Below are 57671 nucleotides of genomic sequence, written 5' to 3' on the forward strand. Positions count from 1 at the left end.
TACGCAGGCGCTGGAGAACCTCACCACTTCGACAAATCTCGTCCAGTACCTGGGCAGCGACAATCACGTGGCCCACCGCGAGTACGCGCAGTGGTCCTACAGCTCGTGGGCGACACTCCACTCGGCGCTGCTGCGGGACTACGGGGTCGAACGTTACCGGCGCGGACACCGTGCCGTGGCGGTCGCTCAGGACGCGTCGACTGCGACCGTCGAGTTCGACAATGGCAGCTTTGCAACCGGCGACCTCGTGGTGTTCGCCGACGGGGTGAACTCGGTGGGCCGGCAGTATGTCTCACCGAACACGCCCATCCGGTACTCCGGCTACATCGGGTGGCGCGGCCTCGTGCCAGAGCGTCTGCTGAGCAGTGACACGAATGCGGCTCTTGAGGACTCCGTGACCTACGCGCTCATGCCGGACTCACACATCGTGATGTATCCCGTGCCCAGCCCGATCAAAGACGGCAGAACTGAAAGGCTCATGAACTTCGTCTGGTATCGCAATGTTCCGGCGGGACGGCAACTCGATCAGTTCCTTGGGGGCGAATCCGCCGGGATTCTGTCATTGCATCCGAACCAGGTTCCGCACGTCGAGGTCGACCGAATGCAGATCGACGCAGCTCGCGACCTACCGCCCGCGGCGGCCGAGGTCGTTTCGCGCTGCGGCGCTCCCTACGTCCAGGTCGTCAGTGACATTCGCGCTGCACAGATGGTCCGAGGTCGGGTCGCAATACTCGGTGACGCCGCATGCGCCGCTCGCCCGCACGCGGCGGCCGGCACCGCCAAGGCCGCTGCCGACGCGTGGAGTCTGGCCACGGCAATCGAAAAGACCGACGGCCTGGACCAAGCCCTTCAGGTCTGGGAGCCGATTCAACTCGCCCTGAGTGCTCGGCTCGAGTCGCGCGTCCAGGCCATGGGCGAGCGTTCACAGTTCGAAAACTCTTGGCACCCAGAGGATCCCGAGCTCCGGTTCGGTCTCTATGGACCGGGAATCTAACGGATGGAGCATCATGAGTGAGAAGTCCCGGGATAGTCGGAAAATGCCCGTCGTGAGCAGCCTTGATCTTCCCCTGGCAGGCGAAATGATAGCCAGCGACTTTTCCGGCTGGACTGATCAGCTGATCGAGGAGTTCCGCCTTCATGCCCAGGATGGGCATGTGGGTTCGCGTCTGCTCAGCGAAAATCGCCGTGTCCGGGTCTGGGAGATTCGGCTGGCGCCAGGTGAACGTTGGCACGCTCATCGTCACGTGCTCGATTACTTCTGGACAGCGATCACGTCCGGCCGCAGCATTCAGCACACGCACGACGGAACGACTCGCGCAGTGGAGTACGAAGCAGGCGAAACGCGTCATTTCAATTTCGCACACGGCGAGTTTCTGCTCCATGACATCGAAAACGTGGGTGCGACCGACCTCGTATTCACGACGGTCGAACATCTCGACAGCGAGAACTCACCCCTGCCGATCGAGCCTGGGTGAGCACCCCTCCAGGCCGGCTCCTGTCATACCCTTGAGCCGGGGTCACAGGCGACCATCACTTGCGCGTCGTCAGGCTGGAGGGCACCTCTTGAGCAAGCCGATACCTCACGAAGTGACGCCAACCGCTGTGTGGATCGCGGCGCTCGAGTTGCTGGCCCGTCAGGCCGGGGCAGGGAGTTCGTCCGAAGACCTGCACCAGAGACTGGTCGCGGTGGGGCGACAGCTCACCGGCTTCGACTTCTGCGCGGTTCTCCTCCCCGACGAGTCAGGAACTCAGCTGCTCATCCGTGCCTGGGCGGGTTTGGACACCTTCTACGTCGAGCAGATCAACTCCCGGAACCCGTTGACGCTTGGTAGCACCGCGAGACAGTCGCCCTCCAGCAGGGCCTATACCTCCGGCGTTTCCGTTTGGGTATCCGACATCACGCAGCATGCCGACTTCACTCAATGGTCCGGTCCGGCGCGGGCGCAGGGCTATAGGACGCTGTTGGCTGTTCCGCTGCGGGCGGGAGACCAGATCGTCGGAACCTTCAACTGTTACAACCGAGAGGTCATCGCCCCGGATCCCCAGCTTCGCCACTTGGTCGAGGCCCTGACGGATTTTGCGAGCGCGGCTCTCGAAATCACGCGGCTCCGCCAGGCGGAGACCGGCCGAGTGAATCAGCTCGAGAATCTCAACAAGGAACTACGCGACCGACAGGCGCGGGACGAGCGATCTCAGGAGTTGCATCGTCGCCTTACCGATGTGGCGCTCACCAACTCGGATCTCGCCCACCTCGCACACGAGTGCGCGCAGATGGTGGGCGCTGGGTTCCTGAAGATCGTCGACGAATCGGGTTTCGTGCTGGCCCAGGCAGGGTCGGACTCGGTCGAAGACCTGACGCCGGCGGACTCGAACTCGACAGTGGTTCTCCTGCACGGAGAGGTAGCTGCGCGAATCCAAGCTTTCGGCGCGACCCTCGACCCCGACATGGCAGCTCGCGCACTGGAGCACGCGGCAACCGTCTGCGCGCTCCTCCTGCTGCGCGACCGGACCGCGGCGGAGGCCGAAGCCCGATTCAGAGACGATCTGATCGGGGACCTTTGTTCTGGCGACCCTGAGCGCCGCACGGCGGCCAGGCAGCGCGCACTACGAGCGAACCTGCTCGTCGATGAGGTTCAGGTAGTCGTGATGAAGGATCAAAGCGAAGTCGCTGCCGCCCAAATCGACAACTCGCCGCTCGGGCGCCGGATGCGATCCATTTCGAGCCGCCGACCCCGCCTTGTCTGCGGTCGGCTCGGCGACTACTGGGTCGCTCTTTGGCCGATCAATGAAGGTGCACAGGACATAGCCGCCACGCTCACGCAGGGCGCGATCGGCTCTCGGGTTCACGCAGTTGTGGCCCCGGCCGGCGGTTCGGAAGACCTGGCCAGGGCATTCCGGATGGCACGTGGCGCGCTTGAACTCGGCGGCTCCCAGGCTCCGCTGGTTCGCACCATCGAGGACCTGGGGGTGGTGGGCCTGTTGCTCCAGCTGGAGGACCAAAGGGCCGTCGCGAGCTTCAGTGATCGCGTGCTGGGTGCACTGCGCCAGAGCGATCTCGAGCGCTCGACAGACCTGATCCTCACCCTGAGAACCTACTTGGCCCATGATTGCCGCGCCGATGTGTCCGCTCAGAAGCTCTTCGTGCACAAGAACACGATCTCCCAGCGGCTTCGGCGTATCGAGAAGCTGACGGGACTCTCTCTCGCAAGTCCTTCAGACGTCTTGCAGTTCAGTGCCGCCCTGGCGGCTGACGACATCCGGTCAGCATCGGCTCCGTCGGCGATGTCAGAGTGAGGCCCCGGCGCACTGGACGAGTTGCTGCCCGGTGATCGCTCCGCCGTCCGGGCCGAGGAGGAACGCGGTCAGGCCGGCGACCTCGTCGGTAGAGACGAACCGACCGAGGGGCGGGTGTGCCGGGGGTGTGCGGGCGCGGCCGGGGTCGGACAGCATCGGAGTGTCGGTCGGGCCGGGGGCGATCACGTTGACGGTGATGCCACGGCCGGCCAGTTCCGCGGCCCAGGAGCGCGCGAGCGCGGGCAGGGCGGCCTTGGTCGCGGCGTACTGGCTCTTGCCGGGTACGCCGGTGGCGGTACGGCTGCCGACGAGGACCACGCGGGCCCCGTCGGGCAGGCGGTCGGCGAGCGTGTCGACGAGGATCGTGGCGGCATGGACGTGTACCCGCCACATCAACTCGCCGTCTTCGGCGGACAGTTCGCCCAGCGGTGCCGAGCGCTGGAGCCCGGCGGCGTGCACGACGGCGTCAGGAGCGGGCACGCCGTCGAGGATCCGGACCAGCTCGGTGGGCTCGGCCAGATCCGCCGGGAGCCAGGTCAGCCCTGGTGCGGGGACCGGACGGCGGCGGCTGATCCCGGTGACCCGCCATCCCTCCCGCAGCAGGCGACCACAGATCGCCTCGCCGATCCCCGAGCTGACGCCGGTGACCAGGGCGTGCCGTGTCTCAGTCATGGCACACCCGCCCGGCCCGCGTCCCGGCGTGCTCGGCGCTCTCCGTCGAGGTCATGAGGGTGACGCCCGGTGTTCCTGCTCGGTGGACGCCGCCACCTCGGTCAGTACCACCTCGACGCCTCGCCCGCGCAACTCGGCCACGATCGACGGGTCGGCGCCGTCGTCCGTGACGAGGGTCCAGCCGGCCGGGAGCTTCGCCCAGGCGTGGAAGGGGCGGCGGCCGAGCTTCGCCGCGTGAGCGAGGACGTACACATGGTCGGCGCGGCGGGCCATCAGTTCCTTCAGGCGCGTCTGGCGCAGGTCTGCCTCACAGATGCCGTGCTCCGGGGAGACGCCGTCGGTGCCGAGGAAGACCCGGTCGAAGGTCATCCGTTCCAGCGCGGCCTCCGTCAGAGGACCGACGAAGCCCTGGCTCAGCGGCCGCAGCGTGCCGCCGAGACACTCGACGTGCACCGTCTCGACGTCGGAGAGTTCCTGCAGGGCCGTCAGGCCCGTGGTCGCGACCGTCAGTTCCTTCGCGGAGCGCAGTTCGTGGGCGAGGGCGCCCACGGTCGATCCGGCGTCCAGCAGCACCGTCTCACCGGCGCGCACCTCGATGGCGGCCCGGCGTGCGATGGCCCGCTTCTCCTCGAACGCCTCGCCCGTACGCTGCCGGAGGGACGCCTCGGGATGGGCGGTCAGCGCCATGGCACCGCCGTAGGTGCGAGCCAGCCGGCCGTCGGCGGTCAGCTTGGCGAGGTCACGGCGGATGGTGGAGGGCGTGACACCGAAGCGTCGCGACAACTCCTCCACGCTGGTGAGGCCGGTCGTGGTGGCCACGTACAGAATCCGTTCGCGCCGGGCCTTGGATCCGAGGGGAGACATCTGTCGTGGAGTCCTTCTCTACGCGGACTGAGGACTGCGGACTGCGAGCGGCGGTCTCAGCGGACCGGTACGGACGACATCTCGGCTGCCTGGCGCACGGCCTCGACCATGCTACCGGCCTCGGCCACGCCCTTGCCCGCGATGTCGAAGGCCGTTCCGTGGTCCACCGAGGTGCGGATGACGGGCAGTCCCACGGTCAGGTTGACGCCCGACTCGATTCCCAGCACCTTTACCGGGCCGTGCCCCTGGTCGTGGTACATCGCGACGATCAGGTCGTAGTCGCCGCGTCCGGCGAGGAAGAAGGCGGTGTCGGCCGGGAGGGGGCCGCGGGCGTCGATGCCGTCCTTGCGCAGCACGTCGAGGGCGGGGACGATCTTCTCCTCCTCCTCGCCGTAGCCGAACAGTCCGTTCTCGCCCGCGTGCGGGTTGATGCCGCAGACGCCGATCACCGGCTTCGCGACGCCGGCCCGCACCATCGCGTCGTGACCGCGGCGCACTGTGCGCTCGACCAGGCCGGGCTCGATGCGCCGTACGGCGTCGATCAGGCCGATGTGGGTGGTGACGTGGATGACCTTCACCTTGGGGGTGGACAGCATCATCGACACCTCGTCCACGCCGGTGAGGTGGGCCAGCAACTCGGTGTGGCCCGGGTAGAGATGCCCGGCGGAGTGCAGGGCCTCCTTGTTGAGGGGTGCGGTGCAGATGCCGTGCACGGCGCCCTTCAGCGCGAGGTCCGCGGCCACCCGTACGTACTGGTAGGCGGCCTCGCCGGCGAGGGCGGACAGTTCGCCCCAGGGCAGGTCGGCGGGGAGCAGGTCCAGGTCCACGACGTTGACGCGGCCCGGTGGGAACTCGGCCTCGCCCGGGGCGGTCACGGAGACGATGTCGCAGTCGACACCCAGGATCGCGGCGGCCTGCCACAGCCGCCCGGCATCACCGATGACGACGGGACGGCAGCGGGCGAGGGTGTCCGGGTGCAGCAGCGCCGGGACGATCACCTCGGGGCCGATGCCCGCGCCGTCTCCCATGGTCACCGCGATGAGCGGCAGCGAACGGTGGTTGTCGGCGGTCGGGATCGCGTTCACCGGGAGGTCTCCTTGCGGTGGGAGGTGGGGGAGGTCCGGCCGGAGCACCGTGGCGATCCGCAGCAGGGAATCGGTGTCGCCGAAGCTGCCGGGCCGGGTGACGACATGGCGTCCGTCGGGCGTGAGTGCGTGGACGGCGCCGTGGTGGATCTGGCCGAGCGGCGCCAGGTGAGCGACGCCGAGCGCGTCGAGAACGCGGCGGGCGGTCTCTCCACCCGTCAGGACGAGGTCGGCATCGCTCGCGCGGTCGGCGGCGAGGCGGGCGAGTGCGGACACCAGACGGCGTCCCGCACCGGGCTGGACGCCCGGGCCGCTGTCGATGCTGAGGACGGTGACATCGGCCAGAACGTCGGAGTTCATGACGCCCGAGTTCATTACTTCGGGGTTCACGGATAGATGACGGGCGCCGCGCTCCGTGAGTTGCGCGATCTGCGCAGGCGCGGAGGGATCGGCGGTGCCGACGACGACCAGGAGGGGCCGTCGTCGGCGTACCCCGGCCTGAGCCGGAGCCGCTTGTCCCACCGTGATGGCGGCCGGCGTCCCCTCGGTACGCCTCAGCAGGCGGCCGACCGCCGCGGCGATGCCGCTCGTGCCCGTCAGGCGGACGCCGGGCCCGCAGGCGAGGGCCGCCTCGGCGATCAGGTCCAGGTCCGAGTCCGTCTCGGCGTCGCACACCGGAAGGTGTCCGGCGCTGACCGCCGCGCGCAACACGGCGCGCAACGAGCCGTCCCGTACCGCCTCCAGCGGGACGGGCGTCGTACGGGCGTCCCCGAGCGCGGCGGAGATCGACGGTGGGGGCGCGGTGCTCTCCGCCCGCCAGGCGTCCGTGGTGTGCAGGGGGACGCCGTCGAGATGGACGACACCGCCGCGGACCGTGCGGCCGAGGGCGGGCAGGGCGGTGGCGACGACGACGCCCTCGGCGCCTTCCGCGCAGGCGGCCGTCTCGGCGGCGAGGTTGCCCCGCAGCAGCGAGTCGGCCTTCTTGAGCACCAGAACGTCCGGGGGCACGGATCGCAGGGCCTCGCGTACCCGACCGGCCGCCTCGGCCGCGGGCAGGCACCGGCAGTCGAGGTCGACCACGACGGCCTCACCGTACGCGGGCGGGTCCAAGGACGCCGGACCGAGCACGATCCGGCCCGGCAGGCCGAGCGCCACCGCGGTCTCCGCCGCCCCGGACAGGTCGTCGGCGAGCGCGAGGACACGTCGTGGTGCCGTCCCCACGCGGAGGGGGGAGGAGGGGAAGGGCACGTCATCCTCCTGGACCTGTAGTCGAAGGGGCACGCTGGGCGCCCTCGGCGCTCGATGATGGCACATCCTGCGCGATCCGCGCGAGACCTCTTGCGTGATCCGCGCAATCGTGGAACGGTTTCCGGCGCGACAGAAACCGACGGCAACCGACGGCCTCCTGCGGGACCGGACGCCGTTCCGAGCCGGTCGCCGCACAAAAAAAACCCGAGAGGTCGACGATGACCCGAACTCCACCGAGTGAGACGCCCAGCCGTCGCACCCTGCTGCGCTGGGGCGCCGCGGGCGGCGCCGGTCTCGCTCTCTCCCCGCTGGCCGCCTGCGCCGGACCCACCGGCGCCCCCGGCCCCGGCACCCTCACGCTCGGGCTGAACCGCTCGCTGGTCAGCCTGGACAACAAGCTCAACCAGTTCGACGCCGCGGTGACCGTGCAGCGCGCCGTGCGGCAGGCCCTCACGGCCATCGGTCCGGACATGCGACTCGCACGGGTCCTCGCCGACCGGTTCGAGATGACCGCGCCGACCACCTGGAGCGTCCGCCTGCGCGACGGGATCCGCTACTCGGACGGCCGGCCCGTGACCGTCGACGACGTGGCCACCGCGGTGCGGATGTACGGAAGGGTCGCCGGCTCGTTCATCCTCGGCCTGTTCCCCGAACTCCCCGACGTCGAGGCGACCGGCGAACGCACCTTCCGGCTCCACACCCGCAAGCCGGTGCCCGTCCTGGACCGCCTGATGGCCAACATCCTCATCACCCCCGCGAAGGACAACCGGCCCGAGGAACTCCGTTCCGGTGTCGGCACCGGCCCCTACCGGGTGGCCGGCGCCAACAGCGGCGCGGGCGAATACACCCTGGCCCGTGTTCCGGGGTACTGGGGCGGGCGGCCGCCCGTCGAACGGGTCCGGGTCCGCTTCGTACCCGAGGAGTCGAGCAGGGTCGTCGCCCTGCGCAGCGGCGAACTGGACGTCATCGACACCATCACGCCCGACTCCGCCGAACAGCTCACCGGACTGCCCGGAGTGCACCTGGAACAGACCTCCGGGGTGCGGATCTGCCAGCTCTTCTACAACTTCCGCAAGCCGAAGAAGCACCCGCTCGCCGACGCCCGGGTGCGCCAGGCGCTGACGTACGCCATCGACGGCGAGTCCCTCGTCCGGGACGTGCTCACCGACTCGGCCGAGCAGGCACAGGGAGTGGTCCCCCTCAGTCTCCAGGGCGCCGAACGCACCGGCCGCTATGCCCACGACCCGTCACGGGCACGGCAGTTGCTCAGGTCCCTGGGCGCCGACGGGCTGCGCATCAAAATCATCTGGGAGTCGGGCGAGTTCGCCGCGGACGCCTCCGTGATGGAGGCCGTCGCGGAGATGCTGAAGGAGGTCGGTGTGCGCGCCGCCCTGCAGCAGTTCGAGCCCGGCGGCGACATCCTCAAGTGGCGCCAGGGCAAGGGAGGCGACTGGGACGTCATCGGCAACGGCTTCCCCGGCACCACCGGCCAGGCCACCACCATGCTGCAGGCGATGTACGCGGGCACGGCCGAGGACGAGCGCACCGGTGACGCGTTCATGGGCTACGTCATCCCCGGCATCGCCCGACAGCTGTCCGACGCGGCCACCGAGACCGACCCCGCCACCCGTGACCGCAAGCTGGCCGCCGCCCAGCACGCCGTCTGGGACACCTGGCCGGCCATGTGGGCCTTCGTGCCGAAGACCGTGCTCGCCCGCCGCGCCCGCGTCGACGGCGTCCGGCTGCTGCCGATCAACTCCTACGACCTGATGCCCGTACGACTGGAGGGCTGAGCCGTGACCAAGTACCTCGCCCGCCGTCTCGGCCAGAGCCTGCTGACCATCTTCCTGACCGTCTCCACGGTCTTCGTGCTGGTCCGGCTCGCCCCCGGAGACCCCGCCGCCGCATACGCGCCGCCGAGCGCCACCACCGCCGACCTGGGGCGGATCCGCGCCCAGTTCGGCCTCGACAAGCCATTGATCACCCAGTACGGGATCTTCCTGCGCGACCTGCTGAGCGGCGACCTCGGTACCAGCTACTCCTTCCACGACTCCGCCCTCAGCGTGGTCCTGGACCGCATGCCGTACACGATCACGCTCTCCGTCGCGGCGATCGCCGTCACCGTGGCCGTCGCGGTCCCGCTGGGGGTGTGGATGGCCCGCCACGCCGACACCCCGCGCGAACTCGGCGCCAACGTCCTGACCATCACCGGACAGTCCATGCCGGACTTCTGGACCGGCGTGATGCTGTTGACCGTCTTCGCCGTGCTGCTGCCGGTACTGCCCGCCTCCGGCTTCACCTCCTGGAGCGGCCTCATCCTGCCGACCGTCACCATCGCGGCCCTCCAACTCGCCCTCGTCTCACGGCTCGTACGCCGCGAGATGACCACGGCGCTCGCCTCGCCGTACATCACCGTGGCCCGCTCGCGCGGTGTCTCCGAACGGGCCCTCACCTGGCGGTACGCGCTCGCCAACTCGTCTGTCCCGCTGGTCACCGCGGTCGGCACCCGCTTCGCGGCACTGCTCAACGGCGTCGTGCTGGTCGAGGTCGTCTTCGGCTGGCCCGGCGTCGGTTCCCTGGTCGTCCGCGCCCTGGAGACCCGCGACTACCCGCTCATCCAGGCAACCGTCCTGGTCACGGCGACCCTCGCCATCCTCGTCCAGCTCCTCGTCGACCTCGCCTACCCGCTCCTCGACCCGCGGGTCCGACTCGGAAAGGCGGCCTGACCATGTCCGCCACGCTCACACCGTCCGCCGGCAGCGCCCGGTCCAGTGCCGTCACCGCCCGGCACCTGGCCCGCGCCACCGCCACCAGGCAGCGGCGCAGCGCCCGCTTCAAGCTGTGGGCGGGAGCCCTGTGCACCGCGCTGGTCGCCCTGCCGGTGGTCCTCGCGAGCCTGCTGCCGCTGCCGGACCCGGACGCCCAGAACCTCGCGGGGCGCCGACTGCCGCCGCTCACCGGCGGGCACCTGTTCGGCACCGACCAGCTCGGACGCGATCTGCTCTCCCGCGTCCTGCACGGTGGCCAGGTGTCGCTGACCGTGGGCGTCCTCGCCGTCGTCGTCTCCGGGCTCATCGGGATCGTCGCGGGCTCGGCGGCCGGCTACTTCGGGGGCTGGATCGACACGGTCGTCAGCCGGCTCCTCGAAGCCCAGATGGCGCTGCCCCTGCTGATGATGCTGCTGCTCGTCGTCGCCCTCTTCGGCCCGTCGGTCACCGTTATCACCTGTGTGATCGCGATCGCCCAGTGGCCGGAAGTGGCCCGCCTGACCCGCTCCCTGGTCCTGGTCGAACGCGAGAAACCGTATGTGGCGGCCGCCCGTCTGCTCGGTATGCGCAGCTGGTCCGTCCTGGGACGGCACATCGTCCCCAATGTCCTGCGCCCCGCGAGCCTGGTGGTCCTGCTGCTGCTCGCCCAGGCCGTGCTCCTGGAGAGCGCCCTCAGCTTCCTGGGCGCCGGACCCCAGCGGCCGTTCGCCACCTGGGGCCGCATCATCTCCGACGGCCAGGACTACATCACCACCTCCTGGTGGCTGGTCACGCTCCCCGGCCTGGTCATCGCCGTCCTCGTCGTCGGCGTCAACCTCATGGGCGACGGCCTGCGCGACCGCATCCGTACAACCAAGACAACCAAGCCCGCGAAGGGAGCCTGAGCCATGACCAGCGACACCTTGCCGGCCTCCGGCGCCCTGCTGGAGGGCGCTCTGCTGGAGGTCGAGGACCTGCAGATCGAACTGGTCACCCATCGAGGCGTGGTCCGCGCCGTCGACGGCGTGAGTTTCACCGTCCAACGCGGCGAGACCGTCACGCTCATCGGGGAGTCCGGCTCCGGCAAGTCCACCACGGCGATGGGCGTGCTGCGGCTGCTGCCCGAAGGACTCGCCGTGCTGTCCGGCACCGCCCGCATCGGCGGCGAGGACGTCGTCAGCGACCCCGGGGCGGCCCGGCGGGCGCGCGGCCGTACCGTGTCCCTCATCCCCCAGGACCCGATGACCGCGCTCAGCCCCGTCCACACCGTGGGGCGGCAGCTCGGCGAGGCCCTCCGGCTGCGTCACCCCGGCCTGTCCCGGGCCGAGGCCCGCGAGCGCGGCACACACCTGCTGGACCAGGTGCGGATCAGCGGGCCCGAGACCCGCTGGAAGGCCTACCCGCACCAGTTCTCCGGCGGCATGCTCCAGCGCATCCTCATCGCCGTCGCGCTGGCCGCCGAACCGCAGCTGCTGGTCGCCGACGAACCCACCTCCGCCCTGGACGCCACCGTCCAGGCGAGCGTCCTGGACCTGCTGATGGAACTTCAGGAACGCACCGGCGTGGGCATGTTGATGATCACCCACGACCTCGGCGTCGCCCGGCTGGTGTCCGACCGCATCCACGTCATGAAGGAGGGCCGGTTCGTCGAGTCGGGGCCGGCCCAGCAGATCGTCGAGCGGCCCGCACACCCGTACACCGGGAAACTGCTCGCGGCCGTCCCGAGCCTCGGGCCCTGGGACGAGGACGGGCTCGACGACCACACCATGCACGGAGCCGCCCGATGAGCCAGGCAGCAGTGACACCGGACGCGGCCGACGCGCCGACGTTTCTCACCGTCGAGGACCTCGTCGTCGACTACCCCACGCCGTCCGGCCCCGTGCGCGCCGTCGACCATGTCAGCTTCAGCGTGCCCCGCGGCGGCTCACTCGCCGTCGTCGGCGAGTCGGGCAGCGGCAAGTCGACCATCGCCTGCGCGATCGTACGGCTGCTCAAGCCCGACTCCGGGCGGATCGTGCTGGACGGCACCGACCTCGCCGCGCTGCCCGAGCGGCGCCTGAGGCCGCTCAGGCGCCGCGTCCAGATGGTCTTCCAGGATCCCTACGGATCCCTCGCCCCACACCTGACCGCCCTGGAGATCGTGGCCGAACCCTTGCGCGTCGCGGGCGTGAAGGACAGGACCGAGCGGCGCCGCCGCGCCGCCGGACTGCTCGACCGCGTAGGACTGCCGGCCTCGGCACTCGAACGACGGCCGAACGAGTTCTCCGGCGGACAGCGCCAGCGCATCGGCATCGCCCGCGCCCTGGCCTCGGAACCCGACCTGCTGGTGTGCGACGAGGCCACCTCGGCCCTCGACGTGTCCGTGCAGGCCCAGGTCCTCGATCTGCTGCGCGAACTGCGGGAGGAGACCGGCATCACGTACATCGTCATCGCCCACCACCTCGGCGTGGTACGTGAGATCAGCTCCGACGTCGTCGTCCTGAAGGCGGGACGGGTCGTCGAGCGCGGCCGTACCGCCGACGTCCTCGCCGCGCCCGTCGAGCCCTACACCCGCGCGCTGCGCCGCGCCGCCCTCGACCCCACGGCGATACGGGGAGTCAAACCCCGCACCATGGCGGCCTCGACCCCGGCCTCAGCCACGGCCGTACCGGAGCCGCGCCCGCCCCACACCCCCCTCACCGCCCCACCGGAAGGAACCGGCAAGTGACCACCGGCATCGAACTGCCGAACGTACCCGTGCCCCTGTCCCGGCTCGTCCTCGGCACCATGACGTTCGGCGACACCGTCGACCGGGCCGGTGCCGCTGACATGCTCGCGACGGCGCTGGACGCCGGCATCACCGGCGTGGACACCGCGAACGGCTACGCCGGAGGGGAGAGCGAACGCATCCTCGCCGAGCTGCTCCCCGCACACCGCGACCGGATCGTGCTCGCCACCAAGGCCGGCATACCGCACCCCGACCAAGGGGAGCACGCCCCGCTGTCCGCCCCCGGCCTGCGGGCCGCCCTGGACGGCAGCCTCAAGCGACTCGGCACCGACCGCGTCGACCTGTTCTATCTGCACCAGCCCGACCGGGCCACGCCCCTCGCCGAGACGCTCGCCACCGTCGCCGAGTTCGTCACCGAGGGGAAGGTCCTCGCGCTCGGCGTCTCCAACTACGCCGCCTGGCAGATCGCCGAACTCGTGCGCGTGGCCGACGAGGTGGGTGCCCCACGCCCGGTCGTCGCCCAGCAACTGCACAACCTGCTCGCCCGCCGGGTCGAGGAGGAATACGTCGAGTACGCCGCCGTCACAGGTCTGCGCACCATGGTCTACAACCCGCTCGGCGGCGGCCTCCTCACCGGACGGCACCACTACGAGAAGGCCCCCGAGGGCGGACGGTTCGGCGACTCCCGGCTCGCGGCCATGTACCGGCAGCGCTACTGGGACCCGCGCCTGTTCGCCGCGGTCACCGAACTGACCCGTATCGCCGAGGGCGTGGGCATCCCCCTCGCCGAACTGGCCCTGCGCTGGCTCCTGGACCGGGACTCGACCGACGCGCTGCTGCTCGGCGGTTCCCGGACCGGCCACCTGCGCGCCAACCTCGCCGCCGCGCAGGTCGGACCGCTACCCCCCGAGGTGACCGCAGCCTGTGACGAGGTCGGTGCCGCCCTGCGCGGCCCCATGCCCGCCTACAACCGCTGAGCCCCGCACGCGACTTCGACGCCCGCCCCCTGCGAAGGAACACCTGCCCACGACCCCCGGAGCCGGCCTGCTCGGCCTCATACCCACCCACAACCGCTAAGCCCATACGCGACTTCAAGCCCCGCCCCCTGCGAAAGATCACCAACCCACGACCCCCGGAACCGGCCTGCCCGGCCCCACACCCGCCCACAACCGCTGAACCCCGCACGCGACTCCGACACCCCGCCCCGCCCCGCCCCTGCGAAGGACACCTGCCCATGACGCCCGCCGAGTTCACCGCCGCCCTGCGCGCCCGCGAGCAACTGCTCGGCTACTGGTGCCTGATGGACGCGCCCGTGGCCACCGAACGCATCGCCCGCCTCGGGTACGACTACGTCGCCCTGGACGCCCAGCACGGCCTGTTCGGCTACTCCGGCATGCTCAACAACCTCCTCGCGATCGACAGCCGGGGCTCCACGGCCGTCGGCCTGGTCCGGGTGGAGGCCAACGACCCCGCCCCGATCGGCCGTGCCCTCGACGCGGGCGCGACCGGAGTGATCGTGCCTCTGGTCGACACGGCCGAGCAGGCCGCCGGGGCCGTGGCCGCGGTCCGCTACCCGCCGCTGGGCCGACGTTCCTACGGCCCGATGCGCTCGGCGCTGAGGATCGGCCCCGACCCGGCCGACGCCCACGAGGCCACCGTTGTCCTCGCCATGATCGAGACGGCCGAAGGACTCGCCGACGTCGAGGCGATCTGCGCGACGCCGGGCCTCGACGGCGTGTACGTCGGCCCCTCCGACCTGCGGATCGCCCTCGGCGGCGCCTCGTCCACGGACCCGGCCCTGGCCGACACGTTCGAGGCCGCGCTCGGCACCGTACGTGAAGCGGCGGCGGCCGCCGGAATCGCCGCGGGCATTCACAACCCGGACGGGGCGAGCGCTGCCAAGCGCCTCGCCGAGGGCTTCACGTTCGCGACCGTCGCCTGCGACCTGGTGCACCTGGAACAGACCGCCCGCCAACACCTGACCGCTGCCCGGACCCCTGGAGAGGCACTGTGACGAACCGACTCCTCGACGGCTTCGACCGCACCGACACCACGCTGCCCGCACCGACCGTGCAGAGCCACGCCGCCAACCTCACCGTGCTGCCAGGCGGGGACCTCGGCTGCGTCTGGTTCGGCGGCACGCAGGAGGGCATGGCGGACATCAGCGTGTGGTTCTCGCGCCTCGCACCCGGCACCACGACCTGGACGGAGCCCGTCCGCCTCTCGGACGACCCGACCCGCTCCGAGCAGAACCCCGTGCTCTTCCCCATGCCCTCGGGCGCCCTGTGGCTGCTGCACACCGCTCAGCGAGGCGGAGACCAGGACACCGCCGAGGTACGGCTGCGCGTCAGCCACGACCACGGCACGACCTGGGAGGCGACCCGCACCCTGTTCCCCGCGACCCCGGGCGTCGGCGGCGTCTTCGTCCGCCAGCCACCCGTCGTCCTGCCCTCCGGCCGCCTGCTGCTGCCCGTCTTCCGCTGCCGGACCGCCCCCGGCGAGAAGTGGTCGGGCGACCTCGACACCAGTGCCGTCATGATCAGCGACGACGACGGCCGCACCTGGTCCGAGCAGCCCGTACCCGGCTCCACGGGCTTGGTCCACATGAACGTCCACCGGCTGCCGGACGGCTCCCTGCTCGCCCTCTACCGCAGCCGGCGCGCCGACGCCGTGCACCGGTCCGTGTCGCTGGACGACGGCGACACCTGGAGCGAGCCGCAGCCGCTCGGTCTGCCGAACAACAACTCCTCGATCCAGTACGTCCCGTTGACCGACGGTCGCCTGGCCCTCGCCTACAACCACAGCAGCGCCGCCGACGCGACCGCCCGCCGCGTCTCCCTCTACGACGAGATCGACGACACGGGCGGCCTCACCGACGGCAAGGCCTCGGACGGCCCGGTGACGACGGCGGTACGGCAGACCCCCTCGACCGCGTTCTGGGGTGCCCCGCGCGCGCCGCTCAGCCTCGCCCTCTCGCCCGACGGCGGCCTGACCTGGCCGCTGCGCGCCGACCTCGTGACCGGCGACGGCCACTGCCTCACCAACAACTCCCGCGACGGCCTCAACCGCGAACTGTCCTATCCCTCGATAGCGCAGACACCGGACAGCGCACTCCACATCGCCTACACACACCACCGCAAGGTCATCCGCCACATCATGCTCACCCCACAGAACGCGAGGTGAGTGACCGCTCGCGCGGGTCGGGACAGATGCCGCCCCAACCGCGACCGCCCCCGCGTCGGTGCACAACGTCTGGACGGGCACCAACGCCGGCTCCCCCACAACGAGTTACCACCACCGTCCCGGCTCACGACGGCGGCCTGCTCATCGCCTCCGGCACCGCCTCGTTCCGCTCCAGCGCGCCCGCCTGAACCGGATCCGGGTGACGATCGGAGATCCGGTCGTCACCGGGGCCGCGTCGGAAGCTGAAGTCGCGATAAGAGCAATCTGTCAATGAGCACAGCCTTATTCCTGCACGTCATCGTCCACCAAGTCGTCACGCACACAGCCATAGTGACGGTGCGTCAGGACTGGGCCGCCGGACAGGTCGACGGCGAGGGCACCACCCAGGTCGGCACCATCCGGATCGACACCCGCACCATGACCGTCCCCACCCTGGAGGTCGACCTCGGCGACGGCAGCGCCTGGCGCGGTTTCCTGGCCATGGTGAAGCTGGGCGGTGACCACATCCTCACCGGCACCGATCACCTGCTGATCCTGCTGATCCTGCTCCTGCCCGCGCCGCTCGCGGTCACCGGGCGGCGCTGGCACGGCCTGGTCGGCGCCCGTTCCGCGCTCGGCCGGATCGGCCGCATCACGCTCGCCTTCACCGCCGGGCACTCCGTCGCGCTGGCCGTCACCGCGCTCGGCCGCCTGGACATCCCCGGGTGGCCGGTCGAGGCATTCATCGCCATGAGCATCCTCATCGGCGCGATTCACGCGATCCGTCCTCTCTTCCCCGGCAAGGAGGCGCTGGTGACCGGGGTCTTCGGTCTCGGTCACGGCATGGCGTTCTCCTTCGTCCTGGCGGAGATGCACCTGTCCACCGGTCAGCTCGCGACCAGCCTTCTCGGCTTCAACCTCGGCATCGAACTGGTCCAGCTCCTGCTGGTCTGCCTGGCCCTGCCCTCGCTGCTGGTGCTGGCACGCCTGCGGGTGCAGACCGCGCTGCGGCTGACCGGCGCGGTGCTCACCGGCACCGCGGCCGTCGGCTGGCTGGCCGACCGCCTCGGCCTGCCCAACCCCGTCGCCCGGGCGGCCGACGGCGCCGGATCCCACACCACACTGCTGCTGGCCGCCCTCACGGTGACCGCACTCGCCGCCACGGCCTGGACCGGAGGTCGCCGACTCAGCGGCGACCTGAAGCCGTTGGGTGCATGAAGGACACACGCCGTCGGTTCCGGCACGTCCGGCGGAGCGCTCTGTCAGTACGCCGCCGCGGTCACCGTTCGTCTCGCGTGATGTCCGGTCCTCCCGTAGGGTCACGGTGCCGCCATGGCAGAAGCGCCCTACGGCCCGGGTCGCACGTCGGCCGCAAACCGCGGAGATGAGGAGTGCCCATGTCTGGACAGTTCGAAGCGGTGGTGGAGGTCGATCGGCCCGTGGAGGAGGTGTTCGCCTACCTCGCCGACGGGCGCAACGACCCTCAGTTCAGCCCCCGGGTCCTCAAGATCGAGAGGATCCCGGACACCCCGACCGCTGTGGGCACGGTCTTCCGGAGCACCGTCAAGGACGCGGGCATGAAGACCGCCCGGGAGTTCCGCGTCACCGACCTCGAAGCACCGGTGAAGCTCCGCTGGGCCGAGGTGTCCAAGAACAGCGTGACAGTGCGCGAGGGCGGCTACGACCTGGAGTCCCTGGCCGACGGCAGGACTCGCGTCCGTATCTTCAACCACCTGGAGGGCCACGGCCTGGGCAAACTACTGGTCGGTCTGGCGCTCGCCGCGGCCCGCAAGGACGCCCCTGCCTTCGGCACCCGGATCAAGACGGCCGCCGAGGCGGCGATCGTTTCTGGCTGAAGTTTCCACGGGCAGCCGAAGACCGCCCTTGGAGACCGGCGGCGACCGGCTGCGCCGCCGGGCCTCCAGGACGGGACACGGGCCGGGACACGATCTTCCGGTGTCCACAGTTGTCAGCCGCGAGGCCCGTTCAGAAAGGAACTTCCTGCTGCGGGTCGTCGAACAGCGCGAGACGGGCAGTGATGCGCTTGCCGACGGGTTCTCGGCGTACTTCGATCCCTTGTACCACCGCCATCACGATCTCCAGTCCGTGCTGGCCCACCCGACCGGCGTCGGCTGCGCGGGCCAGGGGAAGCGTCGGATCGGTGTCCCACACCTCGATCTCCAGCATGGCGTCGGTGATGCGCAGTTGCAGCAGCACCGGCCCGGGCGCGTATTTCAGCGCGTTGGTGACCAACTCGCTGACCACCAGCTGCCCCAGGTCCATGGCGCGGGCCGACACCGGCAGCCCGTACTCGCCCTGCACCCGCGTCAGGAACTTCGACGTCTGGGCCCGAGCGTCGGCGATACAGCCGTCCGCTCCGTCCAGGGCCACGGTCACCTCGGCAGGTGCGGCTTCCGGCATCCACGCACACTCCTCAGGCAGGACCCGCAGCCTGCCGACCATCTCCAATACCCCGTTCATGGGCGCGCGAATACCCCGTGATTCCCGCCTTACTCCTGTGCCGCGCTGTTCTTGTGCTGTCCACGAACCAGAGGGCCGTCTCATGCATTGTGCTCGGGCATCCTGGGCAACGGTGGCACCAAGGACGTGACGGCCCCCATCGAGTGCGCAGAGGACGCAAGTGGCAGACAACCGGGAAGCAGTGGGACACGGCAGACTGTCCGTGGTCCGGACCGATACCGACGGCATCACCGTGCTCGGCCTCGACGGAGAGATCGACCATCAGAGCGTGGGCGGCCTGACGCGGGCCATGTCTGTGGCCGGTGCCCCTGAGGGGCGCCGGGTGGTCATCGATCTGAGCCGGGTCACCTTCATGGACTCCAGCGGTGTCAACGCTCTGATCACCGCCTTCCAGTCCGCTCAGGCCGCGCAGGGATGGCTGCGGCTCGTGGTGGTGCGGGGCGCCGTGCTGCGCACCTTGCAGCTCGTGGGGCTCGACACCGTCGTCCCCTGTCACCCGACCATGGAGGACGCCCTCGCGTCGACGCGACCAGGCGCGTGAAAATCGAGCCGAGTACCCGGGTTCACTCCCCCCATGCCGGTTTCATGACGTCTTTTTTCGGCCTGCCACGACGCTCCTACCAGGCTTTTGTCGCTGCTGCGCACCTGGGTTAATCTTCGACGGATTTCTCATCGGGCAGTTCTGTGGGGTGCAGAATTGTCGCTGGTGAGCGGGCCCTTGACGAGCCCGGTACGGTTCCGAGTCCTCGATGCGGGGGCTCTTGGGGAGCGGAACGAGGGTGGGCATGAGCAGCACGTCGACTCAGGACCGGGAGAAGGCTCCGGGCGAGCAGGAGCTACGGCAGTTGCTGGCCGGGCTGACCGCCGTGCGCGACGGCGACTTCGGTACCCGGCTGCCGTCCGACGGACAGGGCCTGCTGGGTGACATCGCCACGGTCTTCAACGGCATGGTCGACCAGCTGTCCGTGTTCACGTCGGAAGTCACGCGGGTGGCCCGTGAGGTGGGCACCGAGGGCACGCTGGGTGGCCAGGCCGAGGTGCCGGGAGTCTCCGGCACCTGGGCGGACCTGACCGACTCGGTCAACGCGATGGCGGGCAATCTGACCACCCAGGTCCGTGACATCGCCCAGGTGGCGACGGCGGTGGCCAAGGGCGACCTCTCGCAGAAGATCGACGTGCCCGCGCGCGGGGAGATCCTTCAGCTGAAGGAGACCGTCAACACGATGGTCGACCAGCTCTCCGCCTTCGCCGACGAGGTCACCCGCGTCGCCCGCGAGGTGGGCAGCGAGGGCCGCCTCGGCGGGCAGGCCCAGGTGCCCGGAGTGGGCGGTGTGTGGCGGGACCTGACCGATTCGGTCAACTTCATGGCGGGAAACCTCACCTCCCAGGTCCGCAACGTCGCCCAGGTGGCGACGGCGGTGGCACAGGGCGACCTCTCCCAGAAGATCACCGTCGACGCACGCGGCGAGATCCTCGAACTCAAGAACACCATCAACACGATGGTCGACCAGCTCTCCGCCTTCGCCGACGAAGTCACCCGCGTCGCCCGAGAAGTCGGCACCGAGGGCAACCTCGGCGGGCAGGCGATCGTGCGGGGTGTGTCGGGTACCTGGAAGGACCTGACGGACAACGTCAACGTGATGGCCTCGAACCTGACCGGGCAGGTCCGTTCGATCGCCCAGGTGGCGACTGCCGTCGCGCGCGGCGATCTCTCCCAGAAGATCACGGTGGAGGCCAAGGGCGAGGTCGCCGCTCTGGCGGACGTCATCAACACCATGGTCGACACGCTCTCGGCGTTCGCCGACGAGGTGACCCGCGTGGCCCGCGAGGTCGGCACCGAAGGCCGCCTGGGCGGTCAGGCGCACGTGCCGAACGTGGCCGGCACCTGGAAGGACCTCACGGACAACGTCAACTCGATGGCCAACAACCTCACCGGGCAGGTGCGCAACATCGCCCTGGTGACGACGGCGGTGGCCAACGGTGATCTGTCGAAGAAGATCGACGTCGACGCCCGGGGCGAGATCCTGGAGCTGAAAACCACCATCAACACGATGGTCGACCAGCTGTCGTCGTTCGCCGCCGAGGTCACCCGTGTCGCCCGCGAGGTCGGCAGCGAGGGCCGGCTCGGCGGACAGGCCGAGGTGGAGGGCGTCGAGGGCACCTGGAAGCGGCTGACGGAGAACGTCAACGAACTGGCCGGGAACCTCACCCGGCAGGTCCGCGCGATCGCCGAGGTCACCAGCGCCGTCGCCGAGGGCGACCTGACCCGCTCGATCACCGTGGAGGCCTCCGGCGAGGTCGCCGACCTCAAGGACAACATCAACTCCATGGTGGAGTCCCTGCGCGAGACCACCCGGGCCAACCAGGAGCAGGACTGGCTGAAGACCAACCTGACCCGGATCTCCAGCCTGATGCAGGGCCACCGCGATCTGCCGGTGGTCGCCGAGCTGATCATGGACGAGCTCACGCCGTTGGTCTCGGCCCAGTACGGCGCCTTCTACCTGGCGGAGGACACCGTGCGCGGGCCCGAGCTGCGGCTGGTGGGCTCGTACGGCTATCCGGACGACGACGAGCGGCCCACCCGTATCCCGGTCGGGCGCTCGCTGGTCGGGCAGGCCGCGCGCAACCGCCGTAGCGTCACCGTGGAAGAGCTGCCCGCCGGGTACGTCACCATCTCCTCCGGCCTCGGGCACGCCCTGCCCACCGCTCTGGTGGTGCTGCCCATCGTGGTCGAGGAGCAGGTCCTCGGTGTGATCGAGCTGGCGTCCGTCACCCGTTTCACCCAGATCCACCAGGACTTCCTGGCGCAGCTGATGCCGACGATCGGCGTCAACCTCAACACCATCGTCGCCAACGTCCGCACCGACGAGCTGCTGGACGAGTCCCAGCGGCTGACGGCCGAACTCCAGGCCCGTTCCGAGGAGTTGCAGGTCCAGCAGGACGAACTCCAGCGCTCCAACGCCGAGCTGGAGGAGAAGGCCTCGCTGCTGGCCTCGCAGAACCGCGACATCGAGGCCAAGAACCTCCAGATCGAGCAGGCCCGGCAGGAACTGGAGACCCGCGCGCAGCAGTTGTCGCTGGCCTCCAAGTACAAGTCGGAGTTCCTGGCCAACATGAGCCACGAGCTGCGCACCCCGCTCAACAGCCTGCTGATCCTGGCGCAGTTGCTGGCGCAGAACCCCTCGCGCAACCTCACCCCGAAGCAGGTCGAGTACGCGGGCATCATCCACTCGGCGGGCTCGGACCTGCTCCAGCTGATCAACGACATCCTCGACCTGTCCAAGGTCGAGGCGGGCAAGATGGACGTCGCCCCCGAGCGCGTCCCGCTGCGCCAGCTCCTGGAGTACGTCGAGGCGACGTTTCGCCCGATGACGTCTCAGAAGAGCCTTGAGTTCACGGTGGCCACCGCGCCCGGCACCCCGGCCGACCTGCTCACCGACGACTCCCGGCTGCGTCAGATCCTGCGCAACCTGCTGTCGAACGCGGTGAAGTTCACCGAGCAGGGTGGTGTGGAGCTGCGGATCGAACCCGCCGCCGACCGGGAGGTGCCGGCGGGCGTGCACCGGGGCGGTCCGGTCGTGGCGTTCCGGGTCAAGGACACCGGTATCGGCATCCCGCAGCAGCAACTGGAGACTATCTTCGGGGCGTTCCAGCAGGCCGACGGGACGACCAGCCGCAAGTACGGCGGCACAGGGCTCGGTCTGTCCATCACCCGGGAGATCGCCCATCTCCTGGGCGGCGCGGTCACCGTCGACAGCATCCCCGGCCAGGGCAGCACCTTCACGCTGTACCTGCCTGTCGCGCGCGCCGACTTCGAGGAACTGATGGAGGGAGGCGGTCGTCCGGCGGAACAGCCGTACGACACCTCGGCCTCCGAGGAGGCGGCCGAGCCCCGGCAGCTCGCCGCTCCCGCGCCTTCCCCCGAGCAGCGCAGACGCCGTCTGCTGGTCATCGAGGAGCGCCCGCGCGGTCTGCTCACGCTCGTCGCCGAGCGGGCCGTCGCCGACCTCGCGTACGACTCCGACAATCCGCACGGGGGGATCGACATCATCACGGCGGTGGGGGCGCAGGAGGCGGCGAGCACGCTGGCCGCCGACCCCTGCCACTGCGTCGTCCTCGAACTCGGCATGCGGCACGACGAGGGCGCCGACTTCCTGGAGGCCATGCGCGGCGACTCGGCGCTGGCCAGCGTGCCGGTCCTGATCCACACCGGACACCGCGTGAACCTCGGCCAGGAGCAGGGGCTTCGGGCCCTGGCCGGCGACCGGCCGCTGGACTTCCTGGCCAGCCTGGACGAACTGCGCGAGCGCATCACCCTGCACCTGTCCGCCGAGCAGCCGGGCGACGTGCTGTCGCTGGTGCGTCCCGAGGAGCCGCAGCGCCCCGCCGCACAGGCGGTGGACGACTCCTTCCTCGGCCGGACCGTCCTCGTGGTCGACGACGACGCGCGCAACCTCTTCGCGCTCAGCGGGGTGCTGGAACTGCACGGCTTCCAGGTCCTGCACGCGGACAACGGCCGCAAGGGCATCGAGATGCTGCTCGCCCACCCGGACATCTCGCTGGTCCTAATGGACGTGATGATGCCGGAGATGGACGGTTACGCCGCCACCACGGAGATCCGCTCGATGCCGCAGTACGCGGAGCTGCCGATCATCGCGGTCACCGCGAAGGCCATGCCCGGCGACCAGGAGAAGAGCCTCGCGTCGGGTGCCAACGACTACGTCACCAAACCCGTCGACACCGGCGACCTCATCGCCCGGGTCCGGCGGTGGCTGCCCGCGTGAACCCACGCCGAGACCGCCAGCCCACCGCGTGACGTCCCAGCCGAGGAACAGGCCCACCGTGAGTGATCTCCGTCAGCCGCCCGAGCCCCAGAGTGCCGCCGTGGACAACCAGCCCTCCGTCCACGGAAACGACCGTGACGGGCAGTCCTCTCCCGTCGGCAGACTGGCGGCAACCGTGGAGCGGCTGCGCCGGGAGGTACGGGCGGCGCAGGCCGAGGCGGACGGGCGGGCCCTGATCGAGCTGGCCAAGGGCATCCTGGTCGAGCGGCTGGGCTGTGGTCCGGCGCAGGCCTCGCGGCAGCTCGCCGAGCTCACGGCACAGGCGGGCGTGACGCCGTTGGAGTTCGCGGTCGAGGTGATCAACCAGGCCTCGCGCGACCGGGTGTCGGAGGTGACCAGCGCCTTCCTCGCCGCCACCGCCGGCCCGCCCGACGAACGCTCCTCCGCCGTACGGCTGCGCACGGCCGAGAGTGGTGCGCTCGCCGCCCAGGACACCCAGGCTGTCGCCGACTCCCTGCTGGAACACGCGCTGACCCCGCTGGGCGCGGAGGCGGTGGCCATCTGGGCCCTGGGGGCCGACGGGTCCCTCGCCCTGGCGGGCAGCGCCGGGTTCCCCACGGCCGAGGCCGGACGCTGGCGGCATGTGCCGCCGGGCGTGACGACCGTGGCGCGCCGTGGGCTCACCGAGCGCACGGGGCAGTGGATCCGCAGTCTGTCCGAGACCGGGCTGCCGTCCATCGGCCAGCACCACCACTCCGACGGCGGCCGGGTCGCCGTACCGGCGGAGACCGGCGGGCGCATCCACGGCGTACTGGAGATCGCCTGGGCCACGCCGCTGGAGCCCCCTCCCCCACCGATCGTCCGTCAGGTCGAGGCGCTGGCCGAGCTGTGCGCGCACACCCTGGAGACGTACGCGCTCCACCATCCCGACGGCGTCCCGCTCCCGCGCGTCCTGCCGGACGTCTCCGAGCTGATGGACCTGGCCGACGGCCTCCACGACCCTGCGCTGGTGCTGGTACCGCACCTGGACTCCGACGGGCACCTGGTCGACTTCCGCATCCACCACGTCAACAGCCGCTTCCTCGACCCGGCGGGCCGGCCGCGGGGCGTCGTGAGCGGCGCGCTGCTGCTGGAGGCGTACCCGATGGCCGCCGGTCACAGCGAGCTGTTCGAACGGATGGAGCGCGTCTACGCCACCGGCGAGCCCTTCCGCGCCCACCGCATGCGGCTCACCGCCCTGGTGGACGATGTCCCGCTCGCGGCCGTCGCCGACATCAACATCAGCCGGCACGGCGGCAGCGTCCTGCTCATCTGGCGCATCGAGGACGAGACGGCCCGCCTGGCGAGCCTGCTCCAGCACGCCCAACGCCTTGGCCGCATCGGTGGTTTCGAGGAGAACCTGCTGACGGGCGAGATCACCTGGAACGGTCAGCTCTACCACCTCTACGGCAAGCAGGTCTCCGACGCCGCCGTGCCGCTGGAGGAGCTGCCCACCCACGCCCACCCCGACGACGCCGTCGCCATCGGCCGCTTTCTGCGCACCCTGCTCCACCAGCGCCGTCCCGCGTCCACCGCGTTCCGTCTGCAACGCCCCGACGGGGTCACCCGCCACATCCGGGTCGTGGCGGAGCCCGTCCTCGACTCCGCCGGTCAGCTGTATGTCGTGCGCGGCGCCTACCAGGACATCTCCGCCCACCACTGGACCGAGGTCGCCCTCGCCGCCACCCGGGACCAGCTCGCCCACAGCGAGCAGCAGGCCAGCGAACGCAACCGGCTGACCCTGCAGTTGCAGCACGCCATCATGCCCCCGACGCGGGCGCCGCTGGAGGTTCCGGGGCTGGACGTGGCGGTGCGCTACCGGCCCGCGGAGACCCAGCATCTGGTCGGCGGTGACTGGTACGACGCGGTCGTGCTGCCGTCCCGGCTGGTGCTGCTGTGCGTGGGCGACGTCGCCGGGCACGGCATCGAGGCGGCCACCAGCATGGTCGTCCTGCGCAACGCGCTGCGCGGGCTCGCCGTGACCGGCGCCGGGCCCGGCCAGCTGCTGTCCTGGCTCAACATGGTGGCCCACCATCTGACCGGCGCCGTCACCGCCACAGCGGTCTGCGGCCTGTACGACCCCGAGAACCACACCCTGCGCTGGGCGCGGGCCGGGCATCTGCCGCCGGTCCTCGTACGCGGCTCGGATGCGGCACCGCTGCCGCTGGTCAAGGGGCTGCTGCTGGGTGCCGTACCTGAGGCCACGTATGAGGAGCACGAGGTCCAGCTCGCCGTCGACGACACGCTGCTGATGTACACGGACGGTCTGATCGAACGCCGGGACCGGTCCGTTGAGGAGTCCCTGGCGCAGTTCCTGACGGTCGCACGTGCGGTCCCGCCCACACTGGACCAGCAGTTGGACCGTCTGCTCACCCACAGCAGGTCCGACACGGACGACGACACCTGCATCGTGGGGATCCGCGTGGCCTGAGGCACGGTCGGCCCAGGCCCGCGGTGAGCCGGGGGCTTGTGTCCGGGCAGGCGGGGAACGCGTTGCCCCGAACGAACGGGGAGACGTCATGCCACGGGTCAAGGAGTACGCCGTCGCCGCGCCAGGTCGGTGGCACCGCACCAACCCCGGACCGTGAAGGGAATGGGCATGCCCGACAAGAGGAGTTCCGGCGTCTCGGACCGGTTGGCGCGGACCGCCGACGACGTGTTCGGTTGGAGCGCACTGCGGCCGGGGCAGCGGACCGCGATGGAAGCGGTCATGCGGGGGCGGGACACTCTGGCCGTCATGCCCACCGGCGCCGGGAAGTCGGCCGTGTACCAGGTGCCCGGGCTGCTGCTGCCCGGGCCCACGGTGGTGGTTTCCCCGCTCATCGCCCTGCAGCGGGACCAGATCGCCGGCCTGCTCCGTCACGACGACGCCCCGGACGCCGTCGCGGTCAACTCCGCCCAGGCGGCCGGAGAGGCAGACGCCGCCTGGGACGCGGTCCGGCACGGTGACGCGGAGTTCCTGTTCCTCTCCCCCGAGCAGCTCGCCAAGGACGAGGTGGTCGAGCGCCTGGCCCGGGCCGCGCCGTCACTGTTCGTCGTCGACGAGGCCCAGTGCGTCGCCGCCTGGGGCCACGACTTCCGCCCCGACTACCTCCGCCTGGCCCAGGCGGCCCAGCGCGTGGGCAGGCCCACGGTCCTCGCTCTGACCGCCACGGCCGCCCCACCGGTGCGCGAGGAGATCGTGGAGCGGCTCGGCATGGACGATCCGGCGCTGGTCGTAGCCGGTTTCGACCGGCCGAACATCGCGTTGGAGGTGCGCCGCTTCCTGGACGACGCGGACAAGCGTCGGGGGGTCGTGGAGCGCGCCGCGGCGGAGCCCAAGCCGGGCATCGTCTACACCGCCACCCGCCGGGACGCCGAGGCGTACGCGGACGACCTGGCCACGCTGGGCCTGTCGGCCGCCGCCTACCACGCCGGGCTGGCAGCCGGTGAACGCTCCCGGGTGCACGATGCCTTCCTGGCCGGTGAGACCGACGTCGTGGTCGCCACCTCCGCCTTCGGCATGGGCATCGACAAGGAGGACGTACGGTTCGTGCTGCACGCGTCCGTTCCCGGCTCGCTCGACGCCTACTACCAGGAGATCGGCCGTGCGGGACGCGACGGCGGGCCCGCGCTCGCCGTCCTCCACTACCGGCCGCAGGACAGCGGCCTCCAGCGCCTGTTCGCAACGCGCGCGCCTGACGAGGAAACCCTGGGCGCGGTCGCGGAGCGCATCCATGAGCGCGACGCTCCCATGGAGCCGGACGACATCCGGAAGGAGACGGACCTCTCGCGCAGACGCGTGACGGCGGCGGTCAATCTCCTGGAGCAGGCTGGTGCCGTGCACACCGAGGACGACGGGCGGGTACGCGCCGTTCCCGGGACGACGGCCCAGGACGCGGCCGCACGTGCGGCGGAAGTGGCCCGGTCACGCACAAGGCTCGAGCAGTCGAGGCTGGCCATGATGCTGGGGTACGCCGAGACCACGGGCTGCCGACGACGCTTCCTGCTCGGCTACTTCGGTGAGCCGTACGACGCCCCGTGCGGGGCCTGCGACGTGTGCACGTCCCCCTCGTCCGGGGACACCGTCGTCGAGGGGGTGGGCGACACGAGCGACGAGTCCGACTTGCAGGCGCCTGCCGTCTCCTATCCCACGGGCATGCGGGTGCGGCACACGGAGTGGGGGGAGGGGACGGTGATGAGTGAGGAGGGCGACCGGATCACCGTGCTGTTCGAGTCCATGGGCTACCGCACGCTGTCCCTGCCGGCGATCGCCGGCACCGGCCTCCTCACAGCAGCCCCGCTCAGTGCCGCGCCACCACCCGCAACGTCCTGACCGAGGGGTCGGCGGCGTCCGGGATCAGGACGCCGTGGTCGACTCCGCTGCGCAGATAGTCGAGGACCTCGTCGGTGATGACCTCGCCGGGAGCGATCACCGGCACACCCGGAGGGTACGGGCTGATCATCTCCGCGGCGATGCGGCCGGCGGCACGGTCGGCGGGGACGTGGTCGACCTCTGCGAAGAAGGCCTCGCGCGGCAGCATGGCCTGCTCCAGTTCCAGCGCCGAGGGCTCGGGCAGGTGTACCGGCGGCCTGCGTTCGATGGATTCGGCGCCCTCGGTGAGGGCGCGCAGGGCGTCCAGCAGCGTCTTCTCCGTCTCGTCGTCGTCGGCGTGCGTGATCGACGCGCTGATCCGGCAGGTGTCGGAGCCGCCGATGTCCACGTGCCGCTCGGCCCGCAGCCACTCGGAGGCCTGCATGCCGCTGATCCCGAGCTCGCGTACGTCGATCACGAGCTTCAGGGGGTCGAAGTCGGCGGCGAGCCCCTCCAGCCGTCCGGTCCGCCGGGGGTCAGGAGGGGTGCAGGTGCCGCTCCATCCAGTCCGCCGCGGTCCGGCGGAACAGGCGCCGGTTGTCCGCGCGCAGGAAGTCGTGCCCCTCGTCGCGCAGGACGAGGAGTTCGGCGGGGACACCGCGTTCCCGGGCGGCCCGCACGAACTGTTCCGACTCCCCCGGCGGCACATTGGTGTCGTGCTCACCGTGGACGGCGAGCAGCGGGGCCCGCAGCGCGTCGATACGGCTCATCGGTGACAGGGCGTGCAGCAGTTCGCGGTCGCGCTCGGGGTGGCCGTACTTGTGCGCCGCCGATTCCGCGATCCAGGGCTCGGTCCCGGCGAAGAAGGTCAGCAGGTCGGACATGCCGCAGACGGCGACGCCGGTGCGGAAGAGGTCCGGGTGCCGCACGAGGGAGGCGAAGGTCAGGTAGCCGCCGTACGAGCGCCCCATCACCGCCAGCCGGGTCGGGTCCGCGGGGCCCGCCGTGACCGCGTGCGCCGCGCAGTCCGCGACGTCGTCGAGCGCGGCGAAGCGGCCGGTGCCCAGGTCGGCGTCGACGAAGGACCGGCCGTGTCCGCCGGAGCCGCGGACGTCGGGGGCGAAAACGTCCAGGCCGCGCCCGAGCAGCTCGTGGTACAGCGGGTCGAACACCGGGCGTTCCTGGTCCTCGGGGCCGCCGTGCAGGTGGATCACGCAGGGCGCCGGCTCGTTCGGGGCACGTCCCGGAGCCCGGTAGTACCAGCCGCTGAGGGGCAGGCCGTCCCTGGCGGCGAGGCGCGAGAGGACAGGACGTACCGGCGGGCGGCCCGGCGGGACGGCGTCCTCGTCCCGGGAGGACCACGGGGTGCGCAGCAGGGACACGCCTTCGTGGGCCCACCACACGCCGGGGCGGCGTTGCGAACCGGACAGCGCCAGCAGCAGCCGCCCCGTCCCGGCCGCCGCGACCCGCGTGACGACCTCGTGCGGCAGCGGTACCGGCCGCGCCGGTCCGGCGGCGTCCGGGGCGCCGTGCCCCGGCGAGGTCTCGACGACCTCGAGTTCGCCGGCACCCCGCACGTTCCAGGCCAGCACGGCCGTCCGGCCGTCGTGTGCCATCGTCAGCAGTTCGAGGCCGCTGTCCTCGCGCTCCGCCACAACGGTCCTGCCGCGCGGCGTGCCGTCGGTGCCGAGAGCGACGGCGAACAGGGCCGCGTACTCCCGGTCGGCGTCGCTGCGCAGCCACAGCGTCCGCGCGTCGGGCGAGAACCGGCCGATCCACGGGTCACCGTCGGCGACCGGCAGGGTGAAGGTGGTCGCCGCGTCCGAGGTGCGCAGGACGACCGCCGCCCGCCGCCCCCGCGGCCCCCGGCGCAGCAGCGCGAGCCGGCCGTCGCGGCTGAGGTCGCACACCCGGAGCGTGGGGGCGTCCGGTTCCGTGGCGAGCAGCATGGGCGAGGCCAGACCGTCGGGATCGATCAGGTAGGCGGAGAGTCCTCCGCCGGGCCGGGTCGCCGGTGTCCCGCCAGGCCCCACGGCGTACGCGGTGGTGCCGAGGAGGGTCGCTCGGCCGTGCCGGGCCGTCCAGTGGGCCGGGACGGCGTCCGCCGGACCATCTCCCCGGGCGCGGGCGGTGGATGGCGCGGCGAGGGTGACGGCGACGGCAGAGCCGTCGTGGGCCCAGCAGCCGAGGTAGGCGGAACTGTCGGGATCGGCACCGGCCAGCAGGCGACGGCCGGTGCCGTCGGGGCTCACGCACAGCACCCGTGTGTGCTCACCGCCGCCCGGAGCGGTGGTGTACGCGATCCAGCGGCCGTCGGGTGACCAGGACACCTCCTTCACGGGATCCGGGGAGGAGTCGAGCAGCCGGATCCCCTCCCCGTCCACGGGCCCGGCCCACAGCTGGGGGACACCGCCCCGGTCGCAGATGAAGGCCACCTCGGTGCCGTCGGGAGCGGCGGAGGGATACCAGCAGCCGTGCGCGTGCAGCCGGGTCACGGCGTCCCGCGGGCCTTCCGCCTCGGGCAACGGCATCGAGGCGGGGGCCGCGGCGCGGGCGGGCCCCTGCGCCGGGGCGGGTGGCGGTGTACGCACAGGCCAGGGGCCGTGCTCGCCGGTCACGTGATTCCGTGCGTCTGCAGCCATGCCTCCAGCAGTGCCACCTGCCACAGGGCGTTGGCACCCCGTTTGGTCCGGTGCTCGTCGGGCGCCGCCAGCAGCTCGGCGACGTACGACTCCTGGAAGATCCCCCGCTTCTTCGCCTCGGGTGCCGAGAGGACCTCGCGCACCCGGTCCAGGACGGGGCCCGCCATGTGCCGGATGGCCGGGACGGGGAAGTAGCCCTTGGGCCGGTCGACGATCTCCCGCGGCAGCAGCTTGCGTCCGGCCTCCTTCAGTACGCCCTTGCCGCCGTCGGCGAGTTTGAGTTCCGGCGGGCAGGCCGCGGCCAGCTCCACCAGCTCGTGGTCGAGGAAGGGCACGCGGGCCTCCAGTCCCCAGGCCATGGTCATGTTGTCGACCCTCTTCACCGGGTCGTCGACGAGCATGACGTGTGTGTCCAGTCGCAGCGCCGCGTCCAGGGCGGTCTGGGCGCCGGGACGTGCCATGTGTTCCCTGACGAAGCAGCCCGACACGTCGTCCGGGGGCAGCATGTGCGGCTGGAGGATCCGCGCCAGGTCGGCGTGGGGACGGTCGAAGTACGTCTCGGCGTACCTCTGCGGCTCCTCCTCGCGTGCGACCGCGGCCAGCTCCGGGTACCAGTGGTATCCGGCGAACACCTCGTCGGCGCCCTGCCCGCTCTGTACGACCTTCACGTCCTTGGAGACCTGCTCGGACAGCAGGTGGAAGGCGACCACGTCGTGGCTGATCATCGGCTCGCTCATCGCGGCGACGGCGTCGTCCAGCCCGGTCGAGACCCGCTCGGAGGGCACCGTCATCCGGCGGTGGTCCGTGCCGAACTCCCGGGCGACCAGGTCCGAGTAGCGGAACTCGTCGCCCTTCTCCCCGCCTTCGGCCTCGAATCCCACGCTGAACGTCTTCAGGCCTCGCTGACCCTCCTCGGCGAGCAGCGCGACGATGAGGCTGGAGTCCAGGCCGCCGGAGAGCAGGACGCCGACCGGCACGTCGGAGACCATCCGGCGGCGTACGGCCGTGCGCAGTGTCTCCAGCACCGCGTCACGCCACTCGTCGGGCCCCATTCCCGCGTACTCGGCGCGACGCGTGTAGGACGGCTGCCAGTAGCGGTGGTCGCGGTGGCTGCCGTCCGGTTCGACCACCCGTACCGTGGCCGGCGGCAGTTTGCGCACGCCGTTGAGGACGGTGCGCGGCGGGGCGACCGTGGCGTGCCAGCTCAGGTACTGGTGGACGGCCGCCGGATCGAGGGAGGTGTCCACGTCTCCGGCAGCCAGGAGAGCGGGCAGGGAGGAGGCGAAGCGCAACCGGTCCGGCGTCGGCGCCAGGTACAGCGGTTTGATCCCCAGCCGGTCACGGCCGAGCACGACACGGCCTGTGCGGTGCTCGACGAGCGCGAAGGCGAACATGCCGTAGAAGCGCTCCACGCAGGCGGTTCCCCACTGGCGGTAGGCGTGGAGCACGACCTCCGTGTCGGATGTCGACTTGAAGCGGTGCCCGAGGCGCCCGAGCTCTTCGCGCAGCTCCCGGTAGTTGTAGACGCAGCCGTTGAAGACGCCGGTGATCTCGCTGTCGGTGTCCGTCATCGGCTGGGCGCCGAGGTCGGACAGGTCGATGATCTTCAGTCTTCGGTGCCCCAGCGCCACCGCGCCCTGTGTCCAGGTGCCGCGGCCGTCGGGTCCGCGGGCGGCGAGCCGGTCGGTCATGCGCTCGACGGCCGCGAGGTCGGGTCGCCTGCCGTCGAAGCGGATCTCGCCGCTCAGACCGCACATGACGCTCCGCCCCCTTCCCAGGAGCCGTCGGACGCGAGCCTGGTCGGGAAGCCCGGGTCGCGCCGGCCGGTCGCGACCCGGGCCGTATTGCTGGACATGAACGAAACCTCTCCTCGGGTTTTGTCGGGTCAAGGGCGGACGGGCGGGGCGGTGGGACGCATCGCGCGCGAGCGGGTCAGCTGCCCAGGACCTCCGGTGCCCCGGAACCTGCCGCACCCGTGGCGGAACGCGTGACTCTCCTGCGGGTGACGGGGGCGGGCCTGCGGTGTCGCCGCTCGCCGCGGGTTTCCGCGATCAGCAGGTCCGTGCAGGCCAGCAGGTCCTCTTCCCGTGCCTTGCGGCGCATGCGCTCGGCGGCGCTGCCGTCCGCCAGGGCCGCCTCGGTCAGATCCAAGACGGTCTGCCAGTCGCTGTGGGCCTCCAAAGCGGGACGCAACCGGGCCAGCAGCCCGCGTACGACCTCGGCAGCAGGCGCCTCCTGGTGGGTCCTCGGATCCACCAGCGCACCCTCCAGGCCGGACCGGGCAGCCCGCCAGGACGCGCCGCGCAGCCATTCGTGGCGGCCGTCGCACACCGCCGCGCCGGACGCGCGCAGCTCGATGGCCTCGGTCACCAGGGCACGGAACAGGCCGGCCACGAGCACGACGGTCTCCGCCCGCGGGCAGGCGTCGCAGATACGCAGTTCCAGTGTCCGCAGGTGCGCGGAGGGACGGACGTCGTAGTAGATCATCCCCGGGTCGCTGATGACCCCGGTCCGGACGAGGTCGCTGACCACGGCGTCGTAGTCGGCCGCGCTGGGGAAGCACCCGACGGGACCCGCGGTGGGCCAGCGCTGCCAGAGCAGCGTGCGCCAGCTGGCATAGCCGGTGTCGGCTCCCTGCCAGAACGGCGAACTGGCGGACAGCGCCAACAGCACGGGCAGCCAGGGAGAGACCGCGCACATCACCCCTACGGCCGTGTCGCGGTCGGGTATGTCCACGTGGATCTGAGCGCCGCAGATGAGCTGTTCGTCGGCCACCTGGCGGTACTCCTCGACCATGTGTCGATAGCGGGCGCCGGCGGTGGGGTGGCCGGAGGCGGCCGGGGCAAGTGGTGCCGTGCCCGCGGCCACGACCGCTAGCCCCAGCGAGGAGGCGGCCGCGTCGAGCCGCCGTCTGGTTCTGGCGAGGTCGGCGTACAGACCGGCCAGAGTCGCGTGCACCCTGCTGTTCGACTCCACGGTGGACTGATGCAGTTCCGTGGTGAAGGTGTGCCGGCGAAGCCGACGCAGGACCGCATCGGCACGCGGCACCAGCAGTCCGCTTTCCAATTGCAGGATGTGGAATTCCTCCTCGACTCCGATGCGCATGCCCACAGTCGCTCCTTGAGGTGGTGCCGAAGGTCCCGCCTGTCTCAGGGTGCCCCCCAAGTGCCCAGGAGGTCGACCGATAAGCGTGGATATGCGCGTTTGAAGCAGTTCGTTCCCAGATGAGCAGGGTTCTGGGTCAACCGTCGGTATCGAGGTGATCAGGGCTTGGACATCGCGTGGCGCCCGGCCCTCCCGGAAGGTGTGACGTGGCGAGAGGGCCGGGCCGAACCGGTGGGCCCGAGGCGCCGCAGCCACCGGCAGGCCATGAGCAGCAGCCCCGTGAACACGGCCAGGAGCAGCAAGGAGGTCCACATGGGCCGGCTGCCGGGAGAATCCCCCATCGCCCAGAGTGACGATGCCGTCCACAGGACGACGCCGGCCGCGTAGAAGGCTCGAATGCGGCGCAGCTGCCTCGCGGCCCCGGCCGCCGTGGTGTCGTCGGTGTGTGTCATGCCGACCCGTGTACCCCGATCGGGGTCAGTTCGTCTGCGAGCTCGTTCCGCTCTGCTGAGACACCTTGTCGGTCACGTCGACGGTGTCGGCGGACGGAGGCGCCGCGACGTCGACCTCGGTGCCGAAGCCGCTGAAGTCCATGACGACCTTCGCCTGGGCCTGCTGGGCGGATGCGCCGGCCCCGCCGGTCTGCGCGGTGTCCTTGACGGTCATCCGGATCTGCTGACGGCGGGTGAGTCCGTCCTCGTCGATCCAGAGATCGACGGGCACGTTGTCGCCCAACTGCGCGCGCAGCTTTCGTTCTTGGGCCGAGTCACCCTCGGCCAGCTTCGACAGGTCGAGATCGACCCGGTAGTGCGCGGTGGACACGCCGTTGACGGTCTCCTCGCCCACCTTCCGCACGTCCTTCTCGGACAGGGACTTGGTGTAGGCGAAGGAATTCGCCGGGTCGCTCATCGCGGGGCCACCGGTGCCCTGCGAGCGATTCAGTCGCTGCAGGTCCACCTTCATCCAGCTCTTGCCCTCGGGCAGTTGGCCGCTTGCCGCAGGGGGCTTCTGGTACAGAACCTGGTTCACGATCCGCTGTTCGAGCTGCTGGCCGCCCTGGCCCATCCGCATACGGCTCGTGCCGTCCTGCAGGTCCAGCACGCCGGAACCGGTGATCGTCTCGCTGTTGCCGCCCGCGTCGACGGTGGTCGCCAGCTTGATGCGGGCTGTCTCCGCCTGCGTGGTCTTCTTGTTGGTCGCCTGGACCACCTGAGCCGGCGAGGACTGCGGCTGTCCCTGTGCGGCGGACCGATCCGCGTTGCCGGCCCCGCTTGCCCCGTCGTCGCCGCATCCCGTCAGCAAGGCGACCGACACGACGCCGCCGACACCCAGAGCGGCTAAGCGAGAAGTACGTAAGGACGGTTTCATCACGTCTGACATCCCTTCGTCGCTTTGTGGTGCCAAAAGTGCTGTGCACCACCGGATGCCCCACTCACAGCCCGATATACGCGGCCGTCGGCGGTCCTGGGCCGCACCGGAAAGCCTGCCGTTGCGGCACAAGCACATATCAAGACACGCGTCCTGCGTACTATCGCTACGACAGCGGCGTGCGGCAGAAATTGACACCGCACCAGCGGATGCAGGCGAGACAGCACGCCCATTGGATTTCACCGAGGCCGCGGGCGCGCGCACTGCGGGCCAAGGCCCCAGGAAGAGGTGCGAGCCCATGTCCGAAACCGCCCCCGGCACCACCGAGTTGACCTCCCAGTACAGCAACCAGGTGGCCGGTGACCTCGAACGCAACCTCAAGGAACAAGAGCGCCTCAGCGGTGAAATCGAAGCACTCCAGGGTCAGTTGGCCGCCGTGCGGAACGACCACGCAGTCCTGCTGAACCTCCGGCAGGTCCTGGGCACCCCGACGAAACCCGATTCGCCCGCCACCCCACCTGGCGCAGCGGTGCCCGCTCCCCGTAAGAAGGCGGCCGCCCCGGGCGAACGGACGGGCACCCGGAAATCCACCGCACCGGCCGGAAAGCAGACCGGAAAGAAGGCAGCCGCCAAGGCTTCGACCGTGCCGTCAGGGCCCACCCTCGTCGACCTTGTCCGAGAGCATCTGGCCGACCAGAGGGAGCCCCGTTCGGCGGCCGAGATCTCCACCGCGCTGGGCCGGCAACACCCCGAGCGCACGATCAAGGCCACCGTCGTGCGCACCACACTCGAGGGACTCGTGGCCAGGAACCGGGCCCAGCGCACCAAGCAGGGGACCTCGGTCTTCTACACCTCACCCGACGCGAGCGGACCTGCAGCGCAAACCGAGGACAGCTCCCAGCAGGCGGACTGACGAACGCCGCACCGAGGCTCCTTCAGCCGGCCGGCCGTGAGATACGGAAACCGCCCCTGCCCCGACCCTGCCATCCGGCGGCCGCGAGGACCGTGGCAGCCGCTCCGGTGCCCAGTACGGCACCGGCGACCACGTCGCCCGGATAGTGCACCCCGGTGTGGATCCGTGAGTAGCCCACCGCGCAGGCCAACAGGCCCAGCGGCACCGTGGCGACGGGAAGCGCAGGCCCCACCGCCGCCGCGAAGGCGACCGCGGACGCCGTGTGCCCCGAGGGGAAGGACGCGGACTCCGGCATCGGCACGTGCCGCCCCGGAAACGGCGAGTCCTCGGCCCGGTGCGGACGCGGCCGGCGTACCAGGCGCTTGCCGAGCATGTTCGCGCTCGCCGAGGCGACACCGATGGCCGCGACTCCGAGGGCGGCGGCGCGCCGGGGCCGCCCGGGGCACAGGGCGAGCAGACCGGCGATCGTGAACGAGATCTTGGAGTGGTCCGCCGCGGCCGACAGCCGGCGCAGGGCGTAGTCCAGGGCCGGTGTGCTGGTGACCGTCACGGCCTCGTACAACGCCTGGTCGAGGGCGGCGAGATCCCGCAACAGCTCGCGGGAGGTTCGCTGTTGGCGCTGCGGTCGGTCAAGCATCGCTCTGCTCCTGGTTCTTGACGGCCGGGAAGGAAGTCCTTTTGAGGGCCAGTCGGACGACACGGCGCCAGTCGACGGACGGGGCAGTGTACGGCGCGCCGGGACGGTTTCTCGGTACCCGCACCCGCAGGGCCTTGGGTCGTACGGTGCACACGACCGGCTGGGGCAGCAGCAGCGCCTCGCCGTCAACGGCCACCGGGATGGTCTCCTCGTCGGCCTCGACGACCACCCGCCGCGAGGTCGACGAGGTGATCCCGCTGGCGCGTTCGCCCCGCAGCGCGAGTTCGGCGGCCTGTGCGGGGCCCTCGATCCGCAGACTGATCACACCGAGTCGGCCTCCGTCCAGGTGGGATCTTCGCCCGCCGCCCATCGGGCCTGCCTGCACATAGGGGTTGTTGCTCACCAGCAGCGCGTGCGGGGCTTCGAGCCGCCGGCCGTCCGCCGTGGCGGTCAGCTGTGCGCCGACCTCGCCGGCCAGCAGGTCCGGCAGCAGGTCGAGGGTGGTGGACGCCTTGGCCTCGCGGTACTCGGGCCTCTGCACGATCTCCGCGTACGTCCCGAAGGAGACCGTGTTCACGAAGGGCCGACCCGCCACGTCGCCCAGATCGACACGGATCTCCACGCCGTGCGAGAGAGCCTTGAGACCGCTTGCCGGGTCGTCGCGGTCCAGGCCCAGGTCCATCGCGAAGTGGTTGCGGGTCCCGGCGGCAAGGACCACGAACGGCACATCGTGTTCGGCGGCCACCGCCGCCACCAGCGCCTGGGTGCCGTCACCGCCGGCCACGCCGAGCAGGTCCGCGCCCTCCGCGACGGCCTGGCGAGCAAGCGCCGCCGGATCGGGGCTGTCGTCCACGTCGAGCAGGATCACCCGCGCGCCCAACGCCTCGGCCCGCTCCACAAGGCCGTGCTCGGCGACCTTTCCGCCGCCCGACAGCGGATTCATGATCAGCACGGGTCTGCGGGGCGGCCGGACCGGATGCGAGTGCATGCCACGGGGTGACCGCAGCCGGCGCAGTGCGCTTCTCGCGCAGGCCAGTGCCGCCGCCCACAGACCCAGCGCCGCCGCCGCGAACGGCCACAGGCCGGACACCGCGTACAGGACCAGGACGGCGACGGGCGCGGCGACGGCCAGCAGGGCGCCGCACAGACGCGCCAGACCCCGATGTGCCAGGGCCCACCAGATGCCCGCGCCGGCCAGGGCGAGGCCCACCAGGCCCAGCAGCAGGAGCAGCCACTGGCCCGCGGCCACGACCGCCGCGACCACCCCTGCCAGGCAGAGCAGAGCCAGCCGGGCCAGCGTCCTCGCTGCGCTACCGGAGCCGTCCGGCTCCACCTCATTCATCGTCCGGGTCGCCTCTCACGGATCGGTGGCCCAACGATCTCATGCTGGAGCTCTGGCTGCCGGTGCCGCCCCGGTCCCCTGCGGTTCAGCGGGTCACGACGTGTCGCTCGTCGGGGACGCAGTGGGTCATGGTCAGTCCCTCGACGTCGCGCGGAGGGTTCTTGCCGAGGTTCGACAACCGCTTGCGGTCCTCGTCGGTGAGGTCCTGGCCGGTCAGCGGCTCAAGCCCGGCGACGTCCTCCGGACTGATGCCGAGCCCGTCGCCGACCCGCAGGCCCAGGTCGTTCTCGACCAGCAGGAAGTGCCACACCATGCGCTCCTGTACGGGCCGGTCGCACTGGGCGATCAGGTCGGTGAGGTTCTTCACCAGGTCGTCGCGCTCCCACTCCTCCAGGAGCAGGTACCGCTGGCCCGCCTGCAGGTAGTCGTTGGTGCGCGGGATGCGCTTGCGCGTGAGCCGGCCGTGGATCTCCGGGCCCTGTTCGTCGTGCGTCGCGTACTGCGCCTCGCGCAGGCCGCCGGTGATGGACGGCTCGTAGTTGACGTGCGGGTTCTCGCCCGCGCCGTCCACGTGGTAGGTCATCTGGCCGTCGCGCTGGTTGGTGCGCACGTCGGCGTTCTTGGCCTGGTTGACGGGGAGCTGGAGGTAGTTCGGGCCGACCCGGTGGCGCTGGGTGTCGCTGTAGGAGAAGGTCCGGCCCACCAGCATCTTGTCGTCGGAGAAGTCCAGTCCGTCGACGAGGACGCCGGTGCCGAAGGAGATCTGCTCGTTCTCGGCGAAGAAGTTGTCCGGCATCCGGTCGAGCACCATCCGGCCCACCGGCTTCGGCGGGAACTCCTGCTCGGGCCAGGTCTTGGTGTCGTCGAGCGGGTCGAAGTCCAGCTCCGGGTGGTCGTGGTCGTCCATCATCTGGACCAGGAGCTCCCACTCGGGGTACTCCCCGCGGGCTACCGCCTCGTAGAGATCCTTGGTGGCGTGGCCGAGCGAGTCGGCCTGCACGTTGGCGGCGTCCTCCTCGGTCATCGAGCGGACGCCCGCCTTGGGCATCCAGTGGTACTTGACCAGCTTGGTCTCGCCGTCGGCGTTGACCCACTTGTAGGTGTTGACTCCGAAGCCCTGCATGTGGCGGTAGTCCGCGGGGATCCCACGCGGGCTGAACAGGTTGACCAGCATGTGCATCGACTCCGGTGTCTGCGACATGAAGTCGAAGATCCGGCGCGGCTGCTGCTCGAAGGTGACCGGGTCGGGTTTGAGGGCGTGGATGACGTCCGGGAACTTGATCGCGTCCCGGATGAAGAAGACGCCCAGGTTGTTGCCCACCAGGTCCCAGTTGCCGTCCTCGGTGTAGAACTTCACGGCGAAGCCGCGCGGGTCGCGGGCGGCCTCGGAGGAGTCGCGCCCGCCGATGACGGTGGAGAAGCGGACGGCCAGGTCGGTGCGCCTGCCGCGGTCCTGGAACAGCTTGGCCCGGGTGTACCGGCTGATCGGCTCCTCGCCCCAGGCGCCGTAGGACTCGAAGTAGCCGTAGGCGGTCACACCGCGAGCGTGTACGACGCGCTCGGGGATGCGTTCCCGGTCGAAATGGCTGATCTTCTCCAGGAACTGGTAGTTCTCCAGCGTGGCGGGCCCGCGGGCGCCCACGGTGCGCTGGTTCTGGTTGTCGTGGACCGGGTGGCCCTGGCGGTTGGTGAGCACCTTGCGGTCGTCCGCCGGAGCGGGACCGTTACCGGACACGTCCGTCATGATCGGGGACTCCTTGGTTATCGGGTTCTCGGCGGGTGGCGGCCCCTGGCCCAGCGGGCGGCCTCCGGCCGGTGTTCGGCGGATCACCCGGGTACCCGGTCGGCTCGCGCCACTCACGTCACGCGTCCGCCATCAGTGCGTCGTCGTCGGGGCGGGCGCCGGACAGCTGACGGCGGGCAGCTGCCAGGGCGGAGTCGATGTCACGGGTGCCCGTGGCGATGCACAAGGTGTACGACACGTCCTCGAGGCGCTGCCGCGCCCCGGCGCTGCCCTCCTCCGCGTGCAGAACACTCAGCGCCTCGTAGCGCTCGAGCAGGTCGGTCAGAAGGGCGGGGTGGGCCATGAGCATGATTCGCTCCTCCATCTGCGCAGGGGAGTGAGGGCGGTCGCATCCGCCGCGTCACTCGGACTGTCGCGGGAGAGGCCTCGGCGGACACACCAAGGAGAGCCGCATTCGGCCGCTTCCGCGGTGGGCCTGTGATCCCAAGCACCTGCCGCCCGTCTGCCCTGACCTCCCCGGCCCAAACCCGCCTTGCGTTCAGCTCTCCTTCCGGCACACCCGGGTCAGTCCCGGCGGGCGTCGACGTCGCCGTTGACCGTGGTCAGCGTCATGGTGTGGTTCCGGTCGGCGCGCTGTGCCGGGACGGCCACCGTGGCGCGGCCGTTGTCGGTGGAGGCGGTGACCCGGTAGGCCGGGCTGTCGTGGGGCACGGTGACGTCGACCGAGCCGTTGACGGTCGCGGCGCCGACGCCAGACGGGACCGCGGCACACCCCACCACCACGTCGCCGTTGGTGGTGGCCGCGTGGACGCGCTCCGCTGCCACGCTCGTCGCGCGCACCGAGCCGTTGCGGGTGGACAGCCGTACGTCGGCGTCGTCGCGTCCGGAACGGGTCACCGTCACATCGCCGTTGACGGTCGAGATGTCCAGCGCGGCGGCGACGCCCGCCACGTCGACGCCGGCGTTGCGGGCGGTGGCCGTGACGCTCACGCCGTCGGGGATTTCGACGTACGGCATCCGGGGGCAGCCCTCGTCGCCCGTGGTCCGGTCGGCGCACGACAGGTCGAGCGTCCACACCTTCCCGCGATGGGACCAGCGCCCGCCGACGCGGTCGTCGACGGTGACGCCGCGGCCGTCGGCCGGGCGCAGCCGCAGGCCGTTGTCGGTGGCGATCACCACACGGTCGCCGGAGCCCGCCGTGCGGAAGGTTCCCGACGTCTGCTGCCCGCCGTCATCGTCGCTGCACGCCCCGGCGAGAGGCAGCAGTGCCAGTACCACCATCAGGCGCGTCAGGCGCCGTGTCGGCATCGCCTTCATACAGCCTCGGATGCCCCGGTTCGCCGCAGCCATGGCAGAGGCGGACGGCGGGGCCGGACCGTTCGGGCCTACGGCACCGGGACCGAGTCCGTCTCCGTCGGCCCCTCGGCCGCCGCGAGCGCCTTGTTGCGGCGCACGGAGGACAGGAAGGACCAGCCGATCAGGACGACACCGACGAGACCGGTGATGATCTCGTTGATCTGGTACTGGATGGTGACCATGAGGATCACCGCGAGGGCGCCGATCGCGTAGTGGGCGCCGTGCTCCAGGTAGACGTAGTCGTCGAGGGTGCCCTGGCGGACCAGGTACACGGTCAGGGACCGGACGTACATCGCGCCGATGCCGAGACCCAGCGCCATCAGGACGATGTCGTTGGTGATGGCGAACGCACCGATCACGCCGTCGAAGGAGAACGAGGCGTCGAGAACCTCGAGATAGAGGAACATGAAGAACGCCGCCTGGCCTGCCAGCTTGACCGGCGATCCGGTCCCGCCGGAGCGTTCGGCCTCTTCCTCGCGTTCCTCCTGCTCTTCGAGTTTGTTCTCGAAGTAGCCGGAGAGGCCGCCGACGACCATGTAGGTGATCAGACCCGCGATACCGGAGATCAGGACGGTCTGCGCCTTGTCGGCGTGCGCGCCGCCGTGCTGGTGGGCGTGGGTCGCGAAGGTGAACGCGGTGACCAGCAGGACGACCAGGGCGATGCAGACCGACAGCATGTCGACCTTGCCGAGCTTGGCCAGCGGCCGCTCCAGCCAGGCCAGCCACTTGATGTCCCGGTCCTCGAAGATGAAGTCCAGGAAGATCATCAGCAGGAACATGCCACCGAACGCGGCGATCGCGGGGTGCGCGTCGGTCACCAGCTGCTGGTAACGGTCCTTGTCGGTCACGGCCAGCTGGACCGCGTCGTACGGATTGAGCTTCGCGGTGATGGCGACGATCACGACCGGGAAGACCAGCCGCATGCCGAACACGGCGATCAGAACGCCGACCGTGAGGAAGATCTTCTGCCAGAAGGCGTTCATCTTCTTCAGGATTCCGGCGTTGACCACCGCGTTGTCGAACGACAGCGAGATCTCCAGCACGGCCAGGATCGCCACGATGCCGAACGCGGCCCAGCCGTCGTACAGCACTCCTGCGGCCAGGCCGAGCGCGGTGACCGCGAACGCCCAGCGAAAGGTCTTCAGAATCACTGGCACCAAGTCCTGTCATCGGGCGGTCGCCCGGGTGGCGGGCGCAAACGGCCCATGGGGGCACGGGCGTTGTCTATCACGGTCGTCCGTCGCCGAGGTGGCGCGGGGTGCCGGCGCGGACGCCCTGGCGGGTGTCGGACCGGCTGTCCGGATCATGTCCGAGTGGGTGCTCGTACGGCGAGGAGGGCGACGTCGTCGTCGTTGGTGACGTGTCGGACCCGGCGCAGCACCTGATCGGTGAAGGAGGCCAGCGGGCGGTGGGCGAGGGCGGCGGCGTGTCTGCGCAGGCGCTGCAGACCCTCGTCGAGGGTCTGGCCCGGCGCCTCGATCAGGCCGTCGGTGTACAGCAGCAGCGTGGAGCCGGGCGGCAGCGGGGCGGTCGCGTCGGAACGGGGTGTACGGACTCCGGTGCCCAGGAGGATGCCGTGGCCGTCGGTCAGATAGCGGGCCAGGCCGTCGTGGCTGATCAGAAGGGGTGGCGGGTGGCCGGCGTTGGTCCAGCACAGCTCCCAGTGCCCGTCGTCCCGCTCCTCGACGCGGGCGAAGATCGTGGTGGCCATGGTGACGTCGGTGATGTGCATGACCGCCTCGTCGAGCCGGGCGACGATCCGGCTCGGGGGTTCCTGGTGGGACCAGGCGTAGGCGCGGAGCATGTTGCGCAGTTGCGCCATGCCGGCCGCGGCCTCCAGGTCGTGGCCGACGACGTCTCCGACCGCCAGTGCGGTGGCACCGTCGGAGAGGGAGAAGGCGTCGTACCAGTCGCCGCCGACCTGTGAGGCATCGGGAGCGGGCAGGTAGCGGGCCGTCATCTGCAGTCCGGGCACCCGCGGCATCTGGGGCAGCAGGTGGTTCTGCATGGTCTCGGCGACCTTGCGCTGACGCTGGTACAGACGCGCGTTGTCCAGGGCCAGGCCTGCCCGGCGGGCGATGTCCTCTATCAGGGGGAGATCGGCGGTGGTGAAGTCCGCCGGATCCTTGGCGCGGCCCAGGGTCAGCGCGCCCAGGACCGCGCGGGTGCTGCGGATGGGGGCGATGGCGGCGGAGCGGATACCGGTGACCTCGAACAGGCGGTGCTGTTCCACCGCGATACCGGAGTCCGGTTCCTGCTGGTAGGTCTGCGGGCCGGCCAGAGTCGAGGCGACCCCGCGCAGGGCTCTGGACAGGGGCATCGGCGAATCCTCCGGGACCGGCGGCATGGGTCCCTGGAGGTCCTCGTGGCGCACCAGGGTGCCGTTCTCGGCGTGGACGACGTCGGTGCGCCACACCTCGTCGCGCTCGGTGATCAGATCGACGACGGCCCAGTCCGCCAGCCGGGGCACCACCAGGGCCAACAGCCGGCGCAGCGTCTCCTCGGCGTCGAGAGTGGAGGTCAGCCGGGTGGTGGTCTCGGCCAGCAGTGCGAGCCGCTCGAGTTCCGGCAGCGGATTGGCCGCCGTCTCCGGTCGCCTGGCGGTCTCCGGCGGGCGCTGGGCGTGGACGAGCACGAGCGTGCCGGCATCCCAGCCGTCCACGACGTACGGCGTGATCAGCCACGACACGGGCAGCAAGGAGCCGTCCCCGCACTCGAAGTGGTCCCCCTCGGTCTGGGCGGTGCGCCCGGCGTGGAAGGCCTGCCGCATATCGCACCGGCTCCTCGGCATGGGGTGGCCGTGGGCGTCGCGGTGCAGCAGGTCGTGCGCGTCGCGGCCGAGGAACTCCTCGGCGGGCCGGACCAGCAGCTGTTCGGCATGGGCGTTGACGGCGATGACGCGGCCTTCCTCGTCCACGACGTACGCCGCGGTCCCGATGGCCTCGAGGGCCCGGGTGAGCCCCGCGGCGGGTATGGCCGGGGGTCGTCTCCCGGGGGTCGCCGCGTCCTCCGCGCCTGTCATGTCTTCCTCTCCTCGCTGGTCGGCCGCCGCCCCTTGCCCGTAGGTGGGAATTTCGTCCGGCGTACCTGCCCTTCCCGTCTGCCCCGACACCCATGTATCCAGCCTCGCGTGTGAGCGAGACCTCGCAACCGGGTCGGCAGGGCCCGGGCGCGCGGAAGCGACCTGGCGTGGACCCGGCGCGCGGGCGGTCGCGGCAAGCGTGGAGCGCGGGGAGTCACGACACCTTCGCGCCCCCTGACGCTTCCGTGCGCCGGGTGCGCGTGGCCGAATTCCCCCTGCTTTCAAGGCACTTGGCCGCGCACTGGGTATCCGTGAAGTCACGGGTGGAGACAGGCGGCATGGGGAGGGCTGGGTCTGTGGCACGCCTATCGTGGATGTCCGGCCTCATCCCGTCACGCCGCTCACGCAAGCGCCATGTAGTGCGCGTGCTGCGGGCCCAGGGGCTCTACGGGCCCAGGTTCCGTGACGTGCTGCCCGCCTTCGCCGGTGTCGTGGCAGCCGTGTGCGCGGTGGCCGCCGTGCTCGCCGCGGGGTATCGCGCTGCCGGCATCGTCGTCCCTGTCGCCGGTGTCGCGTTCCTGGCCCTGGTCGTCACGGCCGCCATACGGCACGGACGCCCTGGCGCTCGCCGACGTATCGGCTACTACACCGCGGACGAGCTGCTCGAACTCGACACCCAGGGACTCGCGTTGGCGGTGGCGCGGATGCTGCGCCGGGACGGGTGGCGGGTGCGGCTGATGCCCGCGCCGGACCGGCCGCGACTGTGCGCCCGGGACACGGCCGGCCGTCGCATCGACGTGGCCTTCCGGCCGGTGGCGGAACCCCTCCCCGACGAGGACACGCCACATCCTCACTCGCACCGCGGGGACCAGGAATCGCCCCTGCGCCTGGTCGTCCATCGCGGTGTCTTCACCGCCCGGGACATCCGGTGGGCTCGGAGGGAGGAGACGATCCACCTGCTCGACGGGTCCGCTCTGCGGCAGTGGGCGGCGGGCGCACGTCTCAACGACCTGCTGTCGCCGGGGCGGTGACCAGCAGTCGGTATGCCCCTGCCGCGAAGGAACGTCTCCGCGTCTGCCTCTCCCCCGTCAGATCCGCCCGCCGGTCAAGCGGGTGATCGGACCGTGCACGTGACGCCCGGCGCGTCGGCCGGCCGCGTACGACGTCGCGGTCAGCGCGGTCACGCCGACACCCACGCCTGCGGCGATGAGCTTTCGCTGGGCTATCACCGTCCAGGCCGTCTTGGCGACGGCCGCGGCCTGCCCCGAGGCGGCGATGACGGTCTGGCGGCCGGACTCGACGCTCTTGGCCGCGGTCTGCGCGGCCCCGCTCGCCGTCCTGGCCGTCCGCTCCGTCGCCTCCTTGCCCGCTGACGCAGCGTCATCCGTCTTCGCGGCCGCCTTGTTCGCGGCCTTGGTCGCCGGGGCGGTGGCCTTCGCCGTGGTACGGCGCGCCTTCGCCGCGGCCTGCGTGGTCGCGGAATCTTGGTTCGTCTGCTCGTTCGATTCACTCATGGACAACGCGTTACCGCTCGCTTCGACGGCAAACACTCTCTGTCGAAACGGCCCGGTGCTGTGGCACCGGGCCGTCACCCGTCACCTGTCTCAGCCGATGTGGAAGCTGTCCCCGTAGACCTTCCAGTCCAGTGGCGGGTTCAGGTCGAGGTTGCCCTGGCGCAGGAAGACGCGTTGGGCGGTGTCGACCCGGCTGGTGTCGCTGTGCGCCTCCTCCTGCTTCATCGCCCACACGCGTGCGTCGAGGAAGGCGTTCAGGTACGTCGTTTCGTCGCCGCCCTGCGCCGGGGGCCTGGCCTGGCGCAGGGCCCGGCGGCGGATGCTGCTGAAGCTGGTCGCGTCGCCGCCGTCGCCGTGCATGACGATGGCGTCGTAGTACGCGAACTGACCGAGCACACGCAGGCCGTCCGCCTTGCCCTGCCTGACGGCGGGGTTGAAGTAGACGCGGTCGCGTTCGTCGTTCTGCGCCTGCTGGAACGCCGCGTCCCGGGCGGCCTTGCGCCAGTCGTCGGGGAAGTTCGGGTCCAGGCCGTCGTGCGAGTCGGTGCCGTCGACGCGGCGCAGCGCCGGCAGATACCTGGCGAGGACGTTGCCGGGCTTGCGGTCGGCGTACAGCTCGACGAGGTCGAGCATGTCTCCGGTGCCGGAGCAGAAGCCGATGATCCCGGCGGTGTAGCCGCGGCCGTCACCTATGTCCCCTATGTACTTGTACTGCGCCTTCCAGTCGAGCGAGGAGTTCTCCGCGCTCGACACCAGCTTCATGGCGATCTCCTTCTTCGCGGGGTCGTCGAGGCCCGCTGCGGCCGCGGGCGCTGCCGCGGCGCACGGAGGGCTGAACATGGCGGCGCAGGTCGCCGCTCCCATCAGAGCGAGGAGGGCGCGGCGGGAGGTGTGGGCGGCCGGGGGCACTGTGTCAGGTTCCACGGGGACTCCAAGTGGAGGTGGGGGGTGGAGAGTTGGTCCAGACCTGATTGTTAGGAACGTTTCCTACCAGTGCGAGGCGCGCACAGTAACCCACCGCGTGGGAACTTCGTATGTTCGAACGAATGATGGTCAGTGGGACCTGAGTTCGACCGACGGTCGAAAGGGGGCTAGCTCCGCACGACGTCCTTGACGAAAACGAGGCCGTCACCGGTGGCCAAGTGGGCCGGATCGAGCGGGGCGTAGCCGAACCAGGGGGACACACGGGGCGCGGGCAGTGTGTCGCCGAGAGCGGTGGCCAGCCGCCGGGCGTCGACGAGGCAGGGGGCCTGCGGAAGGGCGTACAGGAATCCTTCGACGGTGTCCGGCGGCGGTGTGTCCACCCTCTGGTGCCGGATCGTGCCGAGAGCCGTTGCCACGAAGGCGTACTCCGCGCCGAGTCGGGCGCTCACCAGCGCACCGGCGCTCCACCACTCCACCCGCCCCTCCCACATCTGCATCGCGCTCTTCTCCCGCTGGAGATGGGAGTTGTGGGCGTGGACGAGTGCCGGGCCCCGGGCGGCGACGGCGAGGAGGTTGTCGGCCATCATCGAATCCCGCAGCGCGCACAGGCGCGTCAAGCGGGTCTGTGAGGTGTCGGCCATCGAGTGGTGGTAGCGCAGCAGGCCGGTCGCGGTGCGGCCGTACAGGCGCGCCCGCTCCCAGTCGTCCCGCGAGGTCGCCGTGATCAGGTGGGGTGTCTGGACGTCGAGCAGCGTCACCAGCTCGTCGGCGAGCAGACGCAGTCGGCACGCTTCGGCCGACTGCCCGACGGACCGGGCCGGGTCCCTCATCACGGCGGGATCGGTCCACCGGTCGTCGGCGCCGAGCAGGTGGTCGAGCGTCTCCGCGGTACAGGGGAGCAGATCCGCGTCCACCCGGGCCGCCAGGTAGCCGTGGAGTGCGGTGAGGGCCTGCCGGGGGCTCGCGGCGCCGGTGATCTCCAGCGGGCCGTCGAAGCCGGCGAAGCGGAGCCACTCGGAGGCGGGCCGGCCCTTGTTGTGAGAGCGCATCCAGCGCACGAGTTCGCGGTTGGCCGCACAGGCGCCCCAGCCGTGGCTGAATCCGTGCTCCATCACCTCGTCGAGGGTGCCGGTGCCCGAGGTGACGTAGTCGTCCACCGCCAGGCCCCTCATGCAGTCGCTCTCGAGCGCGATCGTCCGGTAGCCCTCCTGCTCCACGAGCCGGCAGAAGAGCTCGTTGCGCAGTTCGAGCAGGGTGTCCTCGCCGTGGGTGGGCTCGCCCAGGGCGAGCAGCCGGGGCCGGGCCGGGAGCAGTCCCATGACGGCGGCAGCGTCGACGGCCTGGACGGTGTCCTTGATGTCAGTCGTCATGCCTTCAACGCTATCGTTGAACCCTCGGTTGAGACTTTTTCGCGATATGGTCGCTGACGTGGGACGAAAGCTTCAAAACGAGGGTCGGCTCAGGCCGGTCGATCTGGCGCGCGGGCACGGTCTGTCCACCCAGGCGATCAGGAACTACGAGGAGGCCGGCATCCTCCCGGCGGCCGGTCGCACGCCGCACGGCTACCGCACCTACACCGCTGTGCACGCGGGTGCCCTGCGCGCCTTCCTCGCCCTGGTGCCCGGTCACGGCCACGGGACGGCGACGTCGATCATGCGGGCGGTGAACGAGAGCGCTGCCGAGGAGGCGTTCCGTCTCATCGACGAGAGCCATGTCCAACTCCTCGACGACCGGCGGACCCTTGAGGCCGTGGAGAGGGCCCTGCGCGACCTGGAGGCCGGAAAGGCGTCCGCGCCCGCCGCGGTGGCCGGACCCGGCGGCACCTTCATCGGACCGCTGGCAGCCAAGCTCGACATCCGGCCCGCGACGCTGCGCAAATGGGAACGCGCGGGGCTGGTGCGCCCCCGCCGAGACGCGCTGACCGGGTATCGCGTCTACGACGAGGCCGACGTACGGGACGCCCGGCTGACCCATCAGCTCAGGCGGGGCGGCTACCGGCTGGAGCAGATCGCACCGCTGATCGCGCAGGTGCGGGAGGCCGGAGGGCTGGAGCCGCTGGAGGCCGCGCTGCGCGACTGGCACGGCCGGCTGTCCGCCCGCGGACGGGCGATGCTGACCGGGGCCGCTGAGCTGGAGGCGTACCTCCGCGAACGCGGATGCGGATGAGACCTCGGCCGTGGCGTCAGAAGTGACGTGGCAGTCGGACGACCTGGACGAAGAAGTCGTCGATCTGGCGGACCGCGGCGATGAACTGGTCCAGGTCCACCGGCTTGGTGACGTAGGCGTTCGCGTGGAGTTTGTAGCTGCGCAGGATGTCCTCCTCGGCCGCGGAGGTGGTGAGGACGACGACGGGGATGTGGGCCAGGTCCGGGTCGGACTTGATCTTCTCCAGCACCTGACGGCCGTCGTACTTGGGGAGGTTGAGGTCGAGGAGGATCAGGTCGGGCCGCGGCGCGTCCGTGTGGTCGCCGCGTCGGTAGAGGAAGTCCAGTGCTTCCTCGCCGTCCCGGACCACATGGAGCGTGTTGCCGATCTTGTTGTCCTCGAAGGCCTCACGAGTCATCAGCTCGTCGCCGGGGTCGTCCTCGACGAGGAGCACGTCGACGGGGCTGGCGGCGGGGGTGGTCATGTCAGGGCCTTTTCCTCGGTGCCGATACCGGATGTCTCCGGGCTTTCGGTGATGGACGGGAGTGTGAAGCAGAAGCGGGTGCCGTTCGTGTGGCCGGTGTCGATCCAGATCCTGCCTCCGTGTTGTTCCACGATCTTCTTGCACAGTGCCAGACCGATTCCGGTGCCACCGTAGGCGTCCCGCCCGTGCAGCCTCTGAAAGATGATGAAGACCTTCTCCGTGAACGGCTCCGGGATGCCGATGCCGTTGTCCGTGACGGTCATCAGCAGGCTGTCGGGGTTGTCGGGGTCGGTTCCGCAGGTGATGGACACGTGCGGAGTGCGGTCGGGGTCGCGGAACTTGAGGGCGTTGCCGACCAGGTTCTGCCAGAGCATGGCCAGCAGGGTGGGGTCCCCGACGACCTCGGGCAGGTGTTCCGGGCGGTCGACGCGGGCGCCGGACTCCTCGACGGCCGTCCCGAGGTTGGCCAGCGCCTTGTCCAGTGCCTGGTCGAGACCGACAGGCACCCGGGCGTCGTTGACGCGTCCGACCCGGGAGAAGGTGAGCAGGTCGTTGATGAGGACCTGCATGCGCCGGGCACCGTCGACCGCGAAGTCCACGTACTGTCGGCCGCGTTCGTCGAGCGTGTCGCCGTAGCGCTTCTCCAGCAGCTGGCAGAAGGAGGCGACCTTGCGCAGCGGCTCCTGCAGATCGTGGGAGGCGACGTAGGCGAACTGCTCCAACTCGGCGTTGGAGCGGCGCAGTTCCTCGGCCTGGGCGTCCAGGTCGGCGGCCTGCCTGGTCAGCTCCTGCTCTTGTTCACGGGAGGCCTCGAGTTCGGCCACGACATGCCAGCGCATGCCCTCGACGGCGTTGGCCACCGCGGTCAGATCGGCCGGGCCGGCGCCGGTGATGACGTACGCGAAGTCACCGCCCGCCACCCGCCTCGATGCCGTGCCCAGCGCCTCCAGGGGGCGGGTCACCAGGACCCGGACCAGGACGGCACAGGCGACGCCGGCCAGCAGGAAGGCCGCGACCATGCCGGCCAGAACCGAGTCGCGTACCTTCCGTTCATGGACGAGGTGGGCGCGGCCGTCCTCCACCGCCTTCGCGAGGTCGGTGTTCTGCTTGTTCCACAGGGTGCGCAGCCGGTCGAACTCCTTCTTGCCCTGATCGGCCTTCTGCTGGTCCAGCGGCTTCGGCCGGCCGGGGGTGACCGAGACCGCGAGGGGTTCGGCGTAGCTGCGGCGCCAGTCGGCCGCCTGGCTTTCGATCGCCTTGAGGTCCGCCAGCAGTTCGGGCCGGTCGCCGATGAACTCGTGCAACCGGGCGGCCGAGCGCGCCTCGGCGTGTTTGCCCCCGGTGTACGGGGCGAGGAACTGCCGGTCGGCGGCGATCGCGTAGCCGCGGATGCCCGTCTCCTGGTTGACCTGCGCCGCCTGCAGCCGGTACGCCTCGGTCTGGGCGGGCTGGATGCGGCGCAGCAGCTGGTCGCTGACCGCTGCCGTCCGGCCGAGCAGATGGGCGCCGACCACGCTGCCGACCACCACCAGCAGCGTCATGACGGCCAGAAGCAAGTAGAACCAGCCCTGCACCGTCAGCTGACGTCCGATCCACGCCGCGCCCATTCCTCGCCTCACCCTGTGCTCCGACACCACGCTCCCGCTCACTCAGTTCCAGTTCAGATGGACGACGGCCACATCGTCGGCCAGGCCGCCCCGGGCCTCGGCGAGGCTCTCGGCCTTCTCGATCAGCCGGTCCACGAAGGCCTCCGCGTCCAGGGCGGCACCCTCACGGGCGAGGGCCAGCAGTCCCTCCTCGCCAAGGCGTTCCGTGCCACGGCTCACATGCCCTTCGAACAGGCCGTCGGTGAAGAGCACCACCGACGTTCCCGCCGGAACCGGCAGGTGTGCGGTCGGCCATCTCGCGCCGCCGGGGACCATGCCCAGGGCCGGTCCGCCGGGCACCTCCACCCACTCCACATCCGTTCCGGTGCGCTGGAGCAGGCCGTGATGACCGGCTCGTACGACGTGGGCCCGCTCCTCTCCCGGAACGGCGGCCAGCGTCACGAGGGTCGCGAAGACCTCGTCACGCGCCCGTTCGGCCATCAGCAGCTCCTCGAGCCGGGCCATCTGCTGCGCGCCGGTGATGCCGCTGAGGACGAGGGTGCGCCAGGCGATCCGCAGGGCGACTCCCAGGGCCGCTTCGTCCGGGCCGTGCCCGGAGACGTCCCCGATGAGGGCGTGGAGGGTGCCGTCGGCGCTCTGGACGATGTCGTAGAAGTCGCCGCCGAGCAGTGTCTGCGCGCGTCCGGGCCGGTAGCGGGCCACGACGCGGACGCCCTCGGCACGCAGGAGGGGGCGCGGCAGCAGTCCCCGTTCCAGGCGGGCGTTCTCCTGTGCCTGGAGCGCGCCGGCCTGGAGGGCCACCGCCGCCTGCTCGGTCTGCTTGCGCTGGATCGCGTAGCGCACCGCCCGCCCGAACAGCTCGGGCTCCACCCGGCCCTTGACCAGGTAGTCCTGCGCGCCGGCCGCGACCGCGGCGAGGCCGGTCTGCTCCTCGGCGAGGCCGGTGAGGACCACGATGGCTACCTGCTCGGCCAGCCCTTGGACCAGGGAAACCGCCTCAAGTCCATGAGCGTCCGGCAGGTGCAGGTCGAGCAGGACACAGTCGGGCGTCTCGGTGGCGAGCACCTCGTTGGCCTCGGTCATCGACCGCACCCAGCGCAGCCGCATCTTCACGGCGCCGTCGGCGACCAGTTCCTCCACGAGCAGCGCGTCGCCGGGATCGTCCTCCACAAGGAGAACCGACGGCTCCCAGTGCTCCCACGCCGTCTCGGCACCGGCTGCCGTCGCCGACATCAACTCGGCAGCCCCAGTCCCCGAGATCACTGCGGTCCCGACCTCCCATACGTGTCGTTTGCCTCCAGACGTTGTCCAGCACAACGATGGGAGCGTAGTCAGAGCGACGATCCGATCTTCACACGTCACGGAGAAGGTCGTTCCGACCGCGTGTACCCCCGACCGGCGTCACCATGCAGGGGCGGCTCCAGAAAACGACCTTCCGCGACACACCTTCTCCACATCCGCGGCCCTTTCCCCGGGCCTTCGGTTCCGATCGGCCTGACGGGGAACCGGGTAGGACGTCAGAAAGGAGTCGCCGTGACCACCTACGTGATCACCGTCCCCGGCACGTTCCTGCACGGGGTCCCCGACAGCGTCCGCTCCGACATCGGGCGAAGGCTCCGGCCTCAGGACCCCAGGAACACGGATCTCGGGGAGAGCGAGGAGCTGAGTGTGCTGACCGTGGAGGAGGACGGCATGTTCGCCGCCCGGGTCGAGGTCGAGGCCGCCGACCGGTCGCAGGCCGAGGCCGAAGCGGTACGGCTGGTTTCCCGGGCCCTGCGTGACAGCGGCCTGGCCGAGAAGGACTCGCCGTTGGGCCCGGCGGTCGTAACCGGCATCGACAGCGAGTTCTGAGAGCGAGTTCTGCGGCAGGCACCAAAAGCGGCCGTCCGGTTCGCGGCTTGTCCGGGGGATGGCGCCACGGAGTCCGGCGGGCGAGGATGTTCCTTCGCGAAGTGCGGTCCGCCCGCCGCGGTTCACGGCCGCTTCGGTGCCCCCCCCCCGCGGCAAGGGCGGACGACGTCGGCCGCCTGAAGGAGCCTCGGGATGGGTTCACACGCAGCGCCGCACCACCACAAGCGAATCCTGGTGATGGTCTCGAGCCTCCTCCTCGTGGGAGGCGGCCTCCTGGGCCTTCCCCGGGCCGACGGGGCACCCGCTCCGGCCGACGCCTGCCGCACCACCGCCGCGCACCTGCCCCGTGGCGACTGCGGGCCCTTCTGGCAGGTCCTCGCCGAGGACTTCAACGGCGACCGGGTGCCACCGGGTTCGTTCAGCGACTGCGAGCACGACGTCGACACCTCCGCGGCCTACTGCGGGGGCCTGAAGGGGAAGTACCGCGACAACTGGTGGGCGTATCCGACCGGTTGGCCCGACACGGCCGGCATCAGGGGGCGGGATGTGGTGGGGGTCTACCACCCGGAGGACACCGTGAGCGTCGGTCCCGCGGCGAACGGCGACGGCAGGATGTCCGTCCGGATGTGGCGCCCCGCCGACGGCGGCCCCGTGCATGCCGCGGCGGTGGTGCCGCGTGCGGTGATGCAGATGAAGTACGGCAAGTACAGCGCCCGCATCAAGGTCACGAAACTCGCGCCCGGCTACAAGTCCGCGTGGCTGCACTACGGCGGAGGCTGCGAGATGGACCACCCCGAAGGCGAGTGGACCGGCTCCCTCAGCTCCTTCCACCATCCCTGTGGTGGCGGTGAGCAGGGCTACTTCCCTGGAAGCGACGACTGGACGCGGTGGCACACCGTGTCCACCGAGTGGACTCCGGGCCACGTCCGGTTCTTCGTCGACGGCCGGCAGACGGGTCATGACACCCGTGACGTGCCGGACCGTCCCCTGTCCTGGGTGCTCCAGAACGAGAGCGCTCTGGAGGGCCCGGGGGCGGCACCGGGAAGCAGCGCGCAGCTCGACATCACGTGGGTCGCGGCATATGCGTACGGCTGGAAGTGACGGGTCGGACAGACGGGTTGATGAGTTCGTCGGTGATCCACCGGGCGACGTGGGCGGGGTAGGGCGACGGCAGGCCGAGAACTATGTGGGTGAAGCCCGCCTCGATCGCTTCGGTGATCGCGTCGCGGGTGACGCCCGGACGGTCGTAGGAGACCGGCAGGTGGATCGAGCGGGTGATCTCGGCCGGGTCGCGGCCGAGCTCCGCGCAGTAACGGTCCAGCAGGGCGCTGCGCCGGATGACGTCCGCGATGTCGCCGCCAGGGATGTTCCACAGGTCTGCGTGTTCGGCCGCAATGCGCAGGGTCGCGGACGAGCGGCCGCCGATGAGGATCGGGGGGTGGGGGCGCTGGACCGGTTTGGGGTTTCCGAAGGCTCCGGTGAGGTGGTGGTGGGTGCCGTGGTGGTCGAAGGGTTTCTCCTCGGTCCACAGTCGCTTGATCAGCGTGCAGGCTTCCGCGAGGCTGCTCACCGCTTGCGCGGAGTCGTGGAAGGGCAGGCCGTGGGCTTCGTACTCGCGCCTGGCCAGGGGGTGGTCGGGCCGGGAGCCGACGCCGATGCCGAAGTCGAGCCGGCCACCGGAGACCACGTCGACGGTTGTGGCGATCTTGGCCAGCATCGCGGGTGGCCGGAAGCGGTTGCTGGTCACCATGACGCCAAGGCGTAGGCGTCGGGTCTGGGCTGCCAGGGCCGCGAGGAGGGTCCAGCCTTCGTAGGCCGGGCCGTCGAGATCGCCACCGATCGGCATGAGGTGGTCGAAGAGCCAGGCGTGCTCGATGGCGGGGATGGTGTCCGCCTCGCGCCAGACCCGCAGGATGTCGTGGTAGTCGACCTGCATGGGGGCGGTCATGATCCCGAAGCTGGGCGGGGGTCGGTACGGCATGGGCGGTGGGTCCCTTTCGTCCTGGGGTCTCCCCCGGTGGTCAGCGGCGACGCAGTGACGGGTCGAGGAGCGCGGGCGGGGTGTCGTACTTCTCGTCCGGGGCCAGGTCGGTGCCGGGGGCGACGATCTCGTCGATCGCGTCGAGCACGTCGTCGGTCAGGACGGTGTCCGCGGCGGCGAGTTGGGCGCGCAGGTGGTCGACCGTACGGGGGCCGATGAGGGCACTGGTCACGCCGGGGTGCGCGGTCACGAAGCCGAGGGCGAGCTGGATGAGCGTGAGACCGGCCTCCTCGGCGACCGCGGCCAGCCGCTCGACGGCGTCGAGCCTGGTCCGGTTGGCGGGGATCGTGGTGTCGAATAGCGCGGGCAGGAACGCCGAGCGGTGGGTGGTGATGTCCCGGCCCGCGCGGATCGCGCCCGACAGCCAGCCCGAGGCCAGCGGGCTCCACACCAGTACGCCGAGGCCGTACTCCTGGGTGACGGGCAGGACGTGGGTCTCTATGCCGCGCTGGAGGATGGAGTAGCTGGGCTGTTCGGTGACGTAACGGCTCAGGCGGTGCTCATGGGCGGCCCACTGGGCCTGCACGATGCGGTGGGCGGGGAAGGTGGAGGAGCCGAAGTAGCGGATCTTTCCGGCGCGTTGCAGGTCGGTGAGGGCCGACAGCGTCTCCTCGTCGCCGGTGGTCGGGTCCCAGCGGTGGATCTGGTACAGGTCGACATGGTCGACGCCGAGGCGGCGCAGGCTGGCGTCCAGTTCGGTGACCAGCCAGCGGCGTGAACTGCCCTGGTGGTTGCGCTCGTTGCCGATCGGCATGCCGGCCTTGGTGGCCAGCACGATGTCGTCGCGGCGGCCGGCGACGGCCTTGCCGACCATCTCCTCCGACTCGCCGTCGCCGTACATGTCGGCGGTGTCGATGACGTTGATGCCGGCCTCGAGAGCGGCGTCGACGATCGCGGTGGCCTCGTCCTGGGTGGTGTGACCGATCGAGCCGAAGTTCATCGCGCCGAGCGCGAGGGCGCTGACCTGGACACCGGTGCGGCCCAATGTGCGGTACTGCATGAATGGTCCTCCGTGACGGGTGAAGCCGTGCGCCATGGGATGGCAGGGCATGACTTGGTCGCCGGGGCTCCGCTCTGCCATCATGGGCAAACGGAACCTCGTTCCGGAAACGATACGGAACACAGTTCCGTTTTTGCAAGGAGACGGAGGAAGCGGCACGGTGAACGACGACTCGGAGCGCGCGGCCCCACGCCGGAAAGACGCCCGGCGCAACAAGGAGACCCTGCTCGACGCGGCCGCCACGGTGTTCGTCACCAAGGGCGTGGAGGCACCGGTGCGTGACATCGCCGCCGAGGCCGGTGTCGGACTGGGCACGATCTACCGGCACTTCCCCACCCGGTCCGACCTGATCATCGCCGTCTACCGGCACCAGGTCGACGCCTGCGCCGAGGCCGGCCCCGCCCTGCTGGCGAGCAGCGCGACGGCGCATGCCGCGCTGGAGCAGTGGATCAGCCTCTTCGTCGACTTCCTGGTCACCAAGCACGGGCTCGCGGGCGTCCTGCAGTCCGACAACTCCGGCTTCGAGACGCTGCACGCCTACTTCCTGGACCGCCTCGTGCCCGTGTGCACCCAGTTGCTCGACGCCGCGGCCGCAGCCGGTGAGATCCGCTCCGGCATCGGGGCGTACGAGTTGATGCGCGGGGTCGGCAACCTCTGCATCGGTGCGGACAGCGATCCCGACTACGACGCGCGGCGGCTGGTCGGGATCCTCATTGCGGGTCTGCGTCTGCCGGGCTGACGCTCCCCGGCGGGGCGGTGAGCACGCCTCCGCCTTGAGAGACGTGGTGGTGGCCTGCCTGCGGCACCCCGTTCTTCACTTCCGCCCGTCAGCCCACATCATCCTGGCGTTCCGGAACGCATCAGTGCGGGTCCGGCAGTACCGCCCGCCCCGCCGCCCGGTGTTCCGCCGCCGCGGTCGGGTCCGTCTCGTCGAGGATCGCCGCGATGCCCTCGTGGGCCAGGGCCTCGGCGTGGCGGTGGCCCAGCTTCGGGGCCAGTTCCAGAGCCTGGTGGTGCAGCGCCAGGGCCTGGTCGGACAGGCCTGCCAGGCGGCAGGTCTCGCCGTAGGCGCTGAGGAAGTGGATCTTCCAGTGGTCCTCGAACAGTTCCTCCAGCAGCGCGAACGCCTGCCCGTGACGGGTCAGGGCTTCGTCGTAACGGCCCATCCGACGCAGCGCGACACCGAGACAGTTCAGGCACCAGGCCTCGTTGTGCTTGTGGCCGTCCTCGCGGGCCAGCGCGAGCGCCTGGTGGAGGTGGCCGACGGCCTCGTCGGGGTCCTCATGGGCGATGGCCACGCCCAGCGTGATCAGGGCCGTCAGGGTGGGCGGCCATGCTCCGTCGGCGGGTGAGGTCTCCAGCGCCGTTCGGGCCAACTGCGCCGCTTCCTCGCGGTGTCCCAGTTGCAGCAGCGCCCAGGCCTCGTACGCGGTCGCGTGGGCCGTGCCCATCGGGCTGTCGGCGTCCGCGTACAGCTTCCCCGCCAACCGGAACAAGGCCAGCGGCTCCTCGACGTATCCCTCGTCCCACGCCAAGTAGCCGCGCCGCATGGTCAGTTCGGCCTCCGCGCGGATGTCCCCAGCCTTCGACGCCAGCGGTGCCGCCGCCTCGTACGCGGCACTCGCCTCCGCCATGCGGCCCGCGTTGTAGCGGGCGAATCCCAAGTCGCTGTGTGCCTCGGCCAGTTGCAGGGGGTCACCGAGGCGTTGCGCGGCGGCCAGGGACCGTTCGAAGAGGCCGTTGAGCATCGTGGTGCCGCAGCGCCGGGCGAAGTACGCCCGCATGAAGCGCGGTAGTTCGCACAGGTGCCGGTCGGCCCCGGCGTCCTCCGCCGCCTCGAAGGCGGCCAGCAGGTTGAGGTACTCGGTGCCGAACCAGATGAGGGCCGCGATCTTGTCGTTGAACTGGGGCGGTTCGGCCGGTGGGCGGTCCACGGTGGCCTCGCGGCTCAGGGACAGGAACGGCATCGCGGCATCCGCCGCTGCCGCCGCGTGCACGTAGTAGTCGAGCACCCGGGTCAGCGCCCGGTCCCGGTCCGCCGGGGAGTCCTGCTCCATGGTGGAGTGGCGGGCGTGCTGGTGGACCAGGTCGTGCAGGCGGTAGCGGCCGGCCGCGGGCTGCTGGACGAGGTGCGCGTCCAGCAGGTCCTCCAGCATCTCGCGGGCGCTGCGCAGCGGCACGTCGGCCAGGGCGGCTGCCACGTGCTCGTCGAACGACGACCCCGGCAGCAGGCCCAGCAGACGGAACAGCCGGGCCTTGGCGCGGTCCAACTGCCGTACGGACATGGCGAACGCGGTGTCGAACTCGCTGGCTCCCTCCGCCATTCGCTCGACGAGGATGCCGACGGTCCAGCCCGGCCGGTGCCGCAGCCGGGCCGCGGCCAGCCTCAGGGCCAACGGCAGACGGCCGCACAGGCGCAGGACCTCGGCCGTGGCCTCGGGGTCACGGGCCAGGCGCCCCTCGCGGCCGTCGGCCTCGCCGCTGGCGCGGACCAGCAGCTCGGCGCTCTCCTGTTCGGTCAGCACGTCCAGCGATACCGGAGGGACCTCGTCCAGGCCGAGCAGCCGGTTGCGGCTGGTGATGAGGGCGACGGAGGGGC

At 70.7% G+C, this 57671-nt stretch carries 49 protein-coding genes (2 of these 49 only partly in view); 23 read left to right on the forward strand and 26 right to left on the reverse strand.

The genetic code is table 11. The features are described 5' to 3' along the window. The 3 genes from RNB18_RS28515 to RNB18_RS28525 form a co-directional block, all read left to right on the forward strand. Positions 1-994, forward strand: the 3' portion of a protein-coding gene (locus tag RNB18_RS28515; RefSeq protein WP_311716962.1) for an FAD binding domain-containing protein. It extends 185 nt beyond the left edge of the window; only the last 994 of its 1179 coding nucleotides appear in the window; its start codon lies off the left edge, out of view; its stop codon occupies positions 992-994. A gap of 13 nt (positions 995-1007) precedes the next feature. Then, the gene (locus tag RNB18_RS28520) at positions 1008-1475 is read left to right on the forward strand and encodes a cupin domain-containing protein (RefSeq protein ID WP_311716963.1); all 468 of its coding nucleotides are present in this window, start codon (positions 1008-1010) and stop codon (positions 1473-1475) included. A gap of 88 nt (positions 1476-1563) precedes the next feature. Further along, a complete protein-coding gene (locus RNB18_RS28525; protein ID WP_311716964.1) occupies positions 1564-3294 on the forward strand; it encodes a helix-turn-helix domain-containing protein in 1731 nt (576 codons plus the stop codon). Here the strand turns inward: RNB18_RS28525 and RNB18_RS28530 are convergent. The 3 genes from RNB18_RS28530 to pdxA are packed head-to-tail and all read right to left on the reverse strand — an operon-like array spanning position 3286 to position 7163. After that, entirely contained in the window at positions 3286-3966 is a 681-nt protein-coding gene (locus tag RNB18_RS28530; protein ID WP_311716965.1) for an SDR family NAD(P)-dependent oxidoreductase, read from the reverse strand. The genes RNB18_RS28525 and RNB18_RS28530 overlap by 9 nt on opposite strands. A gap of 51 nt (positions 3967-4017) precedes the next feature. Next, positions 4018-4830 carry a DeoR/GlpR family DNA-binding transcription regulator gene (locus tag RNB18_RS28535; protein WP_311716966.1) on the reverse strand — a complete coding sequence of 271 codons (813 nt, stop codon included), beginning with the start codon at positions 4828-4830 and terminating at the stop codon, positions 4018-4020. 56 nt (positions 4831-4886) lie between these two features. After that, positions 4887-7163 (reverse strand): 4-hydroxythreonine-4-phosphate dehydrogenase PdxA, encoded by a 2277-nt coding sequence (gene pdxA, locus RNB18_RS28540; protein WP_311716967.1) that lies wholly within the window; start codon positions 7161-7163, stop codon positions 4887-4889. 218 nt (positions 7164-7381) lie between these two features. Between pdxA and RNB18_RS28545 the strand changes: the two genes are divergently transcribed. The 10 genes from RNB18_RS28545 (at position 7382) to RNB18_RS28590 (ending at position 17635) form a co-directional block, all read left to right on the forward strand. Then, positions 7382-8956, forward strand: coding sequence for an ABC transporter substrate-binding protein (locus tag RNB18_RS28545; protein ID WP_311716968.1), 1575 nt, complete (start codon positions 7382-7384; stop codon positions 8954-8956). A gap of 3 nt (positions 8957-8959) precedes the next feature. Continuing rightward, the gene (locus RNB18_RS28550; RefSeq protein WP_311716969.1) at positions 8960-9889 is read left to right on the forward strand and encodes an ABC transporter permease; all 930 of its coding nucleotides are present in this window, start codon (positions 8960-8962) and stop codon (positions 9887-9889) included. Between the two features lie 2 nt (positions 9890-9891). Then, on the forward strand, positions 9892-10815 hold the full coding sequence (locus tag RNB18_RS28555) for an ABC transporter permease (RefSeq protein WP_311716970.1): 924 nt from the start codon (positions 9892-9894) through the stop codon (positions 10813-10815). 3 nt (positions 10816-10818) lie between these two features. Continuing rightward, positions 10819-11697 (forward strand): ABC transporter ATP-binding protein, encoded by an 879-nt coding sequence (locus tag RNB18_RS28560; RefSeq protein ID WP_311716971.1) that lies wholly within the window; start codon positions 10819-10821, stop codon positions 11695-11697. Then, entirely contained in the window at positions 11694-12617 is a 924-nt protein-coding gene (locus RNB18_RS28565; protein ID WP_311716972.1) for an ABC transporter ATP-binding protein, read from the forward strand. The genes RNB18_RS28560 and RNB18_RS28565 overlap by 4 nt, the downstream gene beginning before the upstream one ends. Then, positions 12614-13594: an aldo/keto reductase gene (locus tag RNB18_RS28570; RefSeq protein WP_311716973.1), complete on the forward strand. Its 981-nt coding sequence runs from the start codon at positions 12614-12616 to the stop codon at positions 13592-13594. The genes RNB18_RS28565 and RNB18_RS28570 overlap by 4 nt, the downstream gene beginning before the upstream one ends. Positions 13595-13851: 257 nt before the next feature. Beyond that, positions 13852-14631, forward strand: a complete 780-nt coding sequence (locus tag RNB18_RS28575) for an HpcH/HpaI aldolase family protein (RefSeq protein ID WP_311716974.1) — start codon at positions 13852-13854, stop codon at positions 14629-14631. After that, positions 14628-15800 (forward strand): sialidase family protein, encoded by a 1173-nt coding sequence (locus tag RNB18_RS28580; protein ID WP_311716975.1) that lies wholly within the window; start codon positions 14628-14630, stop codon positions 15798-15800. The genes RNB18_RS28575 and RNB18_RS28580 overlap by 4 nt, the downstream gene beginning before the upstream one ends. A 270-nt stretch (positions 15801-16070) precedes the next feature. Beyond that, positions 16071-16997 (forward strand): HupE/UreJ family protein, encoded by a 927-nt coding sequence (locus RNB18_RS28585; RefSeq protein WP_311716976.1) that lies wholly within the window; start codon positions 16071-16073, stop codon positions 16995-16997. A gap of 179 nt (positions 16998-17176) precedes the next feature. After that, positions 17177-17635 carry an SRPBCC family protein gene (locus RNB18_RS28590; protein WP_311716977.1) on the forward strand — a complete coding sequence of 153 codons (459 nt, stop codon included), beginning with the start codon at positions 17177-17179 and terminating at the stop codon, positions 17633-17635. A 130-nt stretch (positions 17636-17765) separates the two neighbouring features. Here RNB18_RS28590 and RNB18_RS28595 read toward each other — a convergent pair whose 3' ends face one another. Beyond that, positions 17766-18200, reverse strand: a complete 435-nt coding sequence (locus RNB18_RS28595) for an ATP-binding protein (RefSeq protein WP_311716979.1) — start codon at positions 18198-18200, stop codon at positions 17766-17768. A 220-nt stretch (positions 18201-18420) separates the two neighbouring features. Here RNB18_RS28595 and RNB18_RS28600 point away from each other — a divergent pair, with 220 nt between their 5' ends. From RNB18_RS28600 to RNB18_RS28615, 4 genes are all read left to right on the forward strand, one after another. Further along, on the forward strand, positions 18421-18801 hold the full coding sequence (locus tag RNB18_RS28600) for an STAS domain-containing protein (RefSeq protein ID WP_311716980.1): 381 nt from the start codon (positions 18421-18423) through the stop codon (positions 18799-18801). Positions 18802-19045: 244 nt separating this feature from the next. Further along, positions 19046-23044: a HAMP domain-containing protein gene (locus tag RNB18_RS28605; protein ID WP_311716981.1), complete on the forward strand. Its 3999-nt coding sequence runs from the start codon at positions 19046-19048 to the stop codon at positions 23042-23044. A 100-nt stretch (positions 23045-23144) separates the two neighbouring features. Continuing rightward, positions 23145-25514, forward strand: coding sequence for a SpoIIE family protein phosphatase (locus tag RNB18_RS28610; protein ID WP_311717037.1), 2370 nt, complete (start codon positions 23145-23147; stop codon positions 25512-25514). A 168-nt stretch (positions 25515-25682) separates the two neighbouring features. Further along, the gene (locus tag RNB18_RS28615) at positions 25683-27398 is read left to right on the forward strand and encodes a RecQ family ATP-dependent DNA helicase (protein WP_311716982.1); all 1716 of its coding nucleotides are present in this window, start codon (positions 25683-25685) and stop codon (positions 27396-27398) included. Here RNB18_RS28615 and RNB18_RS28620 read toward each other — a convergent pair. From RNB18_RS28620 to RNB18_RS28645, 6 genes are all read right to left on the reverse strand, one after another. Further along, a complete protein-coding gene (locus RNB18_RS28620) occupies positions 27367-27855 on the reverse strand; it encodes an Orn/Lys/Arg family decarboxylase (protein ID WP_311716983.1) in 489 nt (162 codons plus the stop codon). The genes RNB18_RS28615 and RNB18_RS28620 overlap by 32 nt on opposite strands. Before the next feature lie 58 nt (positions 27856-27913). Further along, positions 27914-30019: a S9 family peptidase gene (locus RNB18_RS28625; RefSeq protein ID WP_311716984.1), complete on the reverse strand. Its 2106-nt coding sequence runs from the start codon at positions 30017-30019 to the stop codon at positions 27914-27916. Further along, complete coding sequence (locus tag RNB18_RS28630; RefSeq protein WP_311716985.1) at positions 29992-31776, reverse strand: N-acetylglutaminylglutamine amidotransferase; 1785 nt, start codon at positions 31774-31776, stop codon at positions 29992-29994. Before RNB18_RS28630 ends, RNB18_RS28625 begins: the two co-directional genes overlap by 28 nt. A gap of 175 nt (positions 31777-31951) precedes the next feature. Then, positions 31952-33124 (reverse strand): carboxylate-amine ligase, encoded by a 1173-nt coding sequence (locus RNB18_RS28635; protein ID WP_311716986.1) that lies wholly within the window; start codon positions 33122-33124, stop codon positions 31952-31954. 158 nt (positions 33125-33282) lie between these two features. Beyond that, positions 33283-33576, reverse strand: coding sequence for a hypothetical protein (locus tag RNB18_RS28640; RefSeq protein WP_311716987.1), 294 nt, complete (start codon positions 33574-33576; stop codon positions 33283-33285). 25 nt (positions 33577-33601) lie between these two features. Then, positions 33602-34438: a hypothetical protein gene (locus tag RNB18_RS28645; protein WP_311716988.1), complete on the reverse strand. Its 837-nt coding sequence runs from the start codon at positions 34436-34438 to the stop codon at positions 33602-33604. 352 nt (positions 34439-34790) lie between these two features. Here RNB18_RS28645 and RNB18_RS28650 point away from each other — a divergent pair, with 352 nt between their 5' ends. Further along, entirely contained in the window at positions 34791-35405 is a 615-nt protein-coding gene (locus tag RNB18_RS28650) for a hypothetical protein (RefSeq protein WP_311716989.1), read from the forward strand. A gap of 22 nt (positions 35406-35427) precedes the next feature. Here the strand turns inward: RNB18_RS28650 and RNB18_RS28655 are convergent, their stop codons facing one another. The 7 genes from RNB18_RS28655 to RNB18_RS28685 all read right to left on the reverse strand — a co-directional run bounded on the left by RNB18_RS28655 (position 35428) and on the right by RNB18_RS28685 (position 43506). Beyond that, a complete protein-coding gene (locus RNB18_RS28655; RefSeq protein ID WP_311716990.1) occupies positions 35428-36042 on the reverse strand; it encodes a phosphatase PAP2 family protein in 615 nt (204 codons plus the stop codon). Beyond that, positions 36035-37384 (reverse strand): diacylglycerol/lipid kinase family protein, encoded by a 1350-nt coding sequence (locus tag RNB18_RS28660; RefSeq protein ID WP_311716991.1) that lies wholly within the window; start codon positions 37382-37384, stop codon positions 36035-36037. The genes RNB18_RS28655 and RNB18_RS28660 overlap by 8 nt, the downstream gene beginning before the upstream one ends. A gap of 85 nt (positions 37385-37469) precedes the next feature. Then, positions 37470-39128 carry a catalase gene (locus RNB18_RS28665; RefSeq protein WP_311716992.1) on the reverse strand — a complete coding sequence of 553 codons (1659 nt, stop codon included), beginning with the start codon at positions 39126-39128 and terminating at the stop codon, positions 37470-37472. Positions 39129-39246: 118 nt separating this feature from the next. Then, positions 39247-39477, reverse strand: coding sequence for a DUF5133 domain-containing protein (locus tag RNB18_RS28670; protein WP_311717038.1), 231 nt, complete (start codon positions 39475-39477; stop codon positions 39247-39249). A gap of 215 nt (positions 39478-39692) precedes the next feature. Continuing rightward, on the reverse strand, positions 39693-40445 hold the full coding sequence (locus RNB18_RS28675; protein ID WP_394817687.1) for a DUF4097 family beta strand repeat-containing protein: 753 nt from the start codon (positions 40443-40445) through the stop codon (positions 39693-39695). Positions 40446-40513: 68 nt separating this feature from the next. After that, entirely contained in the window at positions 40514-41635 is a 1122-nt protein-coding gene (locus tag RNB18_RS28680) for a DUF475 domain-containing protein (protein WP_311716994.1), read from the reverse strand. 152 nt (positions 41636-41787) lie between these two features. After that, a complete protein-coding gene (locus RNB18_RS28685; protein WP_311716995.1) occupies positions 41788-43506 on the reverse strand; it encodes a SpoIIE family protein phosphatase in 1719 nt (572 codons plus the stop codon). A gap of 356 nt (positions 43507-43862) precedes the next feature. Between RNB18_RS28685 and RNB18_RS28690 the strand changes: the two genes are divergently transcribed. Then, positions 43863-44537: a hypothetical protein gene (locus RNB18_RS28690; protein ID WP_311716996.1), complete on the forward strand. Its 675-nt coding sequence runs from the start codon at positions 43863-43865 to the stop codon at positions 44535-44537. Between the two features lie 57 nt (positions 44538-44594). On the opposite strand, the gene RNB18_RS28695 is transcribed toward RNB18_RS28690, so the two are convergent. From RNB18_RS28695 to RNB18_RS28705, 3 genes are all read right to left on the reverse strand, one after another. After that, entirely contained in the window at positions 44595-45020 is a 426-nt protein-coding gene (locus tag RNB18_RS28695; protein WP_311716997.1) for a hypothetical protein, read from the reverse strand. A 90-nt stretch (positions 45021-45110) separates the two neighbouring features. Beyond that, a complete protein-coding gene (locus tag RNB18_RS28700; RefSeq protein WP_311717039.1) occupies positions 45111-45884 on the reverse strand; it encodes a chitosanase in 774 nt (257 codons plus the stop codon). A 227-nt stretch (positions 45885-46111) separates the two neighbouring features. Beyond that, positions 46112-47314 carry an erythromycin esterase family protein gene (locus RNB18_RS28705; RefSeq protein ID WP_311716998.1) on the reverse strand — a complete coding sequence of 401 codons (1203 nt, stop codon included), beginning with the start codon at positions 47312-47314 and terminating at the stop codon, positions 46112-46114. Between the two features lie 58 nt (positions 47315-47372). On the opposite strand from RNB18_RS28705, the gene RNB18_RS28710 reads away from it, so the two are divergent. After that, positions 47373-48110, forward strand: coding sequence for a TioE family transcriptional regulator (locus RNB18_RS28710; protein WP_311716999.1), 738 nt, complete (start codon positions 47373-47375; stop codon positions 48108-48110). Positions 48111-48126: 16 nt separating this feature from the next. On the opposite strand, the gene RNB18_RS28715 is transcribed toward RNB18_RS28710, so the two are convergent. Genes RNB18_RS28715 through RNB18_RS28725 form a run of 3 tightly spaced genes read right to left on the reverse strand, consistent with a single transcriptional unit; the run spans position 48127 to position 51413 of the window. After that, on the reverse strand, positions 48127-48573 hold the full coding sequence (locus tag RNB18_RS28715; RefSeq protein WP_311717000.1) for a response regulator: 447 nt from the start codon (positions 48571-48573) through the stop codon (positions 48127-48129). Continuing rightward, positions 48570-50180 (reverse strand): sensor histidine kinase, encoded by a 1611-nt coding sequence (locus RNB18_RS28720; RefSeq protein ID WP_311717001.1) that lies wholly within the window; start codon positions 50178-50180, stop codon positions 48570-48572. Before RNB18_RS28720 ends, RNB18_RS28715 begins: the two co-directional genes overlap by 4 nt. 42 nt (positions 50181-50222) lie before the next feature. Further along, complete coding sequence (locus RNB18_RS28725; protein WP_311717040.1) at positions 50223-51413, reverse strand: PP2C family protein-serine/threonine phosphatase; 1191 nt, start codon at positions 51411-51413, stop codon at positions 50223-50225. Positions 51414-51713: 300 nt separating this feature from the next. Here RNB18_RS28725 and RNB18_RS28730 point away from each other — a divergent pair, with 300 nt between their 5' ends. Next, on the forward strand, positions 51714-52031 hold the full coding sequence (locus RNB18_RS28730; RefSeq protein ID WP_311717002.1) for a hypothetical protein: 318 nt from the start codon (positions 51714-51716) through the stop codon (positions 52029-52031). A gap of 192 nt (positions 52032-52223) precedes the next feature. Next, positions 52224-53132 carry a glycoside hydrolase family 16 protein gene (locus RNB18_RS28735; RefSeq protein ID WP_311717003.1) on the forward strand — a complete coding sequence of 303 codons (909 nt, stop codon included), beginning with the start codon at positions 52224-52226 and terminating at the stop codon, positions 53130-53132. Here RNB18_RS28735 and RNB18_RS28740 read toward each other — a convergent pair. Both RNB18_RS28740 and RNB18_RS28745 read right to left on the reverse strand, forming a co-directional pair. Next, positions 53095-54012 (reverse strand): LLM class flavin-dependent oxidoreductase, encoded by a 918-nt coding sequence (locus tag RNB18_RS28740; protein ID WP_311717004.1) that lies wholly within the window; start codon positions 54010-54012, stop codon positions 53095-53097. The genes RNB18_RS28735 and RNB18_RS28740 overlap by 38 nt on opposite strands. Positions 54013-54052: 40 nt before the next feature. Next, on the reverse strand, positions 54053-55072 hold the full coding sequence (locus RNB18_RS28745; protein WP_311717005.1) for an aldo/keto reductase: 1020 nt from the start codon (positions 55070-55072) through the stop codon (positions 54053-54055). A gap of 82 nt (positions 55073-55154) precedes the next feature. Here RNB18_RS28745 and RNB18_RS28750 point away from each other — a divergent pair, with 82 nt between their 5' ends. Then, complete coding sequence (locus RNB18_RS28750) at positions 55155-55811, forward strand: TetR/AcrR family transcriptional regulator (protein WP_394817682.1); 657 nt, start codon at positions 55155-55157, stop codon at positions 55809-55811. Positions 55812-55932: 121 nt separating this feature from the next. Here the strand turns inward: RNB18_RS28750 and RNB18_RS28755 are convergent, their stop codons facing one another. Next, a protein-coding gene (locus RNB18_RS28755; protein ID WP_311717007.1) for a tetratricopeptide repeat protein crosses the window boundary here: on the reverse strand, positions 55933-57671 show its 3' portion. Its footprint extends 736 nt past the window's final position; 1739 of the gene's 2475 nt are visible here — the last part of the coding sequence; the start codon falls outside the window, past its right edge; it ends in the stop codon at positions 55933-55935.

Origin of the sequence: Streptomyces doebereineriae (assembly GCF_031845645.1) — a bacterium.
GTDB lineage: Bacteria > Actinomycetota > Actinomycetes > Streptomycetales > Streptomycetaceae > Streptomyces > Streptomyces canus.

Coding starts and splice junctions, on each gene's coding strand:
- RNB18_RS28520 (WP_311716963.1), top strand. CDS start 1,008: ATGAGTGAGAAGTCCCGGGATAGTCGGAAAATGCCCGTCGTGAGCAGC.
- RNB18_RS28530 (WP_311716965.1), bottom strand. CDS start 3,966: ATGACTGAGACACGGCACGCCCTGGTCACCGGCGTCAGCTCGGGGATC.
- RNB18_RS28535 (WP_311716966.1), bottom strand. CDS start 4,830: ATGTCTCCCCTCGGATCCAAGGCCCGGCGCGAACGGATTCTGTACGTG.
- RNB18_RS28545 (WP_311716968.1), top strand. CDS start 7,382: ATGACCCGAACTCCACCGAGTGAGACGCCCAGCCGTCGCACCCTGCTG.
- RNB18_RS28555 (WP_311716970.1), top strand. CDS start 9,892: ATGTCCGCCACGCTCACACCGTCCGCCGGCAGCGCCCGGTCCAGTGCC.
- RNB18_RS28560 (WP_311716971.1), top strand. CDS start 10,819: ATGACCAGCGACACCTTGCCGGCCTCCGGCGCCCTGCTGGAGGGCGCT.
- RNB18_RS28565 (WP_311716972.1), top strand. CDS start 11,694: ATGAGCCAGGCAGCAGTGACACCGGACGCGGCCGACGCGCCGACGTTT.
- RNB18_RS28575 (WP_311716974.1), top strand. CDS start 13,852: ATGACGCCCGCCGAGTTCACCGCCGCCCTGCGCGCCCGCGAGCAACTG.
- RNB18_RS28585 (WP_311716976.1), top strand. CDS start 16,071: ATGAGCACAGCCTTATTCCTGCACGTCATCGTCCACCAAGTCGTCACG.
- RNB18_RS28590 (WP_311716977.1), top strand. CDS start 17,177: ATGTCTGGACAGTTCGAAGCGGTGGTGGAGGTCGATCGGCCCGTGGAG.
- RNB18_RS28595 (WP_311716979.1), bottom strand. CDS start 18,200: ATGCCGGAAGCCGCACCTGCCGAGGTGACCGTGGCCCTGGACGGAGCG.
- RNB18_RS28605 (WP_311716981.1), top strand. CDS start 19,046: ATGAGCAGCACGTCGACTCAGGACCGGGAGAAGGCTCCGGGCGAGCAG.
- RNB18_RS28615 (WP_311716982.1), top strand. CDS start 25,683: ATGCCCGACAAGAGGAGTTCCGGCGTCTCGGACCGGTTGGCGCGGACC.
- RNB18_RS28625 (WP_311716984.1), bottom strand. CDS start 30,019: ATGGCTGCAGACGCACGGAATCACGTGACCGGCGAGCACGGCCCCTGG.
- RNB18_RS28630 (WP_311716985.1), bottom strand. CDS start 31,776: ATGTGCGGTCTGAGCGGCGAGATCCGCTTCGACGGCAGGCGACCCGAC.
- RNB18_RS28635 (WP_311716986.1), bottom strand. CDS start 33,124: ATGCGCATCGGAGTCGAGGAGGAATTCCACATCCTGCAATTGGAAAGC.
- RNB18_RS28640 (WP_311716987.1), bottom strand. CDS start 33,576: ATGACACACACCGACGACACCACGGCGGCCGGGGCCGCGAGGCAGCTG.
- RNB18_RS28650 (WP_311716989.1), top strand. CDS start 34,791: ATGTCCGAAACCGCCCCCGGCACCACCGAGTTGACCTCCCAGTACAGC.
- RNB18_RS28655 (WP_311716990.1), bottom strand. CDS start 36,042: ATGCTTGACCGACCGCAGCGCCAACAGCGAACCTCCCGCGAGCTGTTG.
- RNB18_RS28660 (WP_311716991.1), bottom strand. CDS start 37,384: ATGAATGAGGTGGAGCCGGACGGCTCCGGTAGCGCAGCGAGGACGCTG.
- RNB18_RS28665 (WP_311716992.1), bottom strand. CDS start 39,128: ATGACGGACGTGTCCGGTAACGGTCCCGCTCCGGCGGACGACCGCAAG.
- RNB18_RS28670 (WP_311717038.1), bottom strand. CDS start 39,477: ATGCTCATGGCCCACCCCGCCCTTCTGACCGACCTGCTCGAGCGCTAC.
- RNB18_RS28675 (WP_394817687.1), bottom strand. CDS start 40,445: ATGAAGGCGATGCCGACACGGCGCCTGACGCGCCTGATGGTGGTACTG.
- RNB18_RS28685 (WP_311716995.1), bottom strand. CDS start 43,506: ATGACAGGCGCGGAGGACGCGGCGACCCCCGGGAGACGACCCCCGGCC.
- RNB18_RS28695 (WP_311716997.1), bottom strand. CDS start 45,020: ATGAGTGAATCGAACGAGCAGACGAACCAAGATTCCGCGACCACGCAG.
- RNB18_RS28700 (WP_311717039.1), bottom strand. CDS start 45,884: ATGGGAGCGGCGACCTGCGCCGCCATGTTCAGCCCTCCGTGCGCCGCG.
- RNB18_RS28705 (WP_311716998.1), bottom strand. CDS start 47,314: ATGACGACTGACATCAAGGACACCGTCCAGGCCGTCGACGCTGCCGCC.
- RNB18_RS28715 (WP_311717000.1), bottom strand. CDS start 48,573: ATGACCACCCCCGCCGCCAGCCCCGTCGACGTGCTCCTCGTCGAGGAC.
- RNB18_RS28720 (WP_311717001.1), bottom strand. CDS start 50,180: ATGGGCGCGGCGTGGATCGGACGTCAGCTGACGGTGCAGGGCTGGTTC.
- RNB18_RS28725 (WP_311717040.1), bottom strand. CDS start 51,413: ATGTCGGCGACGGCAGCCGGTGCCGAGACGGCGTGGGAGCACTGGGAG.
- RNB18_RS28735 (WP_311717003.1), top strand. CDS start 52,224: ATGGGTTCACACGCAGCGCCGCACCACCACAAGCGAATCCTGGTGATG.
- RNB18_RS28740 (WP_311717004.1), bottom strand. CDS start 54,012: ATGCCGTACCGACCCCCGCCCAGCTTCGGGATCATGACCGCCCCCATG.
- RNB18_RS28745 (WP_311717005.1), bottom strand. CDS start 55,072: ATGCAGTACCGCACATTGGGCCGCACCGGTGTCCAGGTCAGCGCCCTC.
- RNB18_RS28750 (WP_394817682.1), top strand. CDS start 55,155: ATGGGCAAACGGAACCTCGTTCCGGAAACGATACGGAACACAGTTCCG.